General features: G+C 60.3%; 45 protein-coding genes, 1 pseudogene and 1 other annotated feature (1 of these 47 running past the window's edge). Of the genes and pseudogenes, 33 read left to right on the forward strand and 13 right to left on the reverse strand.

The annotated features are described in order from the left end of the window. Nucleotides 1–121: 121 nt before the first annotated feature. Nucleotides 122–586 carry a hypothetical protein gene (locus WDZ95_RS18955; RefSeq protein ID WP_409634542.1) on the forward strand — a complete coding sequence of 155 codons (465 nt, stop codon included), beginning with the start codon at nucleotides 122–124 and terminating at the stop codon, nucleotides 584–586. 36 nt (nucleotides 587–622) lie between these two features. On the opposite strand, the gene WDZ95_RS18960 is transcribed toward WDZ95_RS18955, so the two are convergent. From WDZ95_RS18960 to WDZ95_RS18970, 3 genes are all read right to left on the reverse strand, one after another. After that, nucleotides 623–1,854 (reverse strand): IS3 family transposase gene (locus tag WDZ95_RS18960; protein ID WP_425780768.1). Its coding sequence is split into 2 segments (ribosomal slippage): nucleotides 623–1,563 and nucleotides 1,563–1,854, totalling 1,233 coding nucleotides; the frame shifts between segments, so codons are not numbered across the junction. Further along, nucleotides 1,460–1,576, reverse strand: a sequence feature (AL1L pseudoknot). Its footprint overlaps the gene before it by 117 nt. 553 nt (nucleotides 1,855–2,407) lie before the next feature. After that, entirely contained in the window at nucleotides 2,408–3,640 is a 1,233-nt protein-coding gene (locus tag WDZ95_RS18965; RefSeq protein WP_205710703.1) for a phenylacetate--CoA ligase family protein, read from the reverse strand. Nucleotides 3,641–3,655: 15 nt separating this feature from the next. Further along, nucleotides 3,656–4,438 carry an enoyl-CoA hydratase/isomerase family protein gene (locus WDZ95_RS18970; protein ID WP_166223253.1) on the reverse strand — a complete coding sequence of 261 codons (783 nt, stop codon included), beginning with the start codon at nucleotides 4,436–4,438 and terminating at the stop codon, nucleotides 3,656–3,658. Between the two features lie 130 nt (nucleotides 4,439–4,568). Here WDZ95_RS18970 and WDZ95_RS18975 point away from each other — a divergent pair, with 130 nt between their 5' ends. The 14 genes from WDZ95_RS18975 (at nucleotide 4,569) to WDZ95_RS19040 (ending at nucleotide 19,448) form a co-directional block, all read left to right on the forward strand. Beyond that, nucleotides 4,569–5,648 carry a CaiB/BaiF CoA transferase family protein gene (locus tag WDZ95_RS18975; RefSeq protein ID WP_166223256.1) on the forward strand — a complete coding sequence of 360 codons (1,080 nt, stop codon included), beginning with the start codon at nucleotides 4,569–4,571 and terminating at the stop codon, nucleotides 5,646–5,648. A gap of 109 nt (nucleotides 5,649–5,757) precedes the next feature. Further along, nucleotides 5,758–6,996 carry a thiolase family protein gene (locus tag WDZ95_RS18980; protein ID WP_166223259.1) on the forward strand — a complete coding sequence of 413 codons (1,239 nt, stop codon included), beginning with the start codon at nucleotides 5,758–5,760 and terminating at the stop codon, nucleotides 6,994–6,996. Between the two features lie 32 nt (nucleotides 6,997–7,028). Beyond that, nucleotides 7,029–7,787, forward strand: coding sequence for an SDR family NAD(P)-dependent oxidoreductase (locus tag WDZ95_RS18985; protein ID WP_166223262.1), 759 nt, complete (start codon nucleotides 7,029–7,031; stop codon nucleotides 7,785–7,787). 101 nt (nucleotides 7,788–7,888) lie between these two features. Next, entirely contained in the window at nucleotides 7,889–8,686 is a 798-nt protein-coding gene (locus WDZ95_RS18990) for an ABC transporter ATP-binding protein (RefSeq protein ID WP_166223265.1), read from the forward strand. Further along, nucleotides 8,683–10,644: an AMP-dependent synthetase/ligase gene (locus tag WDZ95_RS18995; protein ID WP_166223268.1), complete on the forward strand. Its 1,962-nt coding sequence runs from the start codon at nucleotides 8,683–8,685 to the stop codon at nucleotides 10,642–10,644. The genes WDZ95_RS18990 and WDZ95_RS18995 overlap by 4 nt, the downstream gene beginning before the upstream one ends. Beyond that, the gene (locus WDZ95_RS19000) at nucleotides 10,641–11,525 is read left to right on the forward strand and encodes a branched-chain amino acid ABC transporter permease (protein ID WP_166223271.1); all 885 of its coding nucleotides are present in this window, start codon (nucleotides 10,641–10,643) and stop codon (nucleotides 11,523–11,525) included. Before WDZ95_RS18995 ends, WDZ95_RS19000 begins: the two co-directional genes overlap by 4 nt. Nucleotides 11,526–11,527: 2 nt before the next feature. Then, nucleotides 11,528–12,580, forward strand: a complete 1,053-nt coding sequence (locus WDZ95_RS19005) for a branched-chain amino acid ABC transporter permease (RefSeq protein ID WP_166223274.1) — start codon at nucleotides 11,528–11,530, stop codon at nucleotides 12,578–12,580. Nucleotides 12,581–12,664: 84 nt separating this feature from the next. Next, complete coding sequence (locus WDZ95_RS19010; protein WP_166223277.1) at nucleotides 12,665–13,912, forward strand: ABC transporter substrate-binding protein; 1,248 nt, start codon at nucleotides 12,665–12,667, stop codon at nucleotides 13,910–13,912. A 77-nt stretch (nucleotides 13,913–13,989) separates the two neighbouring features. Then, nucleotides 13,990–14,760, forward strand: coding sequence for an ABC transporter ATP-binding protein (locus WDZ95_RS19015; RefSeq protein WP_205710704.1), 771 nt, complete (start codon nucleotides 13,990–13,992; stop codon nucleotides 14,758–14,760). A gap of 43 nt (nucleotides 14,761–14,803) precedes the next feature. Further along, nucleotides 14,804–15,955 (forward strand): acyl-CoA dehydrogenase family protein, encoded by a 1,152-nt coding sequence (locus WDZ95_RS19020; protein ID WP_166223283.1) that lies wholly within the window; start codon nucleotides 14,804–14,806, stop codon nucleotides 15,953–15,955. 98 nt (nucleotides 15,956–16,053) lie between these two features. Further along, nucleotides 16,054–16,749, forward strand: coding sequence for a TetR/AcrR family transcriptional regulator (locus WDZ95_RS19025; protein WP_425780775.1), 696 nt, complete (start codon nucleotides 16,054–16,056; stop codon nucleotides 16,747–16,749). Nucleotides 16,750–17,077: 328 nt separating this feature from the next. Beyond that, nucleotides 17,078–17,389 (forward strand): DUF3489 domain-containing protein, encoded by a 312-nt coding sequence (locus WDZ95_RS19030; protein ID WP_425781087.1) that lies wholly within the window; start codon nucleotides 17,078–17,080, stop codon nucleotides 17,387–17,389. After that, nucleotides 17,386–17,766, forward strand: a complete 381-nt coding sequence (locus WDZ95_RS19035) for a DUF2924 domain-containing protein (RefSeq protein ID WP_166223292.1) — start codon at nucleotides 17,386–17,388, stop codon at nucleotides 17,764–17,766. Before WDZ95_RS19030 ends, WDZ95_RS19035 begins: the two co-directional genes overlap by 4 nt. Further along, nucleotides 17,766–19,448, forward strand: a complete 1,683-nt coding sequence (locus WDZ95_RS19040) for a recombinase family protein (RefSeq protein WP_166223295.1) — start codon at nucleotides 17,766–17,768, stop codon at nucleotides 19,446–19,448. The genes WDZ95_RS19035 and WDZ95_RS19040 overlap by 1 nt, the downstream gene beginning before the upstream one ends. 415 nt (nucleotides 19,449–19,863) lie before the next feature. On the opposite strand, the gene WDZ95_RS19045 is transcribed toward WDZ95_RS19040, so the two are convergent. From WDZ95_RS19045 to WDZ95_RS19060, 4 genes are all read right to left on the reverse strand, one after another. Further along, complete coding sequence (locus WDZ95_RS19045; protein ID WP_166223298.1) at nucleotides 19,864–20,001, reverse strand: hypothetical protein; 138 nt, start codon at nucleotides 19,999–20,001, stop codon at nucleotides 19,864–19,866. Nucleotides 20,002–20,161: 160 nt separating this feature from the next. Then, the gene (locus WDZ95_RS19050) at nucleotides 20,162–20,914 is read right to left on the reverse strand and encodes a hypothetical protein (RefSeq protein ID WP_205710705.1); all 753 of its coding nucleotides are present in this window, start codon (nucleotides 20,912–20,914) and stop codon (nucleotides 20,162–20,164) included. Nucleotides 20,915–21,006: 92 nt separating this feature from the next. Further along, a complete protein-coding gene (locus WDZ95_RS19055; RefSeq protein WP_425780778.1) occupies nucleotides 21,007–22,512 on the reverse strand; it encodes an AAA family ATPase in 1,506 nt (501 codons plus the stop codon). Nucleotides 22,513–23,057: 545 nt separating this feature from the next. Beyond that, entirely contained in the window at nucleotides 23,058–24,086 is a 1,029-nt protein-coding gene (locus WDZ95_RS19060) for an AraC family transcriptional regulator ligand-binding domain-containing protein (protein WP_425780780.1), read from the reverse strand. Nucleotides 24,087–24,464: 378 nt separating this feature from the next. Between WDZ95_RS19060 and WDZ95_RS19065 the strand changes: the two are divergent. The 14 genes and pseudogenes from WDZ95_RS19065 to WDZ95_RS19130 form a co-directional block, all read left to right on the forward strand. Then, nucleotides 24,465–24,880: pseudogene (locus WDZ95_RS19065) on the forward strand (PAS domain S-box protein); the annotation flags it as partial. Between the two features lie 24 nt (nucleotides 24,881–24,904). Further along, nucleotides 24,905–26,929, forward strand: a complete 2,025-nt coding sequence (locus WDZ95_RS19070; RefSeq protein WP_425781089.1) for a PAS domain S-box protein — start codon at nucleotides 24,905–24,907, stop codon at nucleotides 26,927–26,929. A 325-nt stretch (nucleotides 26,930–27,254) separates the two neighbouring features. Then, nucleotides 27,255–28,811, forward strand: coding sequence for a methyl-accepting chemotaxis protein (locus WDZ95_RS19075; RefSeq protein ID WP_166223310.1), 1,557 nt, complete (start codon nucleotides 27,255–27,257; stop codon nucleotides 28,809–28,811). A 12-nt stretch (nucleotides 28,812–28,823) separates the two neighbouring features. After that, complete coding sequence (locus tag WDZ95_RS19080; RefSeq protein ID WP_166223313.1) at nucleotides 28,824–29,198, forward strand: response regulator; 375 nt, start codon at nucleotides 28,824–28,826, stop codon at nucleotides 29,196–29,198. Next, nucleotides 29,185–29,994 carry a HipA domain-containing protein gene (locus tag WDZ95_RS19085; RefSeq protein WP_425780783.1) on the forward strand — a complete coding sequence of 270 codons (810 nt, stop codon included), beginning with the start codon at nucleotides 29,185–29,187 and terminating at the stop codon, nucleotides 29,992–29,994. Before WDZ95_RS19080 ends, WDZ95_RS19085 begins: the two co-directional genes overlap by 14 nt. Nucleotides 29,995–31,006: 1,012 nt before the next feature. Then, complete coding sequence (locus WDZ95_RS19090; RefSeq protein WP_425780785.1) at nucleotides 31,007–33,271, forward strand: type I secretion system permease/ATPase; 2,265 nt, start codon at nucleotides 31,007–31,009, stop codon at nucleotides 33,269–33,271. 7 nt (nucleotides 33,272–33,278) lie between these two features. Next, nucleotides 33,279–34,745, forward strand: a complete 1,467-nt coding sequence (locus WDZ95_RS19095) for an HlyD family type I secretion periplasmic adaptor subunit (protein ID WP_425780787.1) — start codon at nucleotides 33,279–33,281, stop codon at nucleotides 34,743–34,745. Beyond that, nucleotides 34,735–34,926, forward strand: coding sequence for a hypothetical protein (locus WDZ95_RS19100; protein ID WP_425780789.1), 192 nt, complete (start codon nucleotides 34,735–34,737; stop codon nucleotides 34,924–34,926). The genes WDZ95_RS19095 and WDZ95_RS19100 overlap by 11 nt, the downstream gene beginning before the upstream one ends. A gap of 86 nt (nucleotides 34,927–35,012) precedes the next feature. Continuing rightward, the gene (locus WDZ95_RS19105) at nucleotides 35,013–35,345 is read left to right on the forward strand and encodes a hypothetical protein (protein WP_425780791.1); all 333 of its coding nucleotides are present in this window, start codon (nucleotides 35,013–35,015) and stop codon (nucleotides 35,343–35,345) included. 5 nt (nucleotides 35,346–35,350) lie between these two features. Then, on the forward strand, nucleotides 35,351–45,625 hold the full coding sequence (locus WDZ95_RS19110; protein WP_425780793.1) for a calcium-binding protein: 10,275 nt from the start codon (nucleotides 35,351–35,353) through the stop codon (nucleotides 45,623–45,625). 61 nt (nucleotides 45,626–45,686) lie between these two features. Next, nucleotides 45,687–47,021, forward strand: a complete 1,335-nt coding sequence (locus tag WDZ95_RS19115; protein WP_425780795.1) for a glycosyltransferase — start codon at nucleotides 45,687–45,689, stop codon at nucleotides 47,019–47,021. 317 nt (nucleotides 47,022–47,338) lie between these two features. Beyond that, on the forward strand, nucleotides 47,339–47,626 hold the full coding sequence (locus WDZ95_RS19120; protein WP_287468438.1) for a YegP family protein: 288 nt from the start codon (nucleotides 47,339–47,341) through the stop codon (nucleotides 47,624–47,626). Between the two features lie 188 nt (nucleotides 47,627–47,814). Next, complete coding sequence (locus WDZ95_RS19125; protein ID WP_425780797.1) at nucleotides 47,815–49,521, forward strand: HipA domain-containing protein; 1,707 nt, start codon at nucleotides 47,815–47,817, stop codon at nucleotides 49,519–49,521. 428 nt (nucleotides 49,522–49,949) lie between these two features. Beyond that, complete coding sequence (locus WDZ95_RS19130; protein WP_425781091.1) at nucleotides 49,950–50,702, forward strand: cobalamin B12-binding domain-containing protein; 753 nt, start codon at nucleotides 49,950–49,952, stop codon at nucleotides 50,700–50,702. A 74-nt stretch (nucleotides 50,703–50,776) separates the two neighbouring features. On the opposite strand, the gene WDZ95_RS19135 is transcribed toward WDZ95_RS19130, so the two are convergent. The 3 genes from WDZ95_RS19135 to WDZ95_RS19145 form a co-directional block, all read right to left on the reverse strand. Then, nucleotides 50,777–51,430 carry an NUDIX hydrolase gene (locus WDZ95_RS19135; RefSeq protein WP_425780799.1) on the reverse strand — a complete coding sequence of 218 codons (654 nt, stop codon included), beginning with the start codon at nucleotides 51,428–51,430 and terminating at the stop codon, nucleotides 50,777–50,779. Continuing rightward, nucleotides 51,427–51,831 (reverse strand): hypothetical protein, encoded by a 405-nt coding sequence (locus tag WDZ95_RS19140; protein ID WP_425780801.1) that lies wholly within the window; start codon nucleotides 51,829–51,831, stop codon nucleotides 51,427–51,429. Before WDZ95_RS19140 ends, WDZ95_RS19135 begins: the two co-directional genes overlap by 4 nt. A 153-nt stretch (nucleotides 51,832–51,984) precedes the next feature. Continuing rightward, nucleotides 51,985–52,926, reverse strand: coding sequence for an HrgA protein (locus WDZ95_RS19145; protein ID WP_425780803.1), 942 nt, complete (start codon nucleotides 52,924–52,926; stop codon nucleotides 51,985–51,987). Between the two features lie 55 nt (nucleotides 52,927–52,981). Here WDZ95_RS19145 and WDZ95_RS19150 point away from each other — a divergent pair, with 55 nt between their 5' ends. After that, nucleotides 52,982–53,311, forward strand: a complete 330-nt coding sequence (locus tag WDZ95_RS19150) for a helix-turn-helix domain-containing protein (protein WP_425780805.1) — start codon at nucleotides 52,982–52,984, stop codon at nucleotides 53,309–53,311. A gap of 19 nt (nucleotides 53,312–53,330) precedes the next feature. Here the strand turns inward: WDZ95_RS19150 and WDZ95_RS19155 are convergent, their stop codons facing one another. The 3 genes from WDZ95_RS19155 to WDZ95_RS19165 form a co-directional block, all read right to left on the reverse strand. Beyond that, nucleotides 53,331–53,786: a helix-turn-helix domain-containing protein gene (locus WDZ95_RS19155; protein WP_425780807.1), complete on the reverse strand. Its 456-nt coding sequence runs from the start codon at nucleotides 53,784–53,786 to the stop codon at nucleotides 53,331–53,333. Between the two features lie 164 nt (nucleotides 53,787–53,950). Continuing rightward, complete coding sequence (locus WDZ95_RS19160; protein WP_425780809.1) at nucleotides 53,951–54,370, reverse strand: hypothetical protein; 420 nt, start codon at nucleotides 54,368–54,370, stop codon at nucleotides 53,951–53,953. Nucleotides 54,371–54,762: 392 nt separating this feature from the next. After that, nucleotides 54,763–56,487 carry a recombinase family protein gene (locus WDZ95_RS19165; protein ID WP_425780811.1) on the reverse strand — a complete coding sequence of 575 codons (1,725 nt, stop codon included), beginning with the start codon at nucleotides 56,485–56,487 and terminating at the stop codon, nucleotides 54,763–54,765. A gap of 94 nt (nucleotides 56,488–56,581) precedes the next feature. On the opposite strand from WDZ95_RS19165, the gene WDZ95_RS19170 reads away from it, so the two are divergent. The 3 genes in view from WDZ95_RS19170 to WDZ95_RS19180 are tightly spaced (each overlapping or abutting the next) and all read left to right on the forward strand, a layout consistent with a single transcriptional unit that may run on beyond the window. Further along, nucleotides 56,582–56,983, forward strand: coding sequence for a DUF3489 domain-containing protein (locus tag WDZ95_RS19170; protein ID WP_425780813.1), 402 nt, complete (start codon nucleotides 56,582–56,584; stop codon nucleotides 56,981–56,983). Then, nucleotides 56,980–57,360, forward strand: coding sequence for a DUF2924 domain-containing protein (locus WDZ95_RS19175; RefSeq protein ID WP_425780815.1), 381 nt, complete (start codon nucleotides 56,980–56,982; stop codon nucleotides 57,358–57,360). The genes WDZ95_RS19170 and WDZ95_RS19175 overlap by 4 nt, the downstream gene beginning before the upstream one ends. After that, nucleotides 57,360–57,671: the 5' end (the start) of a recombinase family protein gene (locus tag WDZ95_RS19180; RefSeq protein WP_425780817.1), read on the forward strand. The gene runs 1,452 nt beyond the window's last position; 312 of the gene's 1,764 nt are visible here — the first part of the coding sequence; it begins with the start codon at nucleotides 57,360–57,362; its stop codon lies off the right edge, out of view. Before WDZ95_RS19175 ends, WDZ95_RS19180 begins: the two co-directional genes overlap by 1 nt.

Consider the following 57,671-nt stretch of genomic DNA (forward strand, 5'->3'; position numbering starts at 1 on the left):
ACCGCAGGGGGAACCGCAGGGGGAACCGCAGGGGGAACCGCAGGGGGAACCGCAGCCAGTCTAAGGATGCAACGCAAAAGTTAAGTTGGTGTGCAGTCCCTATCGTGATGGAGGTGTCCCCATGAACGAACGCTGGTGCAGCGCTTGCGGCAAGAAGTTTTTCCCAAGGGCTCAGAGCCCTAACCAAGCTTACTGCTCAGAAGCGCAGTGCCAGGCAGCACGAAAGCTTCTCTGGCAGAAGACGAAGCGTCGAAGTGACAAGGACTACGCTGCGAATCAGAGTAAAGCCCATGCGGCTTGGGTCAAGCGAAACCCGGACTACTGGAAGAACTATCGCGGCAGCAGGGGCGACGGGTCATGCTCCCTCATCGATGTTGCGGCAGCCATCTCGCAGGCCCTGATGAAGATCTGTGAGTACGCGTCCTCACCCAAAAGGAAGAAGGCTAAACGGGCAGCCCCTCGCGAACCCTCCTTGGACATTGATTGCTCGCAGAGCTCTGGTGGATTCATCACGTGCACCTTGAAGATTGAAATGTGCGCTCAGGCTCAGGCGTCTTCTTCCCCTGCTGCTCAAGAGACGACTTGAATCGCCCCGGGATTCGCGGAGGCTGTTTGGTTTAAGTCAGGCCATCACCATGGCGGCCTGATTGGCGAGTTGCCGGTAGTAGTTTGCCTCAGCCTCTGCCGGGGGTATGTAGCCGATGGGTTCGAGCAGGCGATGGTGGTTGAACCAGGACACCCATTCCAGGGTCGCGAACTCCACCGCCTCCTTGGTCTTCCATGGCGCGCGACGATGAATTAACTCGGCCTTGTAGAGCCCGTTGATGGTCTCGGCCAAAGCGTTGTCGTAGCTGTCGCCCTTGCTGCCCACGGACGGCTCGATGCCGGCCTCGGCCAGCCGCTCCGTGTAGCGAATGCTGACGTACTGGGACCCCCTGTCGGAGTGACAAATCAGGCTGCCGTCGCGTTCGGGCTGTCTGGCGTACAGGGCCTGCTCCAGAGCATCGAGCACGAAGTCAGTGCGCATTGAACTGCTCACGCGCCAACCGACGATGCGACGGGCAAACACGTCAACGACGAAGGCCACGTACAGCCAGCCCTGCCAGGTCGAGACATAGGTGAAGTCGCTGACCCATAGCTGGTTCGGCCGCTCGGCGCGGAACTGCCGGTTGACCCGGTCAAGCGGGCATGGCGCCTTGGCGTCACCGACAGTCGTGCGCACGACCTTGCCACGCATCACGCCGCGCAGCCCCAGCTTGCGCATCAAGCGCTCGACCGTACAGCGAGCCACGCTCACGCCTTCGCGCCCCAGTTGGCGCCACACCTTGTCAGCGCCGTAGACCTGCATGTTGGCCTGCCAAACGCGTTGAATCTGCGGCATCAACTTCTCGTCACGCAGAGCCCGCTCACAACGCCTGTGGGGCTCGCGCAGCAGCGCAGCATGTCTTCGATAAGCCGACGGGGCAATCTGCAACACCTTGCAGAGCGGCTCGACCCCGAAGGTATCGCGATGCTTGTCGATGAAGTCCTTCAGGACTTGAGCCGGCGGTCGAGCTCCGCCTGGGCGAAAAACGCGCTGGCGAGCTTCAATATCTCATTGGCCCGACGCAGTTCCTTGACCTCGCGCTCCAGGTCCTTGACCCGCTGGGCCTCGCTGGTAGTGACGCCTTCACGCACGCCGGCATCCACCTCCGCGCGCTTGACCCATTCGTTCAAGGTCTGCGGCACACAGCCAATCTTGGGGGCGATGGACTCAATGGCGGCCCACAACGACGGGTACTCCCCGCGGTGCTCTTGCACCATCCTCACCGCCCGCTCACGCACCTCGGGTGAGAACTTGTTCGACTTGCTCATGGCTCAATCCTCTCAGAGTGTTGAGCCTCCTCAAAACCCGGGGCGATTCAAGTCGAATCGGCTACCTCGACGGCTGAGGATGCTTGCCTGGTAGCCCATCCTGGCCCTCGCAAGTCCCGCAAAGCTCCACCAGCCAAAGAGACTCAAATGCACCGCGCGTCAAAGCGACGAGGCGGTCGGGTCAGTGCTAACGACGAAAAGGTCTTAAAGGCTCTACGCCGCTTGTTGAAGGTGCATAAGGGGGAGCCACTTTCTCAGTCACAGATCGCGAGTGAGGCGGACATTCCGGTAGGCTCAATCGCAGCCTCCATCAAGAGGCTCTTAGAAGTTAGGCGCGTGATACAGGTCGAGCGTGGCATGTACCAAATGACCTGAGTGTCAGTTTTGCCGATGCACTGAATTTTCGGGTGAGCGACGTCGCTGGAGGATTCGTCGCTACCAAGGTCGATTGAGAGCCCTTAAAAGTTACTGGCGACGTCGAAAAAACGGAATGAGTATGCGCAAGAGTCGCTCAAACGACTGGTACTTGCGCATGATCTAGACCTCAGTCGCTTCAAGCTTTTGCGTGTTTCCGATCGACAAGCGTTGGATCGCCCTCAGCGAGTTGGCCTATCTCCAGCCATTCGATGTTATCCAGCTTGAGCCGGGTTACCTGCTTGAAGGAGTCCATTAAGTGGTCTTCCACATCGGCCGGTATGCCTGTCGGCTTGAGCTCTGCGCGCAATGTCATGGTCTCTCTGTGGCCTTGCGCCTCCACGACAAGCTGCACACGGCTGAGTGCTGGTACGCGACTGAGCACTTCCTCAATGTTGCGAGGATAGACAAACACCTCGCGTACTTTGACACCCTGGCCAACGCGACCCTGCAGAAGGCCAATTCGGTCAACGAGGCCGTCATCTGTCTGGCTCAACGCCTGGGCGACGTCGCCTGTGCCGAATCGAATCAATGGCCACCCGCTCTCCAGGGTCGTAACCACTATCTCGCCGGTGCTGCCGATCGGCAGGGGTTCGCCCGACACTGGGTCGCACACCTGCACCATGCGCTCAGGGTGGATGCGGTACCCCTCTAGTCCATCTTCTTCGTAACCGATGAGACCAAAGTCACCGGTGGCATAGGCGGAGAACGTGTCGATGGCATAGCGCTGCTCAAGATCGCGTCGCTTCTGCATCCAGTTGCCCATTTCCCCGCCCAGCATGGCGTTCTTGACGCGCCAGTCACGAGGCAATTCGCAGCCCATGCGTTCCAAGGTTTCGGTCAAGGTAATGAAGAAGCTGGTTGACGCACAAATGCAGGTGATGCCCAACTCCAGGATGAGTTGGGCTTGCTGTTCAGCGCCGCCCGGACCGCAAGGGATGACCGTGGCCCCGGTAGATGCGATGCCTTGGTCGAGCAAAAGGCCAGCGGGCACAAGGTGGTACGACCAGGTGTTCAGCACGCGATCGCCGGGTCCGATACCCGCTTGACGAAAGACCTGTGCGAAGCCGCGCCCACTGACGTCGCTTGAAAATTCAGGCTCATAGATTGGACCCGGTGATACAAAGATGCGTCGAATGTCGCGTTCGTCTGCGGCCAGGAACCCGCCAAAAGGGGGGTGCGCTCGTTGGAGGGCGAGGAGTTGGTCTTTGGTCGTGACGGGAAGACGGGCAAGATCACTGGCGCCGTGCAAGTTGGCCGGCTCTATGGCCGCCCGTTCAAAAATGGCCCGTATGGCTGGAGCTTGTCGGTAAGCGTCGGTTTGAATGCGCTGAAGCGCTGCGAATCGGTTGGAGCGTGGGGACGTGGTCATGGGGCGGCCTGTGGATCACTTGCCGGTGAAACGCGGCGCACGTTTTCCCTGGAAGGCCTCCAGTCCTTCCTGAAGGTCAGCGCTGAAAGCATGAACTTCTGACGCCAGAAGCTCCAAGCGAAGTGCCGTGTCCTCTGGTTGGTCGAGCCCGTCGTCAACCAGTGCCTTCATGCGCTGAAGGCCCAGGGGACTCTTGGTGGCAATGGTGTCTGCCACCTTCTGGGTCGCCGCAGCGAGTTGCGCGTCGTCCACGACTTGATTCACCAACCCGGCCTCCCGCATGTCCTCGGCTGAAACGAACTCCCCGGTGTAGAGGAGGTACTTGGCACGCGTCGGGCCAATTACACGGGGGAGGCGCACCGAGCCGCCACCGCCGGGAAGCAGGCCGTAGTTGGCGTGCGCATCGCCAATCTTTGCACTTTGGGCTGCGATAACCAGGTCGCAGCACAGCACCAACTCCAGGCCGCCAGCGAGGGTAATGCCGTTCAGTGCGGCAATCACAGGCTTGGGGAACCGGTCCAGGCGGTTCATGGTCCGCAGGACACCCGCGAGAAAGGCGCTCGTGCCGTGCTCGCCCAACTGACCTCGTACGTACTTGAGGTCCGCCCCAGCGCAGAAGGCGCGGCCGGTGCCGGTGAGAACAACGGTCATTACGTCGGCGCGCTCGAGCGCCTGGTCCAGGGCTGTGTCGATGGCTTGGAGGACTTCTGGCGTGAGCGAGTTCATTGCATCCGGGCGGTTCAGGCGGATCCAAAGAGATCGATTCCGGACTTCGGTAACCACCACTGAATCTGACATGTCTTCTCCTTTAGAGGCGTACTTAGGGTTCCCTCGATTCTTTCTTTTGACTATCGGGTAAGTAACTCGGTGATTTCCCTTACCAATCAGCAAATCAACTTACCGTAGAGTAAAAACCAAAGGAGTTGCTATGAAGTCATCTAGCGAAGGCGGTCGTCTACCGTTGGCGGGAGTCAAGGTGGTGGAGTTCGAGGGAATCGGTCCAGGCCCCTTGGCGGGCCTTCACCTGGTACAGCTAGGCGCGAGCGTCACCCTGGTCGCCCGCCCCGGTCGAGGGGCTCTGCCACCAGAAATGACCCCGCCAACCGATAGCTTGATCAACCGCGGCAAGCACCGCGTCACGCTGAACCTGAAGACGCCACGAGACCAAGCGATTGCCATGGACTTGATCGCCCAAAGTGATGCCTTGATTGAAGGCAATCGACCGGGGGTGATGGAACGGTTAGGTCTTGGGCCTAAAGACTGCGCCAAGGTAAACCCCCGCCTCGTCTACGGCCGCATGACGGGCTGGGGACAGGATGGCCCGCTGGCCCAAGCTGCCGGCCACGACATGAACTACGTGGCACTGACCGGACTGATGTCTCTGACGGAGACACCCGGCCATCCACCGATCTTGCCCCCCACGGTCTTGGGGGATGCGGCAGGGGCCTTGGGTCTGACGATGGGAATCGTCGCCGGGCTGTTCGCCGCGAGAAATGGCGAAGGGCAGGGCTGCGTCGTCGACGGAGCGATTGTGGATGTGCTCGCGCTTCTCGCGCCTCTGGTTCAGCTTTTACGCAAGGGAGGCGCCCTGGAAGGGGTGGAGCCCAGCGTGTTTCATGACTCACCGTTCTATGACCGCTATCGGTGTGCGGACGGTCGATACATCACGGTGGGCGCTATCGAGCCTCCGTTCTATGCGCTTCTTCTGGAAAAGATGGGGCTGTCGGATGTGGATCCCGCTCACCAGATGAACAGGGCGTCGTGGCCGGCACTGAAGGTCCGACTGGCTGAGGCATTTGCGTCGAAGTCAAGCCGCCATTGGACTAGGGAACTGGAGGGCACGGATGCTTGCTTCGCGCCCGTCCTCACCTTGGGAGAGGCGGCGAGGCATCCCCACAACGCCAGTCGTGGCTTGTATCGCCTGACCTCCGATGGCGACGTCGAGACGGCGCGGGGATTGCGCTTCCTGCCCCTGGTTGAACGGGGCCATTTGGAGTCATCCCAATGAGGGTTTACCCCTCTCAAATTTTTTTAGTTTTACTCTAGAGTAAAACAAATGCACGGCAGGTAAACATGATTCTGGCTGCCGGCTTTCAACAGACATCAGGAGACCGAACATGAATGACATCTACGTGATTGGGGTTGGCATGACGCCGTTTGGCCGACACCTCGACCTGGACATGAAGGCGCTCACCAGGCAGGCGGTGGAGGCAGCCATCGCGGATGCCGGTGTGCAGAAGGAGCAGTTGGAAGCGGCCTTCTTTGGCAACACTTCGCAAGGACACATGGAAGGGCAGCACATGATTCGCGGGCAGATTGCCTTGCGCGCCATGGGCATTGGTCGAATTCCAGTGGTGAACATTGAGAACGCCTGCGCCAGTGGCTCCTCTGCGTTTGCGCTGGCGTGTAGCCACTTGAAGTCCGGTGCGGGCGATGTCGCTCTCGCAGTGGGAACCGAGAAGATGTTCTCCACCGACAAGGCGCGAATGTTTTCCGTGTTTGACAGTGCCTGGGATATCTCTCGTGCACACGAGATTCGAGATTCCCTCATGAGACTGGGCCGAGACGTGACAGTGCCCGAAGGAACGACCTCGCCCAAGCCTTACAGCGTCTTCATGGATGTGTATGCCGCTTTCGCGCGCTCGCACATGCGCACGTTCGGCACGACGCAGCGGCAGCTCGCGGCCGTGGCTGCCAAGAACCACGCCCACTCGGTGCACAACCCACTTTCTCAATATCGAGTGGCCTACACCATCGACGAGATCCTGGCGGCGCCACCCATCACCTATCCGCTGACTTTGCCTATGTGTTCGCCCATCTCTGATGGCGCGGCGGCTGCGATCTTGTGCACAGGCGAGGCCCTCAAGCGCCTCAACTTGGACGCCCGGCGAGCGATCCGCGTGTTGGCCACGGTGGTGCAAAGCGGCTCAGATCGCGAAGAGTCGGATTACCGCTCGCACTGCACGGCGCTGGCCGCCAAGAAGGCCTACGACCTGGCGGGCGTCGGAGCTGCAGATATCTCAGTGGCTGAGGTCCATGACGCTACCGCCATGGGCGAAATCATCCAGTCCGAGAACCTTGGCTTCTGCGAGTTCGGCATGGGAGGCGTCATCGCGGAGCGAGGTGACACAAGCCTCGGAGGGCGGATTCCGATCAACCCGTCTGGAGGTCTGGAGTCCAAAGGGCACCCTGTCGGGGCTACTGGGCTTGCACAGATTCACGAGCTGGTTACTCAGCTGCGAGGGGAGGCGGGGAAGCGCCAGGTTGAAGGCGCTCGACTTGCGCTCGCCGAGAACGGCGGTGGCCTGGAAGGCATTGAAGAAGCGGTGGCCTGCATCACGATCCTTGGCCGCTGACCCGAAGAACAAAGAACGAAGTAGGAGACAACATGGACATTCAAAACGTGGTGGCACTCGTCACCGGAGCGGGCTCGGGTTTGGGCTTGGCCACCTGCCAGGCGCTGGTGAAGGCGGGCGCCAAGGTGATGGCGGTGGACGTCGATGAGGAGCGCTTGGTCAACAGCGTGCTGCCGCTGGGACCCAATGTTCGCATTCAGCGGGTCGACGTGTCCAACGACGCTGAGGTGAAGGCCGCCGTCGACTTTGCGGTTCAGGCATTTGGGTCGCTGCAGGTGGCGGTGAACTGTGCCGGCATTCTTGGGCCGTGCAAGACCTTGAGCAAAGGTGAGTTGTTCCCCCTTTCGCTCTGGAACCAGGTCATTGCCGTCAACCTCACTGGCACGTTTAACGTGATCCGACACGCGAGCCTGGCGATGTCGCGCAACACAGCCAACGACGACGGCGAGCGAGGTGTGATCGTGAACACCTCTTCCGGTGCAGCTTGGCAGGGTCAGATGGGGCAAGCAGCCTACAGCGCCACGAAGGCAGGGGTGATGGGGTTGACGCTGCCCGTCTCACGTGACCTGGCGCAGCACGGCGTGCGGGTTGTTTCCATTGCACCGGGCCTGTTCGAGACGGGCATGTCAGCAGGTATGCCGCCCAAGGTCTCACAAGGGCTGATCGACCACTCGATTCTCTTCCCGCATCGCATGGGGCGACCGCAGGAGTTCGCTTCACTGGTTCAACACATCGTCGAGAACGCGTACTTTAACGCCACGACCATCAGCCTGGATGCGGGTACTCGCTGATGGTCCAGTCCCTCCAAAGAACGAACTGAACCTGTCACTGGGACTGACCGCAAAGGAGTTTCCATGCAAGTAAGACGACTGATGGATCACGGGGGAAAAACATGAGTGATCTTCCAGGGGGTAAGCCGCCTCAGATCGTGCTTTCCGCAAACCATCTGCTTCTGCAGTTTGGGGGCATCGTGGCCCTGAACGACGTTTCCATCGATGTACACGCCGACGAGCTGTTGGCGGTGATCGGGCCTAACGGCGCAGGCAAGTCGTCGCTGATGAACTGCTTGAGCGGCTTCTATCGTCCCAAGGCAGGCGAGATCCGCCTTGGCGAACACTCCATCCGAGGCATGGGCACGCATGAGGTCGCGGCCCGTGGACTGGCCCGGACGTTTCAAGGTACCCACATCTTCTCGGGCATGACGGTGATCGAGAACCTGATGGTGGGGCGTCACTTGCACATGCGCACCAACCTGATCCAGTCGTTCTGCCACTTCGGACCCGCTGTGCGAGAAGAGGTGGCTCACCGGGAAGCCGTGGAGGAAATCATCGAGTTCCTGGAGATCGAGTCGATCCGTCACGTGCCCGTTGGCAGCCTGGGTTATGGGCTTCGCAAGCGCGTCGACCTGGGGCGTGCACTGGCACAAGATCCCAAGATCCTTCTGATGGACGAGCCCATGGCAGGCATGAACACCGAGGAGAAGGAAGACCTGGCCCGGTTCATTCTGGACGTGAGAGAGGCAAAACGCATCCCCATCGTGCTGGTTGAGCACGACATGGGCGTCGTCATGGACCTGGCGGATCGGATTGCTGTACTGGACTTCGGGAAAAAGATTGCTGAGGGAACGCCCAAGGAGATCCAGTCCGATCCCGCCGTTTTGAAAGCCTATCTGGGCGAGGGGGTGGCATGAACATTCGCATGGCAACACTGCCGCAATTGCTGCGTGATCACGCCCGCCAATCACCGAAGCGGCTGTCTCAGCGACACAAGACGCGCGGTATCTGGCGCGAGTACGACTTCTCGCAGGTCCAGCGCAATGTCATGGACTTGGCCTTAGGTCTTCACCAATTGGGCATTCAACGGGGAGAGACGGTCGCCATCATCGGGGAGAACGAGCCTCAGCACTACTGGGCCGAATTCGCGGCGCAGGCCATTGGGTGCAAGGTGATCTCGCTGTATCCAGACCTCACCGCAGACGAAGTGCAGTACCTGCTGGAAGACAGTGAGGCCGTCTGCCTCTTTGCGCAGGATCAGGAGCAGGTGGACAAAGGGTTGGCGGTGAAGGCGGCAACTCCTAACTTACGGCACATCGTGTATTGGGACGACACGGGCATGTGGTCGTACCACGACTCCATCTTGCGCAAGTTTCATCAGTTGCAGAGCGAGGGCCGGGCTCTTGGCGAGAAGGATGCTCTGCTGTACGACCGTCTCGTTGATCAGGGCTGTCCCGACGACATTGCAGTGCTTTCGTACACCTCGGGCACCACGGGCAAGCCCAAGGGGGTGATCCTTTCCCATCGCAGCCTGGTCGACAACGCTCAACGCCTGATCAATGCCACCAAGGCCAGGCCTGGCACCCAGTACCTGAGCTACATCGCGCCAGCCTGGGCCACAGAGCAGTTCATGGGCGTGGCCCTGGGCATTGGTCTGCCCATGGTGGTCAACTTTCCTGAGGGTCCTGAGCAGGTGCTGCCCAACATCCGCGAGCTGGCGGTCGAGGCCATGACGTTTGCCCCTCGGCAATGGGAAAGCATGGCGTCATCCGTGCAGGCCCACATGCTCGACGCTGGCCCCGTGCGGCGGGGCATTTACGAGTGGGGTTTGCAGGTGGGGCATGCGGTGCACGTCGCGCGCTTGGACGGCAAACCGGTCTCATGGTGGAAGCGGGCTTTGCTGCCCCTCGCCAATGCGCTGGTCCTGAGGCCCTTGAGAGACCAACTCGGCCTGACGCGCCTAAAGGTGGCCATTTGCGGCGGTGCCACCATGGCCCCAGATGTGTTCCGTATGTTCCATGCCATCGGCGTTCCCTTGCGAAACATCTATGGCTCAACCGAGGTGGGGCTGCTGACGAGCCACCAGGGCGACCGTTTTGATCTGGAGACCGTGGGTCACTGGATGCAGACGCACCCGGAGGCAGGTTCTTCCCTTGAATGGATGCTCACGGCCGATGGTGAGTTGTGCGTCAAGGGAGGCAGCTCGTTTCTGGGCTACTACCGACGCGAAGGATCTGTCGAGGCCAAGGTCAAGGACGGTTGGTACCAGACTGGCGATGCGGTCACCAAGACGGACCGAGGTGAGTTGGTGTTCCTGGAGCGCATGTCTGACCTGAAGCGCCTCGCCAGCGGCCAGACCTTCCCACCTCAGTTTGTGGAAACGCGTCTGCGATTCAGCCCGTTCATCAAGGACATCATGACCGTCGGAGACGAGAGGCGCGACTTCGTGGCCGCGCTCATCAACATCGACATGAGCGTGCTGTCTCGCTGGGCAGAAGACAAGCGCATTGGTTTCTCGACCTTCACGGACCTCTCCCAGCGTCTTGAAGTCGCGGAGCTCCTCAGCCGAGAAATCGCGCGGGTTAATCAGTTCCTGCCGGCCCATGCGCGGGTGCAGCGCTTCGCCAATTTCCCGAAGGAACTTGATCCCGATGAGGGCGAGTTGACCCGATCGAGAAAGTTGCGCCGAGAGTTTCTGGAAGAACGTTATTCGGCGCTGATTCAAGGTCTCTACAACGGGGCGCCTGAAGTGACCGTGGACATCCCAGTGACCTATCAGGATGGGCGTCGCAGCCAGTTCACCGCGCAGGTTTTCATTCGCGACGTGGCGTCTGCCACGCCCAAGTCCGGTCTTTCCAACGGGAGAAGGCGATGATTGATTTTCTGAATTACCTGATCAATGGCGCGCTGACGGGCCTTTTGTATGCACTGATTGCCATGGGTTTTGTGGTGATCTATCGGGCATCGAAGGTATTCAACTTCGCTCAGGGGGAGTTGGTCGTCTTCGGCGGGTACATGGTCTGGTGGACAGTGATTCAAATGGGACTGCCGCTGTGGATAGGCCTGCCAGTGGCATTCGTGAGTGCGGCAATCTTTGGACTAATGATTGAGCGAATCTTCTTCGCGCGATTGGTCGGTGAGTCCATCTTTTCAATGGTGATGGTGACCATCGGTCTTCTGATCCTTATTCGGGGCGTGGTTCTGGTCCTGTTCGGTCCACAGGTCCGCGCCTTTCCGATGGTATTTCCGATTGAGCCGCTGATATTTGGCGACATCCTGATTTCACGCTCGATGCTCTATGGCGGGTTGCTCACGATTGCCATTGGTTTCGGACTTTCGTGGTTCTTCAATAAGACCCGCGCCGGCCTGACGATGACCGCGGTGGCCGAGGATCACCAGGTGGCGATGTCCATGGGAATCTCGGTGCAGCGATCGATTGCCTTCGCTTGGATTCTTGGTTCCATTCTTTCGACTTTAGGTGCCATGGTCCACCTGAGTGGTCGATCAATCAACATGCTGAGTTCTGATATTGGTTTGGCGGCGCTTCCTGTAGCTCTGCTAGCAGGCTTGGAATCGCTTGCCGGTTTGTTGCTTGCTGGGGTGTTGGTGGGAGTGATTCAAGGGTTGGCTTCTGCCTATCTCGACCCCCTAGTCGGCGGGGCAATTGGCTCAGTCTTTCCATTCATCATCATGTTGCTGATGCTCTTGATTCGTCCAACCGGCATGTTCGGGTGGAAAACCATTGAAAGGGTTTGAACATGGATCCCGCAGGAATTTTTTCAACCTCCTATCGTCAGGATCAATCGCTCATCCGGACGCGAAATCAGGCCATCACCCTGCTGCTGTTTATTGTGGCGCTGTTTGCCCTGCCGATGTTCGCTGAGGTGCGATCGGTGGCAGTGATGACTTCGATGCTCATCACTGCAGTGGTAGTCCTTGGTCTGCAAATTAATACTGGCCTGGCCGGACAGGTCAATATTGGCCAGGCAGCATTCATGGGGGTGGGTGCGTATTCGACGGCTGTGCTGGCCAGCAAACTGCATCTTCCGTTCTGGTTGGCGTTGCCTGCGGGGGGTGTGTTCGCAGCGCTTTTCGGCGTCATATTTGGTCTCGCTGCTGTCCGGATCAAGGGCTTCTACCTCGCGCTCACCACGATTGCAGCGCAAATCCTGTTTCACTTCTTTGTGCTCAACCTTCCGCAAAAATGGTTGGGTGGCTCAAACGGCATCACCATGCAGCCTGCGGAGCTGTTTGGCTTCAAGTTTGAGTCGGATGCTGGCGTGTATTACCTGTGTCTTGTGGTGGCGATGATCATGATCGCTGGAGGATACGGAATTGCGCGCAGCCGACACGGACGAATTTTTGCAGCCGTCCGTGATGACGACGTTGCCTCGGGGATGATGGGTATCAATGTGGTCAGGACAAAAGCCCTGGCATTTCTGGTGGGTGCCTTTTATGCCGGCATTGGTGGTGGTCTTTGGGCTTACTACGTCCGCTTTGTGACGATTGACCAGTTCACATTGATTCATTCGATCTGGTTTATCGCCATGATCATCGTGGGCGGTATGGGTTCGATTACCGGCGCATTGATTGGAGTGTTCGTCATTCGAATGGCCCAGGAGTCCATCACGTCCATGGGGCCTGTGCTGATCGAAAGAATTCCATTTCTTGGAGGAGACCTGGTGTTCGCGGCCATGAATATTTTTCTCGGCGGCATCATTGCGGGCTTCCTGATTTTTGAGCCTCGTGGCCTGATGCACCGTTGGAATATTGCAAAGCGGTCGTATCGGATGTGGCCATACCCCTATTGAGATCGCTATTTATTTCAACCCCATTTTTGCGCTGGTGGGCGGTTGATTTTGGTTGAACAGCGTGACCACAAAGGAGACAAGCAAATGATTCAGCAGACGATGGCCGTTTCTGTCAGCGCCCGCCAGGCCTTGGGTTCGGTGATGTTCTTGGCCGCCTTGGGTTGCGGTAGTGCCGCTCACGCTCAAGCGACATACAACATCGCCGGTATCGCAGACTTTACCGGCCCCTTCGCCGATGTTATGAAGGACATCACAGGCTGCCGCCGCGGGGTTCTTGACTGGTGGAATGATGAGGTGGGCAAGTCGCTTGGCGTGACGCTGAAGGTCAAGGAGCACGACGCCCGCTATGACGTCGCCCAGGTTGCCTCGCTCTGGCCAGGTATCAAGGCGGAGCTGAACCCTATCGCCGCTTGGGGCCTCGGCGGCCCGGACAGCAACGCGCTGCAGCAACGACTGCCCAACGACAAGATTCCGCTGCTGCTGGGCACGGCCGGCTATGGATTTGCCTGGAAGGGCGACAGCTGGGTGTTCAATGCCCGGGCCACATATCCGCATGAAGCGGCAGGCTTCTACACCTGGTATCAGAAGAAGATGGGGAGCGCCCCGCTGAAGGTGGGGGTGATCTCCTCTGAGGTTTCTCCTGCTTATGTGGACATCCACAAAGGCGTGGAGCGTTTTGCCAAGGACAACCCGCAGGTTCTGGAGATTGTTGAGACGATTTACACCGAGGCACAGCCGACGGACCTCACGCAGCAGGTGAGCCGTCTGCTCCGCAAAGGGGCGACGGTAATCCAGGTCTTTAACAACACGGCATCGGTGGTGGCAACCCGACGTGCGCTGCAAAGCTTGGGCAAAGGCAATATTCCCTTGGTGGTCAGCGCACATAACGGATTGCTGTCATCCGGCAAGGCGTTGGGCGACCTCAACCAGATGGAGGGAAGTTACGAGGTCTATGGCATGGCCATTCCGACGGACGACCCGACCACTGCTCGAGCCTTTTTCGAGAAGCTGCGCACCCAGTACAAGACCCAGGCCAACTTCACCTCGCCTTGCATGATGGGGCTGGCCACTTCCCTGCTCACTGTTCGCGCGGTGGAGCAGGTGGTAAAGGCCAAGGGGCCTGCTGGGGTGACGGGAGCTGATGTCCGCGCCGCTTTGCAGACCAATGCCGTTCCTAGCGAACGAACCTTTGGTGTTTTGCCCAACGTCAAGTTCAGCAACGAGGCGCCGTTTCCGACTTCTGGATTGGCCGTAAACATCGGAACGATTGAAAAGGGGAAGTACAAGCTGATCGAGCAGAACGCTCCCGTTCCAAACGTGAACAAGTGGTAATTGACCGGATCTCCAAGCCCGCGGCTGCAGGCTTGGAGTGACAACTGTCGGAGTTGCCTGTGCTTGAACTAAATAACGTGGAAGTCCTTTACAGCGATGTGATTCTGGCTGTGAAGGGGATTACAGCGCGCGTACCACAGGGCCAGTGCGTCACGCTGCTTGGCGCCAACGGCGCGGGCAAGAGTACGACGCTCAAGGCGATTTCAAATCTGATCCGCACCGAAGATGGTCGGGTCACCGCGGGATCGATCACGCTCGACGGCACCAACATCACCGGAGCCAACCCGGTAGAGGTGGTGCGCCAGGGTCTCGTGCACGTCATGGAGGGGCGCAAGGTCCTTCGTCACATGACAGTCGAACAGAACCTGGTGGTCGGTGGGCACATGGGTAGCGGGCGAGAGGCTAAGGAAAGGCTCGACGAGGTCTATTCCCGCATCAAGCGCTTGGCCGCCCTGCGCGACCGAACCGCAGGGTATTTGTCTGGAGGCGAGCAGCAACTTCTGGTGATTGGTCGCGCATTGATGTCCCAGCCCAAGCTGGTGATGATCGATGAACCATCGCTCGGATTGGCCCCCTTGATGGTGGAGGAGGTGTACGGCCTTCTTTCCGACTTGAAAGCCAGCGGTCTGACTTTGCTGATCGTTGAGCAGAACACCCGCGTTGCGCTCGAACTCGCGGACTACGGCTATGTGATGGAGAGCGGCCGCATCGTGTTGGAGGGGCCTTCTGGTCAGCTCAAGAGCAATGAGGATGTTCGCGAGTTCTACCTCGGCTTGACGGTGGAGGGGGAGCGCAAGAGCTTTCGGGACATGAAGCACTATCGTCGCCGCAAGCGCTGGCTCGGTTGAACTGTATTTTTTGACACAAAGAAGTTAAATCCAAGGACATCAGATGAGCAGTGTTTCCAACGCTTTCCTCAGCGAACAAGAGGTCATGATTCGGGAATCCGCGCGCCGCGTAGCGCAGGAGGTGGTGGCTGTCACGGCGGCGCAGCGAGACCAAAGCAGTGAATGGCCCCATGCCGAAATCCAGTCCGTGGCCGAATTGGGGTTTATGGGCATGCTGGCCCCTCAGTCGTATGGGGGTGCAGGACTTTCTTTTGTTGAGTATTGCTTGGCCATCGAGGAATTCGCCGCAGCAGATGGCGGCTTTGCCACGATGATGCACGTGCACAACTCATCAGCGCATGTCTTATGCAATTTTGGCACTGAGGAGCAGAAGGCTCAACACCTGCCTGGTCTGGCCTCGGCCAAGAACATCGGTGCATTCCTGCTGTCAGAACCACATGCCGGGTCGGATACCGCTGCCATCCGAACATCTGCTAAGCGCGATGGCGATCACTATGTGATCAACGGCAGCAAGCAATGGATTTCCAATGGCAGCGAAGCGGGGTTCGCTTTTGTGGTGGCAGCCACTGGCGAGCCTGGATCGCGCAATCGATTCAGTCTGTTCATTGCTGACCCCAAGGATCCGGGTTATCAGGTGCTCCGAATCGAGAACAAGCTCGGGCAGCACACGGCTCACACTGCCCAGATTCAGCTGGACAACCTGCGCGTTCCGGCCGGCAATCTGGTGGGCGAAGAGGGGAGGGGATACGGAAAGGCCCTGTCGCTTTTGTCTGATGGGCGAATCGCGATTGCCGCCCTGGCCATTGGTGTCGCACGTGCGGCGCTTGAAGCGGCCATTCGTTACGCCAAAGATCGGGAGGCCTACGGTAAGCCGATTTCGGCACTCCAGGCCGTCAGCTTTGATCTGGCCGACATGGCGATGCAGGTCGAGGTGGCCCGGCAGTACATGATCTATGCCGCGCGCCGGCGAGATGCGGGACTTCCCTCAGACAAAGAGGCTTCGATTGCGAAACTGTATGCCAGCGAGATGGCAGAGAAAGTCTGTTCGGCGGCCATCCAAGTTCATGGCGGCTACGGCTACGTGTCGGACTTTCCGGTGGAGCGCTATTACCGAGATGTTCGTGTGACCAAGATCTACGAAGGCACCAGCCACATCCAGAAGCTGATCATCGCCCGCCAGATCTTGGCTGAATGAGTACCTGGGCACGCTGCCGAGGGCGGCTGCCCGGACTCGTTAGATATCATGGCTCACTCTCCAGTTTCTACCCCTAGCAAAGCACGACGTCTGATCTTATGAGCCAATCCATCGACGCAGAACCGAAGCCACGGGCGCGTTCAGCGACCAAGCGCACCACCAAGGGGGCGAGGTGGAACAATGCTGTCAGTGGTGCGGATGAGCAGTACGAACTCAAGCGGCAGGCCGTGATTGCCGAAGCATCCAAAGCCTTTGGGCGCCATGGGTCACAGAACGTCTCTCTGGACGAAATTGCCAAGGCCCTCAACGTTACCAAGCCTGCGCTCTACTACTACTTCAAGAGTAAGCAGGAGCTCATTTACGAGTGCCATGAACTGGCGATGAAGATTGGCGATCAGGTGTTGAAGGACGCGATTGCCTCAGAGTCCACTGGATATGGTCGGGTCACGGCTTTCATCCGGAATTACATCTCACACCTGACGGATCAGATGGGTGCTCCGGCGATCCTGCACGACTTCTCCGCCATGACGCCGGCAGATCGCAAGAAGATCACCGTGCGCAGAAGGAAGTTCGACCTCCAGCTCCGCAACATTATTGAAGAGGGCATTCGCGACGGTTCAATCGCCCCCTGTGATGCACGGCTCGCGGTATTCTGGTTTATGGGAGCGATCAGTTCCATTTCGCAGTGGTACCACGCCGATGGCAGCCTCACTGGCGACCAGGTGGCGGAGGTGTTCATCCGCTTCCTGGCCGATGGCATCCGTCAGCGGGCGACGAATCCGGTTCTCATCTGAGCCGGGAGGGCGAACGCCCGCTTCATTGGCGAGAACGTTCGCGACCAGCAGGCATTCGCGATACGGTGTCGGCGGTGCGCGCCATCAACCGTGAACTTCTCTGTTTCGGGTAAGCAAGCTTATCGCCTCAATCATTACCAATCACCACGGGTACTGCCTCTACGGCTTGAATCACAACTGATGTAGAGCGTTACTACCTCCGTGTCGCTGTATGGCATAGGAGATTTACGTGAAACGAACTGCATCGACCGCAGCTAAGCCCAACTCTGCAAAGACCAAACCGAAGACATCAGCCGCTAAGCTCGCGCCATCTCGATCTCTCTCGAGGGTGGTTGTAGCGCACTCGTCCAAGAAGGCTGGCAGGCAGCCAAACTCGAAAGCTGAACTGGTTGCGCAAGCGCAACCTCATGGAGCCGCTTCCGGAGAAGGTCCATCGAGCAAGCAATCGCAAGTGATTGCTTTGCTCAAGTCAGGCGCCGGGGCCTCAATGGCCCAGTTGATTGAGGTGACCGGCTGGGTGCCGCACACCGTTCGAGCAATGATCAGCACGGCTTTGCGCAGGCGGCTTGGCCTGAATGTTGAGCTGAAAGTTGAAAACGGTGTGCGCGTCTACCGGATCGTGGAGGTGGCCGGCCAATGACGGAGCTGGAAGTTATCCGGACGGCCAGCCGGGATCTCCTCGTGACCCGGTGGCAGGTGCGTTTCAACGTCAATCCACCACCCCGGGTTCACACCGAGCTGTTGCGCCGCGTTTTGGCCTGGCATGTCCAAGTCGAGGCCACTGGTCAGAAGGTGACCTTGCATCGTCCTAGCTCTGCATCGGTAGATCGGACAAGGTCGCTACTTACGCCAGGCACTCGGTTGTTGCGGGAGTGGCGTGGCACTACCCATGAGGTCTCGGTCTGTCCCGATGGGTTCGACTACGCAGGGAAGACCTACAAGAGCCTCTCTGCCATCGCTCGTGCCATTACCGGTACACCTTGGTCAGGTCCCGCGTTCTTTGGGATCAAGCGCTGATGGCGGCCAAAAAGTCAGGGAGTCTTTCTGCTCCCCAGGTCGATCCCTCGCTGGCTTGCGCGATTTACACACGCAAGTCGTCGGAGGAGGGCCTGGAGCAGGACTTCAACTCCCTTCACGCCCAGCGTGAGGCGTGTGAGGCTTTCGTGCTGAGCCAGAAGAGCCTGGGCTGGACCCTCATGCCGACCGCCTACGACGATGGTGGGTTTTCCGGCGGCAACGTCGAGCGACCCGCCCTCAAACGCCTCATCGCCGACATCGAAGCGGGCAAGGTCAAGGTGATCGTGGTCTACAAGGTCGATCGCTTGACCCGGTCGCTGGCTGACTTCGCCAAGCTGGTGGACCTGTTCGATGCCAAAGGCGTTTCCTTCGTCTCGGTGACCCAGCAGTTCAACACCACCACCTCCATGGGGCGCCTGACGCTCAACGTCTTGCTGTCCTTCGCTCAGTTCGAGCGCGAGGTGACCGGTGAGCGCATCCGCGACAAGATTGCCGCCTCCAAGAGAAAAGGCTTGTGGATGGGTGGTGTGCCACCGGTTGGCTACCTGGCCAAAGGACGCACGCTCGACCCCGAGGAGCCCCATGCAAGTCGTGTCCGAGAGATCTACGACTTGTATCTCAAGCTCAACTGCGTGCGCTTAGTCGCGGCAGAACTGAAGGCGCGGGGATGGTTGACGCCAGAGCGTGAAAACAAGCGTAAGGGGTTTGGTGGGAACCGGGCTTTCAGCCGCGGGCACCTCTACCGGATCTTAGGTAACCCGATCTATGCGGGCATGGTCTGCCACAAGGGCGAGAACTTTCCCGGGATGCATCCGGCCATCGTCGAGATGGATCTTTGGACGCAGGTCCAGCAGCGGCTGGAGGCCAATCGACAAGGTCACAAGACCCAGGTTAAGGCGAAGAATCCCAGCCCATTGAGCGGCAAGCTGTTTGATGAAACGGGTCGCCGGCTAATCCCATCCCACACCCGAAAGGCCAACAAGCGGTACCGTTACTACGTGACACCGATAGACGACCCAGGGGAGCCTATCCGACTACCTGCGGATGATCTGGAACAGCTCATCGTCCAGGCCATCGTGAATTGGTCTTCAAACGACAAGGAGGTACTGAATGCCGTGGGATGGAAGGACGCCAAGAGGGCGGCCGATGCCTTGAAGGAGGCGAAGCATCTGGCCACAGTCTTGCAGCACAAGCCGAAGACAGAACTGGCTTCCCGAATTGCTCGGGTCGAGGTAACTCCCAGCCTGGTGAGGATTTGGCTCAATCTGGCGAGTTCCGGGCTGCGCAAGGATGGCTTGGGACCTAAAGAAGCCATCATTGAGGTGGCTGCTGAGCGCAAGCGCAGCGGCATGGCTGTGCGGCTGGTCATCGGTGACCAGCGCCCCGGCAAACTGCAGATGCGTTCTCCTGATCCGACCCTGGTGTCCTTGATGACCAAAGGAAAGACCTGGTTGCAGCAGTTCACACAAGGCGGGCAGGCGATCGAGACCATTGCCGAGCGCGAAAAGCTCAGCTCCCGATATGTAAACCGGGTTATCAACGTCGCGCTGCTGGCGCCTGACATCGTGCAGGCGATCGAGCGAGGAGACCACCCGGAGGATCTGAACGTGACCAAGCTAATCACGACAGTGCCATTTCCTGTGGACTGGGATCAGCAGCGACAGCTATTGGGGATCGGATGACCAAGTCAGCCTTCGCGTGTTTGCTTGGGGTACATCGTTCCTGCCTGACGCGATACGAGAGCGAGGAGCTTGGGGCGCCACCGAAGGTCATCAACGATTGCCTGCGTGCAATAGCAGCACACCTGAATCCCATCTCAAGCGCAAGACCGCCGCTGGCGCAAGCACTTCACCACGCACGACAGGGGGTGGAGCTACTAGAGCGCGCTACCCCGTCGTAAGCGTTCGATGGAACACCTGAAAGATGGCGATCGAGCACAACCGGTCCAGGATATGAGTGTTGGATAGACCCCGCTGACTGCGGATATGACTGACGAACGACAGACGCCATCACACGGCCCGCCACACATCGATCAGGTCGGCTTGGGCGTCATAGATGCCGATCGCAGGCAAGAGACCAGTGCCAGCTCGTACCAACCTAGACGTCGAAATCCGCATGCGAAGCCACGGCCGTCATCAATACGGCGATCCAGTGGATCGCGACCATAAGCCGCATCACGATCTGCGGCCCGAAGGGAAAGAAATGCTCTCGCATCTTGGCCACCAGCAGCCACATAAGAACGGCAGTCCGACGGGATCTCGCTCACCTCATCGTTGCCTCGCTCGTTGTACCCCTCGATGAGATTGAGCTTGCGAAAATTCGCGTCGATCAGTTGCCACAGTGCATCCGCCGTGCCAGCGGGCTTGTACAACGCGAATGTGGCCCCTACACTGCGTCAGTTCGCTGCAATCCAGTCATCGAAATCCGCATGCGCAGCCACGGCCTCCATCAACACAGCGATCCAGTGGTTGCGACCATAAACCGCTGCACGATCTGCGGCCTGCAGGGAAAGAAATGCTCTCGCATCTTGGCCACCAGCAGCCACATAGGAACGGCAGTCCGACAGGATCTCGCTCACCTCATCGTTGCCTCGCTCGTTGTACCTTTCGATGAGATTGAGCTTGCGAAAATGCGAGTCGATCAACTGCCACAGTGCATCCGCCATGCCGGCGGGCCTGCGCAACGCGAACGTTGCCCCTACACCTTTTAAAGCTGGGTTCTTATGCAGCATCACTTGGATGAACGGCTCATCGGGCAAGTGATCTGAATAGGCATGCAAGTACTGCCGGCGGCCAGCCGCGCAAAGCCAATCGTCGTTCTTGATCGAATTGCAGATTGAGCAGCAGGGAACCAGGTTCAGCGGGTGCACAGAGAACTCTGGAAACTTTTCCGCAGGCAAGTAGTGGTCGAACGTTTTGGGCAGTGTGGTCCCGCACATCGGGCAGTACTTCAGGCGCCGTTCGGGCTGCTCGGCTTTGATGTCCCGCTTGAGTTCTTTAAGCGGCTGGGTGGCTCCGCCATAACACGCGCGCAGCGCTTCGCTGATCTGCCGGGCCTGGACGTTGGGTTGCAGGCTCTCCAACGCACCAAGCGCAACAGCTTGCGCATGGTCCTGGTACCTTTGGGTCAGTAGGGCGTGGTTGGCCACCAGTAGGCCTCGTGTTCCATGGTGCTTGCTGTCGCGGATAGACACATATCGACCAAGGTAATTCGCGGGCTCGGGCAGCGGACTCAGAGGCTTCACCGATTGCCCCCTGCCTTTTTGCCGTACTGCGCCAGGAGATAGGCCTGTGCAGACAGACTCAAGCCCTGCTCAAAACGTGCTATGACCTGCTGAACCGATTCGGTCTGTGCAAGCTCCTTGAGCGTGCGGCGATACACACTGTCCACCTCATCGGTCTCGAACACATGCCGCGTCAACTCCGTGACGCTTTCCCCGAAGCTCTCAAGACCCAGGGGTTCGGCTTCGGTCACGTTGCCCATGCGCTGGAACATGAGCACCCGTTTAGCCGGAATCTCCTGGATGACGATCGGCGAGTGGGTGGCGACAACGGCATAGGAATCTGATTCCTCGAGAATGTCCGAGAGAACGAGGAACAGGCTGGCCACAGCGTTGGGGTGCAGATGGGTCTCCGGTTCGTCAAACAACACGATGGAGTTGGGCTGAATCCAAGCCAGTAGAGCCGTGACGAAGTGCGCAAGTATCGATTGCCCTGAGCTGAGCAACGACAGCGCTTTGTCCTCCAGGTTGTCCGAGCCGATTTCATCCTCCAGGTCCATCGTCAGCTGAGCGCTCAGGTCGCCCAGAATCGCCTGCATGTAGCTTGTCCATTTGCGCTGGTCACCGCGCTCGCGGATACGCGCCTGATTGGCGCGGTAGCTATCGATCAAGGCGCTGCGCGAGAGGATGCCCTTGTCGTTGCGGATACCGCAGTACACGTAACTGCTGGAACTGTCCTGGTGCGGTCTCTTGAAGCGGTCAAACGCGCTGTAGGAAATTGCGATGACCCGCGTGAAAAGTGGCCGACCCAGCGGGAACCGTGTCTCGCGCTCATTCAGTTTTTCGGCCGAAGTCCGGGCGATCTGCGCCAGATCGGCAGCCAGGCTCGCCATGAACCGCGTCTTACCCACCGCGTTGCGGCCGATGATGCCCACGATGCGCCCGGGCACAGGATCCTCCGCGTAGAAAGCGAAACGCGCAGTGACCTCTGCTTCGGCCCCCTCGATGGCCCCGACGTAAGTGAAATCCAGTTTCTCAGTGACTTTCACGCCGGAAGCCCAGGGCCTGCCAAAGCGGCGCGCTCGGTGAGCTCCGTTTTCGCGCATCAGGGCGTTTCGGAATCCGGAAGTTGGCTCGAAATCGGCCGCCAGCGCCGGAAGCCAGGCGATGTCCCGCAAGGCCGTCAAAACGTCGCCGGCTTGCGCTCCCATGAGCTCATGAAGGCCCTTGTAATAGTCATCGTCCTGCCCGAGAGAGACGAACGAATCGTCCAACGCTTGGAACGACTCAGGCAGCACAGTGCTCTTGGCCAACCCAATCGCTTCACCAGGAGCACTGACCCGCTGAAGGACCTTCAGCGTTCCAAGGTGTGTTTGATAATTTTTTTCATCGACATAGGTCAGGTGAAACTGCACCTGGTAGCCAAAATCGTTCCAGGCATCTGTCCTCACGACCATGAGCGGGCGAGGTGCGGCAGGCAATACCTCTCGACGACTCAAGACAACGAATCTCAGCTTCTCAGACAAAACAGTCCTCCCATTTGTTAACCAGAATCAGTCCATTGGAGACAGCCCCGTCTTGCAGCCAAGCAGCATCCTACGTTGATTGTTCAAATGCTATGCCGCACAGAATCCCGCAAGGACAGCAAGCGGTACAGAAGCTCGAAGCTACTACAACGCCGTCTGCCAGACTGAATCGTCCCGGGGCGATTCACCTAGAGCAGACGGGTCCTACTGTCCAGCTGAACATCGACTGGCACACACGGGACCCAATTACGACCAACTCTGCTGTCACGGCAGAAGAATGGAAAAACGTGCGGGCGGGGCGATACGAGTTAGGGATGAGTGAGGCGGCAGTGCGTCTTATTTTGGGGAGCCCCGCAAAAGTTAACAGAACAAGCCTGGAAGGGCTGGACCTTGAGCAGCATGTCTATCCTGGCATCTTGAGCGGAAAGACAAAATATTTTTACTACGAGAACGGAGTGCTCAGAGTCATTCAAGACTAAGCGAAGCTCAAGAGCAAGTTCCAAGCGACGCGGCTTGCTCCGGAGTTTGAATCGCCCTGGGGCGACTCATTCCTTCAATAGTCCGTTCTTGGTCCCCAGTCTGTACGCCGAAGGAGACATGTCATACCAGCGGCGAAAGGCTCGACTGAAGTTGGATTCACTCAGATACCCCAGTTGCTGGGCGATCGAACTGACCGGCTCTGACGTGTGCCCGAGCAGCCAGGTCGCCCGCTCTCTGCGCTGTTCTTCTTGCAACTGCCGGTGAGACTTTCCACTCTTCTTCAAGTGACGCCCGAGCGTCGAGGTTGACACGCCCAATTCCTTAGCCAACTCGTGCGCACTCTGCCAGCGGAACTCTGGATCTTGCTGCAGCGCCGTCAGGCGGTTGTGCAAAGTCGTACTTGCCGATAGTCGCTTTACCTCTTGCACAGCCAGCGCACGAGTGGCCTCGTGCGTTACCTTGTTACCCGTGGGGTTGGCGCGATTCAGAAGTCCATCTGGAATCCAGAACGCCATGCGCCCGCAGTTGAACTCAACCTGCCCAGCAATTTTTTCGTAGAACGTCCGCCAAGGAGGAGCAGACCAAGGGACTTGAAGCCGAGCCCCCTCGCGCGAGCCCGGGACAGTTTCAGAAATGATTCGACCGAAGACGCCCACGGTGTAGTCGAGCACGAAGGCATGCAAGTCGCCCAGAGGACGTGTCGAGTCGATCACCACCCAAATGCCGCCGTCTGCCTCCACCAGCATGTCTCGCAAAAACGCCGAAACCAAGATCACAAAGCATTGCGTTGCCTGAAGCGCTTGCCGGAGGTCTTCGGCAGAGGCTATCAGTAGCCCTACCAGTCCCAGGTCTGTCAGGGGAGCCTCCCATCCGCATTCAAGCGCCAAGGTTGGGCGCCCCACGACGCCCTGGCAGGCAGACACAAATTGGCGGATGACATCCAGAGAGATCAAGTCCTCTCGATCTGAAAGTAGCTCTGGAGAAAGGCCGGCCGCAGCCAACAAAGCTTTCGAGTCGTGCCCCTCTCTGAGAAGCTTTGCACACACGCGGCGAACATTGATGGGGTAGATGCCGACCTGTCCAGCTTTTGGCATGTTCATTTTTCCGCAAACATCAGGCCATTTTTTGCTCTCTTGCTAATGACTTTGCTATTCATTTTTTGTCTAAATTTGGCGGATAAAGAATACAAAACATTCGGCAAACGTCAAGAGATTTTTTGTCGGCCATGATTTTGGCAAAAAAGAGCGCTAAAGTATTATTCAACTATAGGGCTCACACCATAAGCTCCAGTGACGAGTCAATTTTATAGGCCGGCGCCGATTTTTGTCATCATTCATTTTTGATCATATTTCGAGACTCAACTTGCGCAGTTTGTATATAAGTCGAAAAATCGACCGATACCTATTCACGCAACATAGCCTCGAATTTGCCGAAGATTGGCCCGGGGTCTAGCTTCGAAAACTTGAGTAGGCATGCACGACCATCCCACTAAATACTCCTGCCCGCTCCACGAAAAGCAATTGGATCGAGGCGTCGTCTCACGCCTGTTGGCATCTGTGCGACGACTTCTGACAAGCTCTGGTGAGGGGGCTATCGCCGCGCTGGAGCAGTCAATCGACGCCGTCATCACTATCGATGCGAACAATAGAGTCACCTTCTACAACTCTGCGGCCGAGCGCCTGTGGGGCTATCAGCGCCAGGAGGTCATCGGGCGAAACGTGAGCATGCTGGTGCCCCCCAATGGCGACGCGAACACGACAGCTACATCGCCCGCAACCGCGAGGGGCAGCCCGACCGCATCGTGGGCACATTCCGAGAAGTGCCGGTTGAGCGCGCCGACGGGCAACGACGCTGGGTGTCGCTGGCCATCTCGCGCATTACATTGGGGCGCGGCATTGGCTACACCGCCTTCGTGCGCGATGTCACCGCCGATCGGGATTCTCGCGAGATGATACGTCAGACCCTGGAGCAGGCGGTGGACTCGGTCATCACCGTGGATGACCAGATGCGCATCACTTTTTGCAACGCCTCGGCGCAGCAGCTGTGGCAACGCCCCTGCGCTGAATTGGTGGGCCAGAACTTGCGCGTGTTGCTCCACGACAGCTTGGTGGACGAGTACGACCGGGCGCTGGCGCAATCGCCCAAGGAAGTGCTGGAGCAATTCATCGGCCCTGGCCGTGACATGCCCATCAAGTGCCTGGGCAGGCAAGACACCTGGGGCCGGATGTCGCTGTCGCGCGTGCAGGTGGACGAACGCGTCAGCTACACCGCCTTCGTGCGCGACATCACCGAGAGCCGGCGCGACAAGCAGTCTCTGCTGGAGAGCGAATATCGAATGCGGACTCTGTTGGAGAGCCTACCCAACGTGGCCATCCAGGGCTACAGCACCGACTTGCGGGTGAGCTACTGGAACCGCGCCTCTGAGCACCTGTTCGGCCACACGGCAGCACAAGCCATGGGCCGGTACCTGTCTGAATTGATCCTGCCGCCAGCCGAGCACGCAGCCTTGCTGCACGACATGCGCGACATGGTGGCGCGAGGCCGCCCCTTACCTCCGCGGGAAATGAACCTGCGCCGCCAGAACGGCGAAGAGGTTCCCGTGCTGCTCAGCCTTCTATGCCTGCCCTTGGCCGAGGGCGTCAATGAGCTATACGCGGTGCAGGTCGATCTGTCCGATCGCTATGCAGCCGAGGCGTTGCAGCTCAAGCTGCAGACCAAGCTGCGCGAGTCACAGAAGATGGAAGCACTGGGCACGCTTGCTTCGGGCGTAGCCCATGACTTCAACAATATCGTCGCCGCCATCCTGGGCAATGTAGAGATGGCCCTGCTAGACGTGCAGGCTGAGCATCCCGCTCGTGTCTCCCTGTACGAGGTGCGCAAAGCAGGGCGCCGCGCGCGCAACCTGGTGCAACAGATCCTGGCTTTCGGCCGGCAGCAGGTGGCCAGTCGCGAGCGCATGGCCTGGCGCCCTTTCCTGAATGGCGCCGAGCAGATGCTACGCAGCAGCCTGCCCCAGGGAGTGGCCTTGCACATCGAGGTCGCGCCTGACGCACCCGATGTGCTCGCCGATTTCACACAACTGGAGCAAGTGCTGCTCAACTTGTGCATCAATGCCGGGCACGCGGTGGAAAGCCTAGAGCATGGGCGCATTGAGGTGATGGTGCAACGCGGTGAGCAAGCGCCAGAACCCGGGCGTCTGCGAGTGCTGGAAGGTGGTGCCCATGAGAGTGGTTCCTGGGCGCTTCTTACCGTTCGAGACAACGGCGTGGGCATGGACATTGAGACCCAGCGCCGCATCTTCGAGCCTTTCTTCACCACCAAACCAACGGGTAAGGGCACGGGCCTCGGCTTGCCAGTGGTACACGGCGTCTTGCGCGAGCACGACGCCACCTTGGACATCGACAGCGTCCCTGGCCTGGGCACCGCGTTCACTATTGGTTTGCCTGGTCTGTCTGGCCTGTCCAGCAAGCTGGAGCCCAGTCGCTCTACAGGCTCCAGCGCGTCGGCCATCGCAGCCGACACGAAGCCGTTGCTTTCGGAGCGAAAAGCCCGCGTGGTGTATGTCGACGACGACGAAGTTCTCACCTTTTTGATGGAGCGCCTGTTCGTGCGTGCGGGCTATCAGATCAATACCTTTAACGACCCTATGGTCGCACTGGACTGGATCGCCCGCCCGGATACGCAGGTAGACCTCATCCTCACTGACTACAACATGCCTCGCACCAACGGTATCGAATTCGCCCGAGCGCTGCGGGCCGCCGGTACAAATATCCCGGTGGCCATCATCACAGGACACATCACGGAGGTTCTGCGACAGCAGGCCGATCAACTGGGTGTGTACGGCATCGTCTACAAACCCGACAGTGCTGACGGCATGTTCCAGGAAATCGACCGCATGGTGGGTGAGTTGATGTTGCATGCAGATAGTCAAGCCTAAACGTTAACACCTGTGACGATTGAGCAGCCAAAACACGGATGACGATCTCATGCCTCGTGCGTCAAGGTGGACAACCTAACCCATCTACTCATAGGCGGTGGCCCAAATGCACGCCTCTGCCGCATTAAGAAAGTGCTCAGGCGCCCAACTCCATCGGAGGCTGAAATTTTTTGTACCCAGTTAGGTTCCCTCCTTCTCTAAATCTGCCAAATCGGCCTCGAAGCACCATTGGGGTGATTGCCGAGGAGAGCAGGTCGTCGATTGATTTGAAGAACTTGCAATGTTTCTCGTTAAACAAAAATCACATGCACTTTGGAGTTGAATCATGCCCTTAAATCGCAAACTTCTATTGATTAACGGCATTTTGATAGCCCTCCTGGTCGCCCTGAGCGCGAGTGTCTGGTTTGCCATGGGCAAGGTGGCTGGCGATGCCGCGCGCATCAACAACGACAACGTGCCCGCACTGCTGACCATAGCGGACATGGAGCTCAACGTCACCCGCACCTCGCTGCAGTTGCGCCACGGCATCCTGGCGCGCGACTCGCAGGAGCGCGATGAAGCTCTGGCCGATATCTCCACCAAAAAGGTCTTGCTGGCCAAGCTGCTAAGCCAGTTGGTAAAGGATAACGCCGCCCCAGAAGACGGCGAGTCCGTGCAATCGCTCGCCAGGCTGCTCGATTCCTTCTGGCAGGAAGGCGAGGCCAACGTCGCGCTCATTCAGCAAGGCCGTAAGGAAGAGGCTTTCGCCTACTTGGTGGACCGCACCATTCCCGCCCGCAATGCCCTCCTCAAGCCATTGGGCGAGCAGAAGCTTCGTCTAAGCCAGGAACTTAGCGCTAACGTGGAGGGCGTGCGCTCCATGGCTACGCTCGATCGCAACTTGGTGGTGGGCGCAGCCCTGCTCATCACCCTGGCCCTGACCGGCCTGGCCATGTTCTTGATGCGCATTACACGCGAACTCGGCGCTGACCCGCATGTCCTTAAGGCTGCTGCCGATGCCGTGGCCCACGGCGATCTCACCATCGACATCCCTTTGCGCCCAGGCGACACCACCAGCGTGATGGCCGCCCTGCGCGCAATGGTGGCTCGGCTTGAAGAGTCAGTGCGCGGCGTGCGTCAAAGCGCCGAGAGCGTGTCTCTGGCCAGTGGCGAGATCGCCTCCGGCAACTCCGATCTCTCCGCACGTACCGAAAGCCAGGCCAGCGCCTTGGAAGAGACTTCAGCCTCTACCGAGCAACTGCGCTCCGCCGTGCGCAGCACCGCTGACAACGCCGCCCTGGTCAATGAAGCGGCTCGCACCGCCAATGCCTTGGCCGGAGAGAGCGGTCAAACCGTGGCTAAAGTGGTGACCACCATGTACGGTATCGAAGAGAGCAGCCGTCGCATTCAAGACATCATCGGAGTGATTGAGAGCATCGCCTTCCAGACCAACATCCTAGCGCTCAACGCGGCAGTGGAGGCCGCTCGCGCCGGCGAACAAGGCCGCGGCTTCGCCGTCGTAGCCAGCGAGGTGCGCTCGCTCGCCCAGCGTTCTGCCACCGCTGCCAATGAAATCAAGCAGCTCATCGAAGCCAGCGGCGAGCGCGTCCAACAAGGTACAGACATGGTGGCCCAAGCCCAAGAGGTAATGCAGCGCATGGTGGCCTCCATCAGCGAGGTCTCGCAGTTGGTGGAATCCATCAGCCTGGCCAGCCGCGAGCAGAGCGCCGGGCTTGACCAAGTGGGTCAGGCAGTCAGCCAGATGGACCAGTCTACCCAGCAGAACGCCGCCATGGTCGAGCAGATGGCCGCCGCTGCCGCCAATCTCTCTACCCAGGCTACCGGCCTGCTCGAGACCGTCTCCACCTTTCAACTACGCCCAAACGGCATAGGTCAAGACTAGCAAGGGACAGAGATGCGTATTGCCGCGCTGGATGATGACGTGTTACAGCTGAACCTGATTCAGAGCAGCGTCAAATCCATTGGCCATGACTGTGCTGTTTTCCAAAGCGGTCTGGCCTTGCTACGGGAACTGCGCCGCAACACCTTCGACCTCCTTATCGTCGATTGGCAGTTGTCCGATATCAGCGGCCCCGACGTGGTGCGCTGGATTCGCGCCAACTGCGAGCACGCCATGCCCATTCTTTTTCTGACAAACCGCAGCGACGAGCGCGACCTGGTCGAAGGCCTGGACAGTGGAGTTGACGACTACACGGTCAAGTCTGCGCGGGTGAGCCTTGACGCTCGCTGCCACATCTGCGCGGCGGACATTCCCGATGGCAATCTCTAACTTTTCGTATCGTCAAGCAAGGCCTCAAGTAACCGATTGCCCACACAGTTCAGTAGCCGAACTGCGGATGTACAAGCGCGGGAGGGGAATGACTCCACTCGTTGCGTTATTGGACACCGGCTTGGAGACTTTATCGTTGAATCGAGCAGAGGTGCTGGCGATGCATTTGGCAGCGGCAGCGGGGATTGACGCAGTCCGGGTTAGGCTGCTCAATCCGGTGCAGCGGCCTATTCTCGTTGGCGAGCGCTTTGACCGTACTGAGGTGGGCGAGCGCCGTCCGTTCCTGTCTGCACGTAGCCTGCTCCTAGCCCACGGGCGTGATGACGTCGGGCCCCTTGACCTGCTGCAAGCGATGCGCGTGCATTGCAGGGATCATTCCGGTGACGCTAGTCAGCTATGGCAGCGTCTCGTTTTCATGCGGCTGATCTGTCAGCCGGGTAACGATTTGCGAAAAATCGGATTCCTTTATGCCGGTCATGGGCGTTGGCGTCTTGCGCCCGCGTACGGCTTGCGCCTTTATCCGGCTTTCGAGCCAAACGATGAGGCGGTGGCGAGCGGGAGTCCCCGGCTTACTTTGAAGGAGCTCATGGTGAGGGCGGAGGAGTTCGGGCTTGGCCCTGATCAGGCTCGGTGGCACCTCAGTCGCCAGCTGAACAGCCTCGGACGCTGGAAGACTATGGCCTCGCAGTTTTTCGTTCACATGAGCGCACTGGATATCGTGCTGCTCGAGCCAGCGATACACAACTCGTTGGTCGATGGTGCGCGCTTGCTGAGGGTGTTCCCGAGTTCGACCTGACCGTAGCGACGTCCTCGTGGCCTGAACATGCTTTAGCCACTATCTGTATCGACAAAAGCGCCGGGTAGAGAGAAACCAGCGCCAAAGCAGGGCAAGGGGGCTGCTAGCTGTATTTCGGAGAAGTGAGAGACGGGGTGCCATCGGCCGCAACCCCGCACCGCGCCTAGCGTTCGAACAATAAAAAAGCCCCTGCACTGCAGGGGCCTCAGACTCGCTGGCGGTGGTCGTAGGCCACGCCGAACCCGTCTCAGGGGTACGCGCGCACTCAAGTCGCCTATCGTGATACCTCGAGAATTTCGCTGTAGTTGCAATCGACCACTCGTTTTTCGCCAGCCTTTAAAAAAAAAGCGCGCGCGTGCGCGCGCACGCGCGTTTTAGAGAGGATGTATCGCGGCGGGAGTTGGCAAGCGGGTCCACTGACCTTGCGTAGCGGTAGTCGGGTAGTCGGGTGCCCAGGCGTACCCCATCAGAGTGCGGCCACCGATGAACTGATGGATGGCTCATCGGAAGTGGGCTCGGATGCAACATTGATGAGGTATGCGGCAGCCAGCTGGTTTGGCCGTGCTCGTTGTACCGGCAGCGAGGATCCGCGCGCTCGCCGCGAATCGTGTCGCCTTTGGCCTCCTGCTTTTTGCTTTTCCTTTTCTTGGACCGAGGCGACTGCCTGTCGTCGTCGGGCTTCTGCGGTTCCCGGCATGGGACCCAATGGGGAGCGCTGATCAAACCAACTGGATGTTTGTACGAGGCCCTGAAAGTGCAAAAGTTGATGATGATCAGCAGGTACGTCGGCGTGTCGCGATTGACAGCAATCGTTGGTTCGACGACAACCTTAACCACAAACAGAAGTGCTCAACAGGGACACGAGCCCGGCAGCCAGCAGGACATGCCTCCACTTTTGTCTAGGTAGATTTCGGGGGAGGCGCATAGGCATGCCTGCATCTCCCTCCGTCCAGGGCAAGGGGGCCTTGTGGGTGCTGTTGAAGCAGGAGTTTGGGTGCAAAAGCAGCGCCCAATGGGAGTTGACGATCGGGACCTGCCGCCAGGTGCTGACCAAGCGGCTACAGACGGTGCCCTCAGTGAAGGCGTCCCGAGCGTAGCCTCCGAAACCGACAAGCTGGGCGGAGATCCGCTGTCTGCGCTGTGCTTGATCGCGCGGTTTCACCAGGTACCCGCTGATCCACAGGCCTTGAGGCACAGCTTGGGTATGGGCCAAGCAGAACCTCCGGACCGAGCGCAGCTGCTCCTGGCCGCTCAATCCCTCGGTCTCAAGGCAAAACTTGTCACCACGCGGATAGACCGCCTGGCGCACATCGCCCTGCCAGCCTTGGTGCTGCTCCGTTCGATGGCCGAACACATAGGCGAGACCCGCGTGATGCTACTGGCCAAGGTGGACGCCGAGCGCGTACTCATCCACGACGTGAGCGCAGGCCGCCCTGTTGTTTTGTCATCGGCCGAGTTTGCCGCCAGCTGGACGGGTGAGATTGTCCTCATCTCCAGCCGTGCCACGCTGGCTGCGGAGTTGTCGCGTTTCGACTTTTCTTGGTTCATCCCCAGTCTCGTCAAACACCGACGCCTGCTAGGCGAGGTGCTGTTCATCAGCTTCATGCTCCAGCTTGTAGCGCTGGTGAGCCCGCTGTTCTTCCAGGTGGTGATGGACAAGGTGCTGGTGCACCGCGGTATGACCACGCTCGATGTGCTCGTGATCGGCTTGGTCGTGGTGGTGATCTTCGAGTCGGTGCTGAGCTTCCTGCGCACCTATGTGTTCAGCCACACCACCAGTCGTATCGACGTGGAACTGGGTTCCAAGCTGTTCCGCCACCTGCTGCAACTGCCCTTGGCCTACTTCCAGGCCCGGCGGGTGGGGGATTCGGTGGCCCGGGTGCGCGAGCTGGAGAACATCCGCAGCTTTCTCACCGGCAACGCGCTCACGGTACTGCTGGATGTGCTGTTCTGCGGCGTGTTCATCGCGGTGATGTTCTTCTACAGCACCACGCTCACCCTCATCGTGCTGGCCAGCGTGCCGCTGTACCTGGCGGTTAGTTTGTTCATCGTGCCCGTTCTGCGCCGCCGGCTGGACGAGAAGTTTGCGCGCGGTGCCGAGAACCAGGCCATGCTGGTCGAGGCTGTCACCGGCATCCAGACCGTGAAGGCCGGCGCGTTGGAGCCGCGCTTTGGCAAGCGCTGGGACGATCAATTGGCGGCCTACGTGTCGGCCAGCTTTAAGACTCAGAACGTAGCCGCCCTCGGGCACGAATCCATCGGGCTCATCGGCAAACTCGTCAACGCGGCTACCCTGTGGTGGGGTGCGCATCTGGTCATGGACAGCCAGCTTACCGTAGGCCAGTTCGTGGCTTTCAACATGTTCGCCCAACGCGTGGCACAGCCCATCATGCGAATGGCGCAGTTGTGGACGGACTTTCAGCAGACCGGCATCTCCATGGCCCGGCTCGCGGACATCCTGGACACCCGCACCGAGGTGCCGCCTGCGCAGGCCGCGAAGCTGCCGCCGATCAAAGGCCACATCGCCTTTGACCAGGTCACGCACCGCTACCGCCCCGAGGCGGCGCCCGTGCTCCATGGCCTGTCGCTGGACATTCCGGCCGGACAGGTGCTGGGCATCGTCGGGCGCTCCGGCTCGGGCAAGAGCACGCTCACCAAACTGGCGCAGCGCCTGTACTCGCCCGAGCAGGGCCGCGTGCTGGTCGACGGCATCGACATCGGCCTGATCGACGCCGCGCAGCTGCGCCGCCAGATCGGCGTGGTGCTGCAGGAGAACCTACTGTTCAACCGCAGCGTGCGCGAAAACATCGCCATCAGCGACCCGGCCGCGCCCATCGAGGCGGTGGTGGAGGCGGCCAGGCTGGCCGGCGCGCACGATTTCATCAGCGAGCTGCCCCAGGGTTACGACACGCTCGTGGGCGAGCAGGGCTCATCGCTCTCGGGCGGGCAGCGCCAGCGCATCGCCATTGCCCGCGCGCTCTTCGGCAATCCGCGCATCCTCATATTCGACGAAGCCACCAGCGCGCTCGACTACGAAAGCGAAGCGGCCATCCAGGCCAACATGGCCCGCATCTGCCAGGGCCGCACCGTCATCGTGATCGCGCACCGGTTGTCTGCGGTGCGCCATGCCCACCGCATCGTGGTGATGGAGCGCGGCCGCATTGTGGAAGAGGGCAGCCACGAGACCCTGGTGCAGCGCGGGGGCGGGCTCTACGCCCACCTGTGGGCCCTGCAAGGCAGCCTGCGCGAACCGAACGCCACCAACCCCCAAGCCTGAGCCCGCCATGCAGCCTTTATCGAAGACCAAATCTGCCCCGCACCCGGTGTGGGCGCTGCCGCAACGCTATGGCCAGGTGTTTCGCCTGGCCTGGCGCCACCGTGCCGACCTGGCCGGTCCCGCTCGCCTGCGCGAGGAAGCGGCCTTTTTGCCTGCGGCAATGAGCTTGCAGGAAACGCCCGTTCACCCCGCGCCGCGGCGGCTGGCCTGGTTGCTCATGGCGCTGTTTCTCATCGCGCTGATGTGGGCGCTGCTCAGCAAGATCGACATCGTGGCCGTGGCCCCCGGGCGCATCGTGGTGAGCGAGCGCACCAAGCTCGTCCAGCCGCTGGAGCCCAGCGTGGTGCGCCACATCCTTGTGAAAGACGGCGACACGGTGGCCGCCGGCCAACTGCTGGTGGAGCTGGACCCCACCGCCGCCAGCGCCGACCACGGCAACGTGAGCGAGCAGGCCGCCGAGGCGCGCCGGGAACTACTGCGCGCCAGCGCGTTGTTGCATGCGCTGCGCAACCAGGAGGCGGGTGCACTCCCCCTGCGTGCGCCCCAGACGCCCGCCGCCGAGTTGGCCAGCCTCCCTACCAGCGAGCGCCAGGCCCTGGCCCAACAGATCGACGCCGAATGGAGCGACCTGCGCGCGCGCCTGGCGCGGCTCGACGCCGAAACCCAGCGCAGCAAGGCCGAGGTGCGCGTGGCCCAGCAGGCGGTGGCCCGCCTGGAAGCCACCCTGCCGCTGGTGCGCTCGCGCGAGGCGGACTACCAATCGCTGGTGAAACAGGGCTTCATGTCCACCCACGCCACGCAAGACCGGCAGCGCGAGCGCATCGACATGGAGCGCGAACTGGCCACATTGAACGCACGTGAAGCCGAAGTGCAGTGGCAGGTAACGGAAGCGCAAGCCGCCCGCCAGGCCGCCTGGGCCGAAGCGCAACGCGACCTGCGCGACCGCGAATCCAAAGCCCGCACCCTGCTGGCGCGCCTGGAGCAGGAAACCACCAAGGCCAAGCAGCGGCAAGACCTGACCCAACTGCGCTCATCCGTGGCCGGCACGGTGCAACAACTGGCTGTGCACACCCCCGGCGGCGTGGTCACCGAAGCGCAACCGCTCATGGTCATCGTGCCCGACGGCGCCAGTGTGGTGGCCGAAGTGACCCTGGAGAACAAGGACATCGGCTTCGTCAGCCCCGGACAGGAAGCCGAGATCAAGCTCGAGACCTTTCTGTACACCCGCTACGGCACCGTGCCCGCGCAGGTGCAGTTCGTCTCCATGGACGCGGTGCAGGACGAAAAGAAGGGCGCCATCTACCTGGCCACGCTGCGGATGGCGCAGGCCAGCATGGACATCGACGGGCGCAAGACGCCGCTGGCGGCGGGTATGAATCTGACCGCGGAGATAAAAACCGGCCAGCGGCGGGTGATCGAGTATTTGCTGAGCCCGATTCAGCGGGCTTCGAGGGAGAGTATTCGTGAGAGATGAATATGGGCACTACTACCGGCTGTTCGGCGACCGTGGGCAAGACCCGCATGGCGGCGGCTATGGTGTGATGGTTGACATGCTGTCGATCAATGCTTCTGGATTCGTGTCGTTTGATTCAATCGATTTGGTTGCTCTAATTCGCAGTCAATATTTCAAGAGGAAGTCGTCATGGCATTTGTGAATGAGTACATCTCGGAGTCGGATCGCGAAAAGTACGACTTGGTGAGAATCTGTGGCGAACGCAACTTACCTTCGCGGAGAGGTCGCATGCACAGCCGCGATTGGACGGTTGATCGTGAACGAGATGCCTTTTTGCTCAAGGTGTGGGCGCATCAGGAATCTGAGTTTTCTGGGTATGCCTTCTACTGGAGAAAGGTATGGGTGTTTTTTGAAATGCGTCCAGTTGATTCAAAGATATCGCCTGATCAGACTTCGTGTTGGTTCAGATTTCTCGCGAAAGGTATTGAGATTTCAGATTTGGGCACTGTGGTAAGGGATGATCTCATGGAAGTTCTGCGAGAGGCAATTGCTGCGTCTCCGGGGGGCGTGACGCATCAGTACGTTCATCGCAGTGCAACCGTCGAATTCATTGGGGAGTGAGTGTCATGCCTTTTGCAAGTTTCAATGACGCGATCCAGGCGCTCTCCAACGTCAGTGCAACTCAAGCTGACATCATCAACTTCGTTCGACAGCTCTCTGTCGATGCCTCCGGGTCAACAACGGTTCTGTACGCAGGAACTATTGACAACACGCCTGCTTGGCAAATTGTTGAGCAGATGGGCGACGATGTTCGTCATATCGGTGAAACGATGGCTGCTGATGTTCTCAATTCCAATGAGTTCAAAGCGAAGGTAGCTCAGGCATTTGGATTGCCCGCGGACGCCACTGGATTCGATGCACTCGCATCCACTCACCCCGCCAAACTTTGGCTCAACAAGGGCGGCACAGGCGGCCCATGGGCCACGGCTTCAGAAATGTTCGTTGAGGCCACCAACGGCCCTGTGCGGATACTGACCTTGAATCCCGCTGCCGACAGTGTGCTGTTCAACAACGAAATCCCCAAGCTGCTCTCCAAACTCCAATCAGGCAGCAGCATCACCGAGGTGGACGGAATCGCTCGCGACGATCTGCTCAAGATCGGCGCGTCCTACACCACCAACTGGGCTGAGGCGATGCGCAGTGCTGTGGTCAACACGGCCATCACGCAAACCCACTTCGGCAAACCCGCATTGAACGGATACGCGGGCTGGCTGAGCATGACGCCCGATGCGCTGGTTGATTTGCACAAGAACGCCAGCGCCGCAGAAATCAAGGCCTGGACCGATCTGCTCAGCGGCTTTCACGTGCCGCGTGCGGCCACGCGCGCACTCACCAAGCTGGGCGCCATCGGCGGCATCGTCAGCGCCGGCATGATCGCCACGCAAGCCGCAGCAGCAGAGCTCAGCGGCGACCATGCGGGCGCCAAGCAGATCGTCACCGAATGGGCGCTGGATGTTGCAGGCTCCACCGCGGGCCAAGTGATTGGGGCATCGGTAGGTGCCGTGGCTGTGGCGGTGCTCGCCGCTGCCGGCACCGTACTCTCCGCGCCCGTGGCCGGCGCCATCGTGGTGGGTGCCGCGCTGCTGGGCGGCATCTTTGGCGCCGATGGCGCGGCCAAGCTCTACCAGATGACCAAAGACCTGGACGACAACGGCCGCATGGACCTATTGGACAAGCTGGGCAACTTGCTCTTCGGCGTGAATTACACCGTGCTGAGCCCCTTGCCCCCCGACCTCAACGGCCAGCAACTCACGCTGGACGCCACCTACGGGCGCGACGACATGGTCACGCTTGCCACAGTCAACATCGCTTGGCGCTATGCGCTGCGTGAACTCAACGCCTTCGTCATTACCGACATCAACTACGCGCAGCACAACAGCGACGGCTCGCTCGACCTGTACGACCCCGATACCGACGAAGGTGCCATGAGCGAGGCTTGGCTGGCTGATCGCGCGGCCATGCTGTCCTGGAAGATCCGCTTCGACCGCGGCATGCTCGACGAAAACGACAGCCCGCGTGAAGGCCCTAAGTCTTACACCGAGGATTGGGACGCCAGCGAAGTGCAGGGCAATTGGGACTTCGTAGACCTCACCAAACGTTTGCCTGGTGGAGCGCCCTTGACGCTAGCGATCGATGGTCAGGGCATCACGCTGAACGACCACCAGGTCGTGTTTGGTAGCGCCGCAGCCGATGTCATCGATGGTGCAGGCGTGCACGATCGCCTCTACGGCGGCGCCGGTAATGACACCGTCAATGGCCAGGGGGGTGCCGACTACATGGAAGGCAACGCCGGCAACGACAGCTTGGACGGCGGCGACGGCAAAGACTCGCTGCTGGGCGGTGCCGGCAACGACACCCTGCGCGGCGGCGGCGGCGACGATAGCCTGCTTGGCGGTGGCGGTAGCGATGAGCTCCATGGCGACGCGGGCAATGACACGCTAAAGGGAGGCGGCGGCCACGACACCTATGTTTTCGATGGATCGGCGGGCAACGACGTCGTGATCGACGAAGGTGGTGGCACCATCCGCTACAAGGAGCATGTGCTTTCCGTGGCCAAGCGCGCCAGCCCGGGCGCGCTTGAGTGGCAGGACGAACACGCCAGCTACCGCGTCGTCACCGAGGGCAACAAGCAGAACTTGGTGATCAGCGCTGGTGCCGGCACGCTCACGCTCATGGACTGGGTGGAAGGCAGGTTTGGTATTCAGCTCGACGAAGCCGAGGAGCCCCCTGAGCCGCCCAACCCGGACGTATCCGTGCATGGTGACAAAGCGCCGGTGGACATCAACCCCGAGGCTGAGGGCGTACAGGTCAGCTATGACGCCTTGGGCAACGTGATTGTCAAAGCGAACCAGGCAGCGCCCGACCGTACCGACTTGCTCTACGACGGATTGGGCAACGACGAGCTATTTGGCCATGGTGGCAATGACACGCTCAATGCCTACCGCGGTGGCGATGATTTGTTGGATGGTGGCGCCGGTGATGACTATCTGCTCGCAGGACTAGGCAGCGACACGCTTGCGGGAGGAAATGGCCTTGATCGGCTGTGGGGCCAAGGCGGAGACGATCGATTGTTCGCCGACCAAGTCCAAGAGGACGCACACGTTCAAACCGATCACGATCCCGAGAGTGAAGACCAAAACGGAGTTTCCGGCAAAGGTGATCTATTGGCTGGTGGTGAAGGTGCTGACTGGACTGTGGGATGGCGCCGTGCAGACTTGCTTCTTGGGGGCGATGACAAAGACACGTTGTGGGGCGGCGCTGGAAATGACGTTCTGTATGGGGACAGCAATGTGGGCTCCGCACAGAGCGATTGGACTTTGCAGCGCTCGGTGACTCACAGTGCAGAGACCGACATCGATACGTATCAGGTCGACTTCACTGGAGTGACTTACGTCGAAGCTTCCGCAGCAGGAGATTCAGACGTGATGTACGGCGGTGCCGGAGACGACTGGATGTTCGGTGAACTTGGACAAGATCAGTTGTTCGGGGGCAGTGGGGAGGACGTCCTCTTTGGCGGGGGCGATAGCGATTGGCTTGATGGTGGGGAGGGCAACGATGTCATCACTGGCGACGAAGGCGTACAAACCGATGCCAGCTATGGCCACGACTTCATCAGTGGCGGAGCAGGGAACGATTCCATTCACGGCGATGGTGGCCACGATGTGATCTTTGGTGGCGATGACAACGATGAGCTTGTTGGTGACGGTCGATATATCGATGTGACGTATCAGGGAGACGATTATCTGGATGGCGGCCGTGGCGATGACACCCTACTTGGATATGCCGGCGAAGACACTTTGCTTGGCGGAGGGGATAACGACCTCCTGATCGGTGACGTCGCGGAACAGTATCTGGTTGGGCAATACCATGGTGCAGATCTGCTAGACGGAGGCTCCGGAAACGACACCCTTTTCGGGTCTGGCGGTGCCGACTCATTGTTCGGCGATGAGGGCAGCGACTATCTGGTGGGCGATGCCGCTCAGGCAGAGCTTGCTGGGGTCCACCATGGCGACGATACGCTAGACGGTGGGGCGGGAGAGGACACACTTCTCGGCTCTGGTGGATCCGATACCTTGCTTGGCGGTGCGGGTAACGACTACCTGGAAGGCGATGACGATCTGGATCAGTTGCCAACCGAGTTTCAAGGCAACGATTCGCTCGATGGTGGGTCGGGCGATGACACGCTGTTGGGGGGCCATGGCAATGACACGTTGATTGGCGGGGTCGGCGTGGATCTGCTCAAGGGCGGCGCGGGCGACGACCTCTTCGTTTTCCGGACCGGTGACAGCATTCACGAGCCTTCCCACCTGCAGCTGAACGATGTGGTGCAGGACAGTGAGGGAGCGAACGTTATCCGGTTCGAGGGCGTTAACGCTGACGATGTGAGCGTGCAGCCGGTCAGTGACACCCACCTGCGCATCTCTTGGGGAGAGACCAACCGCGTATTGGTCTTCGGTGGCCTCAGCAACTCGCTCCACCGCTACGAATTTGCTGACGGGGTGACTCTGAGCAACAGCGAGCTTATTGGCCGCTTGGGCGACCAGGCAGTCATGGGTGTGACCTCAGAGGGCACGCGAATCGTGATGGGCGGGCGCCTATCGGACCAGCTGGTGGCCAATCAAGCTGGCGATACTGTTTCCGGAGGGCTGGGCAATGATTTGCTCGAGGGTTCAGGTGAGGGATCACACGTCTACCTGTACCGGCGTGGAGACGGCGCAGACTCCTTGATCGACACCAGCCAGAAGGTGGATGCGCTCGGAAACCCCACGCCCAACCGCTTGGTGTTCGGCGAAGGCATCGCTTTGGCCGACGTTCGCCTCACGGGGCATCAAGGGAGCCTTCGCCTGCGCGTTGGCGAAGGTTCCGCGGACAGCATCACATTCGCCGGCTTTGACGCCTCAGGCTCTGCACCCTCCCCCATCGACGAGTTCGAGTTTGCCGATGGCACGGTACTGAGCATTGCGCAGATGCTGGCCCGGGGCTTCGACGGCGACGCGTCGGCCGAAGACATTATTGCCTCAGCGGGCAACGACCGGATAGAAGGCAACGGTGGCAACGACACGCTGCGTGGATCCATCGGTGATGACACCTTGCGTGGCGGCGCCGGTGACGATGTGCTCATGGGTGGTGAAGGCGCCGACAGCTACCGCTACGGCGTGGGTGACGGTCTCGATCGGATCGATGGAGACATCGGGGCACCTGCGGTCGACACGCTGGTCTTCGGCCCTGGCATCACGGCCGACGATATCCACCTGAGCCACTCTGGCGGCAACTTGGTGGTGCAGGTGGGAGTGTCGGCAAGCAACCAGATCCGCATTGCTGGCTTCAATGCGTCGCAAGCGGCGACAGCCAGCCTGGTGGGGAGCTATGTGTTTGCCAGCGGAAGCTCGTTCAGCCATGCAGCACTCGTTCAGCGCGGCTTTGGCTTCAGTGGCACGGGCGGTGACGATGTGCTCACCGGCACGGACCTCAACGACCGCTTCCTCGCCAGCGCGGGCAGCGACACACTGCGCGGCGGCAGCGGATCGGACGATTACCACTGGAACCTGGAGGCTGGCAACGACCGTATCGAGGATGCGGGAGGAGCAGCCCTGGGACTGGACCGTTTGGTCCTGGGTGCCGACATCGCGGTAGCCGATACCCGTGTTTCCCGGGTTGGGGACGACCTGGTGGTGTGGGTGGTTGGCAAGACGCATCAGGTCCGCGTGGCCAACCACTTCTTGAGCCAGGGCCTGGAGCAGGTTGTGTTCGCCGATGCCACCGTGTGGGACACCACACAAATCGAAGCGGTGCTGGTCGCGCTGCAGATCACGGGCACGTCGGGTGACGACCTGCTGGTGGGCAGCGACAACGACGACACACTCGTCGGAGGTCTGGGCAACGACACCTTGCGCGGTGGCCTGGGGGCGGACGACTACCACTGGGCTCCCGCAGCAGGGGCAGACCGCATCGAGGACACCGCAAGCTCCACCCAGGGAAATGACCGGCTGGTGATCGACCCCACGGTCGCCGCCGCCGACCTGCGCCTCGTTCGCGTGGGCGCTGACTTGGAGATCCACGTCCAGGGCCAGCCCGGGGTGGTCATGGTCGCGCAGCAATTTGCTGGCCAAGGCCTCGAGCACATCGTGTTCGGCGATGGCTCAACCTGGGATCGCAACGGTATCCAGGCCCGCGCAGTGATCATGCTGACCAGCGGCAACGATTTCCACTGGGGCGACGCCAACAACGAGCATGTGTTGGGCGGTGCTGGCGATGACGCCTTGTACGGCCTGGGCGGAAACGACACGCTCAATGGCGGCGATGGGCTAGACGTGCTCAAAGGCACTGATGGCGACGACTGGCTGGTGGACGGCGAAACCATGGAGGGTGGCACCGGTCACGATACCTATGTCCTCAATGGCTGGCCTGAGACCGACGTGTACATCGAGGACGACGCCACCAACGGCATTGACCGCTTGAAGCTGTCCGTGACCAGTGAAGAAGTGCGTTTCGGCCGCGTCTGGGGCGACGGAGGGGTGGCCAACGATGAAGACCTGATCCTGGTGCACAAGGTGCTCGGCGAAAGCGCGGGATTGATCGTTTTGCGCAAGCAGTTCCTGTTTGGCGATCACCGGCACCGCATCGAGTCCCTGGAATTCTCGGATGGGGTGATTTGGGATTGGCAAACGCTCTACGAGAAGAGCCTGCGGGCCAGTTCCGTGGAGATCGTCGGCTACGACTTCAACGATCACATCGTGATGGACGGGACGCGCAGCATGGGCACGGCCCTTGCAGGCAACGATACCCTGCTGGGCGCCTCCATCGCGGAAACGCTCAATGGCGGCCACGGCAACGACTTCATCGCGGGCGGGAATGGCAACGATCAGCTGGTGGGTTGGTACGGCAATGACACTTTGACCGGTGGCAGTGGACGCGACACGCTCAGTGGCCAGTTTGACGACGACGTCTACCGCATCGGACTGGGCGATGGCAAGGACGAGATCATCGAGGCAAGTGGTTACGACGTGCTCGAGTTCGGAGCCGGCATCCTGGCGCAGGATGTCCAGTTGCATCGTGACCTGAATGACCTGGTGATCTCGGTCCAGGAGGGAAGTATCCAGACCCGCATCAAGGACCGTTTCACCTACGAAGCCACGAAGATTGAGCTCATCCGGTTCGCCGATGGCACGCAATGGGATGAAGCCGCTATCGCGCAGCACACCGTTTCTACGGCAGCCGACACCCTGAACGGCAGTGCTGCCGACGACCAGTTCTTCGTCGACAACAATGGCGATGTCGTCAGCGAGGCGCCCAACCAGGGCATCGACACGGTCCACAGTGCCATCTCCTACACCCTGGCCGACAACGTCGAGAACCTCACGCTGACCGGTGTGATCGACCTGAACGGGACTGGGAACGCACTGGACAACGTCATCACCGGCAACGCCGGCGACAACATCTTGTCTGGCGGCGATGGGATGAACACTCTGCTGGGAGGCCAGGGCGACGATCGCTACCACATTCATGCCAGCTACGACGTGGTGGTGGAGCAGGCGGGCGAAGGCGTGGATACGGTGTACGCTGACCAAAGCTATAGCTTGCCCGATCACATCGAGAACTTCGTGACCACGGCAGTGAACCCCGGCTACCGGACGATTCAAGTCACGGGGAATGCCCTGGACAATGTCATCGAGTTCACGCAGTCGATCTTTTGGGGGAGCACCGTCGATGGGGGAGCGGGAGCCGACACCGTCATCACCCGTGTGGGATCCCTGACGATCCACGTCGATGACGAGGACGATCGGATCGTGGCGCTATCGGGTGGCTCGGGCATCACCGTCATCAGCTCGGTGAGTTGGGCGATCGATGCTCAAGGCGCCATCTCAAGGGTGCGCCTGATCGGGAATGGCACCGTGGCCACTGGCTCGATATGGTGGGACTCCCTTGAATCCGTCGGAGTGGGGAACACCCTTGTCGGATACGGCGGCAACGACACCTACACGGTGAACTGGGACGCCATCGGCGGCCAGTACTCGGCACAAGTGATTGAGTCGGCCGATGGTGGCACGGCCGATCGGGTGCTGATCGGCGGCGGTGTCGGGCATCACCAATTGAGCAGCTTCGCGAACATCGAGCAAATCGAGCTGCTGAACTCGGCTGGCGCATCCAGCTTGAGCGGCTCGGATCGCGCGGACGTGCTCGTGGGCAACCAGAGCAGCAACTTCATCGATGGCGGCGCTGGTGACGACCAGATTTTCGCGGGCCCTGACGGCTACGATACCTTGATCGGCGGCCTGGGGAACGACTTGATCTCGGGCACGAGCAGTGTGCTCATCGATGGCGGCCAGGGCGACGACACATTCGAGCTGTCGCGAGCCGGCGATTCGGGTGCCATCTTGCTGGGGCAGGGCTCAGGAAACGACCGCTTGCGTATTGGTTACTGGACCACTACCGGTGTTGTGCGTTTCTCGGGACCTGTGGCCGCCAACGATCTAGTGGTGACGCGCGAGGGCAGTGATCTGCTGATCCAGTACTCCGCCTCTGACAGCCTGCGTCTTGAATCTGCATACGCATCGAGCGAAGACAACAACCCCGTCAGCCAGTTGGTGCGCATTGAATTCGAGGATGGCTCCACGATCCCGTTCCAGACACTGCTGCGCCGCATGCAGGCGGGCAATACGAATGCCGCGAGCGAATCGGCGGATGTCTACTTTGGCAGTGCGGCGGCGGACCAGCACCAAGGCTTGGGCGGCGCTGACGAGTTGTGGGGGTGGGCCGGTGACGACACGCTGGACGGCGGATCGGGTGACGATACGATCGACGGGGGCTCCGGAGCCGATCAACTGGTGGGTGATACGGGTATCGATCTCCTGCTAGGGGGGCTGGGCAATGACGTGCTGCTGGGAGGTTCAGACGACGACAGCTTGAGCGGTGGTGAGGGCGACGATGTGCTGCGCGGCGGTGCTGGGAACGACTGGATCCAGCATGACGCTGGTCACGACCTCATCCATTTCCGACGGGGCGACGGTCACGACATCCTTGAGCGACAGTACGCCGCGACGGGCGTGCCCGACCGGAAATCCCTGGTGCTCGGACCCGGTATCCAAGAGCAAGATGTCCGCGTCCTGCGGTCAGGGGGGGACCTGATTATCCAGATCGATGACGGTGTGGACTCCTTCCTGGTGCGCAGCTACATGTATGTGGACTACGACCTGGAGGTCGTCTTTGACAACGGTGTGGTGTGGAACTCGCAGGACCTGGATGCGTTCGCACTCACGCTCGAGGGCGATGCGGGGAACAACCAACTCTATGGCGACGTGTTCTCGGAGCTGCTTTTGGGCCATGGCGGCAACGACACCCTCTACGGATCGGATGGCCATGACACCCTCGATGGTGGCAGCGGCGCGGACACCATGGAGGGAGGGTGGGACGATGACGTCTACTACGTCGACAATGCCCTGGACCTGGTGACCGAATACACCGATGCGGGCCATGATCGCGTGTATGCCTCGATCACTCATACCCTGAGATCGAACGTGGAGGAACTCTGGCTCCAAGGGTCGGGGAACATCAACGGCACCGGAAACTCGATGGCCAACCGGCTGGTAGGAAACGGTGGCAACAACGTCCTCAGCGGTGGCACGGGCGCTGACACCCTGGAAGGCGGGGCGGGCGACGACAGCTACGTGGTCGATCACGCCTTGGACGTGGTGGTGGAGGCAGCGGAGGCGGGCGTGGACCTGGTGCAGTCCTCGGTAAGCCATGTGTTGAGTGCCCACGTCGAGAACCTCACGCTCACGGGGTCCGCCTCCAACAGCGCAGCGGGCAATGACCTGGCCAACCGCCTTGTGGGCAACACCGGGGCCAACACTTTGAGCGGTGGCCTTGGCGACGACACGCTCGACGGTGGCTCCGGCAACGATCAGATGCACGGCGGTGCCGGTAATGACACTTACACCGTTGCGCAGACGGGTGATACCACCGTCGAGTCGGCCAATGAAGGCTCGGACTTGGTCAACGCCTCCATCACCTGGACACTGAGCGACCATGTGGAGCATCTGACCCTCACTGGCAGCTCTGCCATCAACGGCACCGGTAACGCCCTGGACAACCTCCTCACGGGCAACAGCGGCAACAACAGCCTCGTCGGCAATGCGGGCAACGACACCCTTGATGGCGGTGCTGGTGTCGATTCGATGCGTGGAGGCCTGGGTAACGATACCTACGTGGTTGAAAGGACCACCGATGTGGTGACCGAGAACGCCAGTGAAGGCAACGACACCGTCAGAACCTCGGTCACGCTGACCCTGGGCGCCAACGTTGAGAACATCGTGCTGATCGGCACCTCGGGCATTCACGGCACAGGCAACACGCTGGACAACCAACTCACGGGCAACAGCGGTGCGAACTCACTCAGCGGCGCCGCTGGCCACGACACCTTGCGCGGCATGGCGGGCAACGACACGCTCATCGGTGGTGCCGGCAACGACACTTACCTGCTGGGGCGTGGCGATGGTGCCGAGACGGTGCAGGAGAACGACAGCACGGCGGGCAACACCGACATCCTGCGCCTCCTGGAGGAGGTCACCATCGAGCAGGTCTGGTTCCAGCGGGTGTCCAACAACCTCGAGGTGAGCATCATCGGTACGGGCGACAAGGCCAGCATCACCAACTGGTACAGCGGCAATCAGTACAAGCTCGAGCAGTTCATGACCAACGATGGCCAGATCTTGCTGAGCTCCCAGGTGGACAACTTGGTCAACGCCATGGCGTCCTTTGCGCCGCCGGCCGCCGGCCAAACCACGCTGCCGCCGGACTACGCGCAGTCGTTGACGCCAGTCATTGCCTCGAACTGGAACTGAGGGGGGAGCCCGCGGACAGGGACGGTCCGCGGGCGCGATGTTTTCAGAGGGGGGAAGCGGCTTGAAGGTCATTTTTGTTCACCAGAATTTCCCGGCGCAGTTCCTTCACCTGGCGCCAGCCATGGCGGCGCGCGGGCACGAAGTGCACGCGCTGCGCCTGGAGCGTTCCGGTCAAACGGTGGCCTGGAATGGCGTCACCGTCCACGCATACGTCCCCTCTCGAGGCAGTTCGAAGAACATCCACCCTTGGCTGTCCGATCTGGAAACCAAGGTCATCCGCGGTGAAGCGGTCTGGAAGAAGGCACGCGAGCTCAAGGCCGGGGGATGGTCGCCCGATCTCATCTATGCCCATCCCGGATGGGGTGAGGCGCTCTACCTGAAGGAGGTCTGGCCTGAGGCCAAGCTCGTGCTCTTCGGTGAGTTCTTCTACAGCTTGCAAGGTGCCGACACGGGATTTGACCCTGAGTTTTCGAGCGCCAGCGCTGAAGACGAGGGCTGCCGATTGCAGATGAAGAACCTCAACCAGTTGGCGCAGCTCCAGCTGGCCGACATGATCATCAGCCCCACACAGTGGCAGGCGAGCCGGTACCCCGAGCCGTGGCGCGATCACATCCAGGTGGTGCACGACGGTATCGACACCGAGGCGCTGCGGCGCGATCCTGGCGTGAGTGCCAAGTTACCTTCGGGCCAGACGCTCACCCGCGCCGACGAGGTCATCACCTTCGTCGCGCGCCACCTCGAGCCCTATCGGGGCTTTCATGTGTTCATGCGCGCGCTTCCGCGCCTGCTGAGGCAGCGACCCAGAGCGCACGTGATCATCGTGGGCGAGGACGGGGTGAGCTACGGCGCAGCGCCCAAGCAGCACAAGAACTGGCGGGAGCACATGCTCGCGGAAGTGGGCCCTCAGTTGAGCGAGGAGCAAGCGCACCGCGTGCACTTTGTGGGCCGCCTCGACCGGACAGCCTTCACCCGCGTGCTGCAGCTCTCCCGGGTGCACGTCTACCTGACATACCCTTTCGTGCTGAGCTGGAGCCTGATCGAGGCGATGAGCGTCGGATGTGCCATCGTGGCCAGCGACACCCCACCAGTGGCCGAGGTGATCTCTCCGCGGGACTCAGGGCTGTTGACGGACTTCTTTGATCCCCAAAGGCTCAGCGACGCCATCGCAGAGCTTTTGAGCGATGAGGGCTTGAGAGCCCACGTGGGCGCAGGGGCCCGGGAACGGGTCCTCGAGCGCTTCGATCTGCGGCGGGTCTGCCTGCCCCGGCAGACTGAGCTACTCGAGGGGTTGACTTCCTGCAACAGGCTCATGGCCTGCGAGCCTGGAGATGGTGGCATCGTCCACACCAATGGGAGGATGGCGCATGCGCTGCACGAGCGGAGGTCCATGGCCTAGCTGGCAGTTACGTGGAAGAACTTCCATGGGAGCCCAATGGCTCGCGGCGTCTTCGCTCACGCACGGCGCGAGGCACACGGCGGGTTATCTTGGGTTTGGCCCATGTCGTGGCCAAGCACTTGCTGACCTTCGGATCATTTCATCCCCTATTTGTGCATGCGTGACCGGTGCATAGGCTTCTGAAGAAACGAGTCGTCTGGTAGCTTGAGCTGTGGGCTGTAAGCGGCGGCACGGGACCGCGGCGCTTGGTCCGCTCAACCTCAGACGAAGGAGATGCAGTGGCCTATTTCGACTTGAAGCGCTCAGGCGAGCAGTACATGTTCAACCTGCGCGGGGACAACCACGAAGTGATGTTGACCAGCGAGCGGTACACGACCAAGCAGAAGGCGTTGGAGGGCATCGATTCGGTGAAGATCAACGCGCCGCACGATCCTCGTTACCGGCGGCTGACATCGACGGCGCAGAAGCCGTACTTCACACTTACAGCAGCCAACAACCAGGTGATCGGTACCAGCGAGACTTATTCGTCGGCCGCTGCCCGAGACAATGGCATCGAGGCGGTCAAGAAGGGGGCACCTTCAGCTCCCGTCAAGGACAACACGTAGTGTTCTTGGTTTATCGCGTCAGGTGGGGAGTCGCCTCGCACCAACACCCTATCGCCCAGAGCAAGCCCAGGTTTCGGAGCTAGGGGTGTTGCACGTGCTCCGCCTCAGCCTGGGGAGGCGGAGCTCCCTCGGCGTTGGATCTGAAATTGCCCCACCTGCTTGCGCGGCACTAGGGTCGTGACGTAAGAATGGCAAGGGTCTTCATCGACCTGTCTGCCGCTATGTCCTTTTATGCTCTTGTCTGTGCCGAGAAACGTCTGGCCAACTGCATCCGCCAAGCCCGAAGCCGCCGCGGCTGGACTCAGTATGAGTTCGCGTCACAGATTGACACGTCCATCGGCTTGGTTCGCCGCATCGAGCGTGGTGGATCGAGTGTCTCTCTGTTGATCGTGATGCGTGGCGCGCTGCACCTCGGATTGCTTAGGGAGTTCAACCGGCTGCTGGCCATCCGGCATCGGCAGTACCGCAACTGGCGCGGCCACAGTGGACATTCGACGCCGCGCCCGGCCGTGGTGGCTGCGCCCGCGCAAGCGACAGTCGATGTCGTCGCGATGCCTGAAAACCCCCAGCAGTTGTCTCATGAGCCGCAAGCTCGCCTGTTGGACCACCTCGCGGTCTACTTGGGTCAGACTTCTCTGGCGCTGGGGAGTTTGAACGTCTACACCCAGAACGACGAGGTGCATTCCGAGTTCACCTACGACAAGGGTTGGGTGAACAGCCCCCGGTACTTTCCCGTCTCACCCGACCTGGCCCATACGGCAGCGCCTCAGCGGTTCACGCCGCGGCAGGGGGAAGACCTCAACGTTTTTGCAGCACTGGCAGAGACCGCGCCGTCTGGCTTTGGCCTGCAGGTTATGAGCAAGGCCACCGAGTGCGGGCTGCTCGCGGCGTCTCATGGGGAGAGTAGGGCGGTTCGTGCTGTGGAGCGGTTGAAGGCCGTGCCCAACGTCGCGCGCCTGGGAGCCCTGCGGCTCGTTTCGTCAGGAGAGTCGCCCGAGGAACTCCCTCATGCGCGTCGCACGCTACCCCGCGAATCCGATTTGCCCTCCCTTGCTGCGGCTGTTCACGCCCTGGAGGGTGGGGCCGTGAGCTCTGCGCAGCTGCAGCTGCTGATGACGAGCGCCACCGCTCTTGGCGGCTCACGCCCCAAGGTCACTTGGTTGGGCAAGGACAACGACCTTTGCGTCGCAAAGCTCCCCAAGCGCTTCGGAGACGCTCTGTCCAACCGCTCCGAGGCCTTGGCCATGTCGCTGGCCGAGATGGCCGGGATCGACTGCGTCGCGGTCACCCTGCGGCACTCGCCGTCAGGCCCCTTCCTGATCGCACCGCGGTTCGACCGGGAAGGAGAGGGCAAGCGCAAGCACGTTCTGTCGGCCCGGGGCATGCTGCTCGCCAACGAGTGCGATGTCATCAGCCCACTGGAGCTCCTGGGTGTGATGCGCGAGCGGTGCCTCGATTTCTCATCAGACGCCCGCGAGCTGTGGCAGCGTCTGCTGTTCATGTGCCTCATCCGTCAACCGGGCGATGAGCTGCGCAAGATCAGCTTTGTCTACGCGGGGAACGGGCTGTGGCGTCTTGCACCGGCGTATGGCCTGCGCCTGCATTCCTTCTCGATGCAGTCGTTGAAGGCGCAGCAGGCAGCTGGGTCAGGGCTCGAGATGAGGCTCTTGCCCTTGATGAAGGGGTCAAGTGCATTTGGCATGGAGCCTAAGCAGGCACTCGATCAGTTGCGCCGGCAGCTCAACGTGCTCGCGCGTTGGAGGGATCAGGCGGCCCAGCTGTCGGTGGGCATGAGCCAGTTCGACATGGCGCAGTTTCAGCACGCGATGAGCCAGACTGCCGTGGAGGGTGCGAGCCTCGCGGCGAAATGTTGGCGCGAGCTCGATCTCTCCTAGCCTGACGGCTATAAGTCTAAGCCTGAGGGCCTCAAGCGTTCCTATCCCGCGTGACGCGACGGAAATGCGGTGACGTGTCCAGATTTGTGGTCTGGGACACCTATGAGCTGCTAACCAGCATCACGCGCCAGTGACCTACTTAATGATTTCGACCTCGCTGACTATTCAGACCAATATGCTCCAACTATTCCATCATTCGAAAATCCCTGGGAGTCCTGGAGGCGACCGAATTAATGGGTTTTTCCCAAGTGATGATCGACCGTTGTGAAAATCGACGGCTATGGTGGAGAAGCACGCCTAGAAGCTTGGCCGCATTTTCGGTCCGCGAACCCGCTCGTGGGGGTTGTATGTCGCAGAGTCATGCATTTCGTGAGGGGATTAGTCTCGGAGTAGGGCCGCTGGCTGATTGCAAACGATCATTATTGTCGGTGATCGATTCAAGCATCGTTCCGCAGCTCATGCGTAACAGCGCCGATGCTGATGCCAAGAAGATTGCCGCGGGTCTTTCGTTTTTTCCCAGTCCTCAAGAGATCGCAGAGTTCGCAGGCTTGTGCGTTCTCAAGGAGGAGCTTGCTGGTCACAAGTATCTCGAGCGACTGATCGAGCACGGGCACTCCGTTGCTGAGGTGATGGTGAACTTGGTTGCACCAGCGGCCCGTTGGCTGGGAGAGCAATGGGATCAGGATCAAATTGGCTTCTCAGAGGTGACTTTGGGGCTCTTGCGTATGCAGAACCTCACTCATGAGTTGGCTGCAGGTGATCGATTTCCTAAGCGGTATGCTACCGATCGCTTTCGAGTGCTGGTGGCACTTGCGCCTGGTTCTCAGCACATTCTGGGGCTGACCATGATCTCAGAGCTGTTCACCTCCGATGGCTGGGATGTTCGTGTCGAAACGACCGGAACCGAGAAGGCCCTGTTGTCTACGCTTAGATCCAGCTGGTTCGATGTGGTTGGTCTGTCTGTGAGTTTGGCAGAGCAGTTGCCTGATCTGAACGCACTGATCTCCAAGCTACGCGGCAACTGCCGTAATCCTGGCGTCGGAGTGCTGCTGGGCGGTGCGGCTCTGGCCTCGGCAGAGGCTGGTTCGTCAACTTACGGTTCAGACGCGGTTTGCATGGACCCTCTGGCTGCTACACGCATCGCTAGGATGCTGGCTATGCGCGGCCGAGGAGCGTCATGAGAGCTCTACTCACGCAGCCCCGGAGTCCTACGACCCGCCGCACAACGGCTTGTTAACGGACTCAACTTCATCCGTCACCGCCGGATAGCGGTTTCGCCTAGCGTCATGAGGGCGTTTACGATCGCTGTGTCATTTGGGTTGTTGAGCAAAACGGCAAGCTGAAATTTCGGCGCGAGCATGACCGCCTGCGTCTCCCAGCCCATGTCCGCCGGGTTGCCCCCGACCCGCTCGGCGAGGTAGTAGCGGGTGTAGCTCTGGGTGCGAGGAACGTCGATGAGGTGCCTGATCAGCCTCACCTGCAGCCCGCTCTCTTCGAAAACCTCCACCAGGGCCGTCGCCTGGGCCGACTTGCCGTCCATCGTGCCCTTCGGAAACGTTGCCTGGTAGCCCGCAAAAGCGTTGCTGGGCGCCACGACCCAGATTCGGCCGTCTGTCTCGCGGATGACCGCACCGGCTGCCTTTTTGTAACCCTTGGGAACCTCGAAGGGCGGCTCACCAATTGCCTGGCTGGCCGCAAGCGCTTCCCAGGCCTCGTCGGATGTGGGGGCGTTTGACCATCGCCTGATTGCGATGCCATTCACTGCGGCTGGCATCTCGCCCTCGGGCACCACGCAGGCGGTCGTGCTCGGATCTGACCAGGCGAGGAGGGGAGTGGGGCTGCTGGGATTCTTCAGCCGTACAGGCGCACCATGGTCGTCGGGCCTGGGGTGAAAGACCGGCGCGCTCATGTGGAACCCGCCCCAGCCGACCGCGCACGGCCGCGCTTGACGGGGGTGCTCGTGAACACGCTGGGCTCTTGCTGAAGCCGATAAAGGACATCCCACACCCCGTGATACAGATTCGCCCGGGCGGCACCCTGGCGCTGTTTCACGGCATCCTTGAAGTTCGAATAGTCAATGTGCTCAATAAGTCGCGCCATGGCGGCAGCAACCGCCGATTGGGGCGCAACCGCCCTGAAGCGGTAGTCATTGACCGAGCTCTCCTGAATCGGGCCCAGCTCCGGGAGGTACTGCGCTTGCAGCGCCTCCAGGTCCGAGCGCACACGGGCACGGACGGTCAACGTCTTGCCTTTGGTGTCCGTGGGCTTGCGCACCACGCTGAAGAACCCGATGGGGGTAATGAGCCACATTTTCTTCCTCCCTCCTCGAACCCGCTGATTCCGAACTTCCTGGTTGCCTTCCCTCGGTCGCGCTGGGTTTAGCTAGCCTACGCATATCGCGTGGCGCGAATACTCTACGAACCAGTCGACACGAGCTAGCAGCGCAAACCCCAACAGTGTCACTTATCCCACGACGTTCACGTTTGCTGGCACGTCCCACTCCTTTACGCTCGTGCTCTTGGTGTCATAGAAGTGAGCAGTGAGCTGAATAAAGCGCAAGAAGTCCTTGTTTTCGCTGGCGATCCGATTGCAGGTTCCCCAATCTACCTCCAGTCGCTCGCGAGCAGGAATCTCTATTGCGCTGTCGTCGGCAGGGTTGTCGATGTCGAGCCTGATGACGCCAATGCCGTGGAGCTCGTTTAGTAGCCGCAACTCCGTCATGGCGTCATCTTTGATGTTGACGGCGACAAGGTAGCCGAAGTTCGCCCAGCTCGAGTTGGACACCGCTTGGAAGTAGTACTCGCGTACCTTACTTCGCGGGATATCGACTTTCACCTCGAAGGACCATAGCTTGGCTTGGCGAGCGCCCGACTTGGCGCTCAAGCTCTTCATCTCATAGCTCCAACCTGCGGCAAGCTCTTCAAGGCCCACCATGTCCGGATGGAGCCATTTGTTGCCCTCTTTGCCTTGGCTGTTTGATGACTTCTTCTCGTCAATGCGCTTCGGAAAGATTTTTCGGTGGCGCGAGATCAGGAACGTTGCCAGCAGCGGATACAGCGAATGCTCGGTAGGCGCGTCAGGCTCAGGTGCGTTCGCTAGGGGAGCAGACGGCAGAACCTGTGTCTCGCCAGACCACCAATATCGCCGAGGTGTCTCTTCGGAGCGTTGAAGCGAGGGGTTCTTGGCGAGCCACAACGGCCCACCAGCGCCGATCTCCGCGGCGATTTGAGCGGGCTCCTTGCCCGCGAAGCGTTCTGGCAACGCCAGCTTTAGCCCGTCAGCGATATCGCGGGACTTGAATTCTTGGCCGGGATGCGCCTTTAGAAACTGCAGAACAGCATCGCGAAGGGGCAGTTGCTTGTTGGATGTGATCACGCGCGTAGAAAGGTCTGCGATGTAGATCACCAGATTCTACGAAGATCGTAGAGAAAAGAGAAAGGCGTTTTACGACTATCGATGAATGCCTCGGCTGTCCGAACCCTCCACCGTCTTTGGCAAGCGCCTGCGCGCTGCTCGAAGTCGGGCAGGTCTTCCGCAGGACAAGCTTGGTGTCAGCATCGGGCTTGATGAAAGCTCCAGCAGTGCGCGCATTAGCCGATATGAGGCCGGCGTGCACGAACCTCCGTTTAGCATCGCGCAGAGCCTCGCCGAGGTGCTCAAAGTACCGGTCGCCTACTTCTACTGTGACGATGACAGGCTGGCCGACCTTCTGGTCGCTTATCAGGCTCTGGACTCGGGGCAACGGCGTAAGGTTCGAGCCTTTGTGACGGAGCTGCGATCCGACTCCTAGAACCGAGGAGGTCGGCTGCTCAGCCAACCTGAGACGCGATTTGCCTCAATGCTTCCCGCTTGCCAATGTTTCTTGAACTCAGGATCTTTGTCTGCTGAGCCGCCCTCGGAGTTGTCTGTCCACTCTCCCACTTGTAGACAGACAAGGCTGAAACACCCAAAAGAGCCGCCATCTGGGCTTGAGTGAAGTCAAGCCGTTTACGAATGGCGAGGAGCCCATCGGCAGTAAACCCAGCTGGCCGCCTGCCGCGGCGCGGGCTTTGCGCTGCGGGACTTTCCTCGATAGGCTTGCCCTTGTTCACCTGCTTGGCCAGTTGCTTCGTCGCGTCTTGCGTCGCTTTGAGCTCACGCTTGAGCGCTGCGATTTCACCGCGGTGTGACGCCACTGTCTTTCGCAAAAGCTGAATCTCGGATTTCAGCTCTTTGCGCGCCAGGCGTGCAATTTCGGACTTCAGGGTGCTTGCGAGGTTAGGCATATGGGCATGCTACTCGCCGAAGATTAAGAAGGCCATATTTGCATCGTGTTCTTTGGCGTTGAGACGAAGCGCCGGCATTGGTGCACAAACATCAGATCGAATCCAGGCAACCATGGCGCTCGACCCAACCGGTGATGTCGCCTCGCCCAAATCCCGCAAGAAGCTCAAACCCGCATCGTCGCCCAGGTCGTGGTCTTCGCATGTTCCGCGAAGTCCCTGCGCGTGACGCCTGTCTTGTTCTTGCGGGTCCAAACCACCCCAGTGGGGAGCATGTAGGTCACGCCCACCTCGGGCGGCATTCCCGATGCATCAAGATCGCTGCGGGTCGACCTTCTCTGCGCTGGCCGACCAGCCATCGCATTCAGCTGGGTAAGCGTCTGCTCGGCCTCGATGCGGGTCATCATCTTCACCAGGTGCACCACAGCATCGCGCTTGGTCTTGCCCATAGTCTTGAGCTTGTCCGACAGGAAGTTGAGCGTCGACTCGAACTCCCGGGTTGACTGCTGTTGCGCCTGACGGATCAATTCTTCGGCGTGCGCCTGAAGTTCTGCCGCACTCATCTGGGACAAATCGCTTTCAATCACGTGATTCTCTGTTTCGCCGCGTCTGGCGCTATAGCGTTCTCGGGAAAGTTCGCATTTTGACTTGGTGCCGGGGTACGGCTTGGCGAGAGTAGTCTTCCATCCGGAGTAACCTCCTCGTCCCCCGCACTAGTCGGCAAGCCCATCCTGGATGATTGCTGCAGCAATCTCCCCCGCGATTGCTTGTGCCGCGGCCCTCCACGACCATTCACCAGTGAGCTCTGACCCTTCAGTGGCTTCAAGTGCGATCGACAGTCGATCCTCAATTTCGGCACGAATGGCGGTGATCGATTGGACATCTACGTGTTGGCAGTTCTTGACTCGGTGAACGACAACTGCGTCAAGCGCCTGTTGGACGACCTCGCTAAACGCTCTGGGGTCCAAGCCGTCTGTTTTCATGGATGAGCTGCGCAGTTTTGCGTTTCAAGTGGCTGCTCCCGGGGCAGACCAGCGTCCGTGGCTGAGGGGTTCAGCTGTGCAAGTTGCTTCTTGAGCTCACGCACTATGGCCTCAGGCGTGTAGAGCGCTTTGACAGCACTTGGCGGATCCCGATGAGCCCATGGTGGCAAACGTCGAAACTCCTCCATGCTCGAAACGCCAAACCAGTGGGCTTGGGGTCCTTGATCCATGGCAGCGAAGATCACCAAATCGCCTGCAGGCAGGGATTTCTTGAGCAGCAGCCACCGGTTTCCCGATTCCGAGGGGTGGGGCCAGCAAAGCTGAATCCTCGCGCGGATGCCATTCTCAAGGATCAGAACCCGGCTCCTGGTGTGGGGAGTGCACTCGATGCCCTCACGCACGAGAAGCTTGACGAGGTCATACTGAACCAGATCACCGATTGCTCGTGCCACCAGTATCTGTTTCAGGTGGTGTTCTCGCACCTTGCCAACGTCTCTGCCAGCCAGCCGCATGGCGGCTTGGAGCGAGCCGAACGCACGGTTGTACGTTTCCTTTGACGGCATCCCCGTTCTCTCAAGATCCACCTGGCTGAGCAGGGGGTTCTTCTCGAGTTGGCGTCGCAGCGCTTCAAGAAGTTGATCGTTGGTGCGCCTCTTGAACCGACGTCGCTGCAGCTTGCACTGCACCGTGTCCCACAGAGCTCGCGCGATGATGGGTTCGATCACACCGTCAGCACGCGTTTCGCGCTGATGGTTCTTCTTCTGTCGATAAGCTCTTCCCCAGACGAAGTTCCCTATGAACGCCTCGTTGCGCAGGAGCAATGAAACCGTGTCGTTCGTAAAGCGCTGACCGTTGCCCGTGAGGATCCCTTCGTACTGGAGTTGTCGGGCGACAGACTTGAGCGACCCGCCTTCTGCGGCGTACATCTGGAAAATCCGCCTCACCAGATCGACTTCCCATTGAGGTCCGTGTACCCAGGCGACCCGCTCGGCCTGCGAGCCTTTGGGTTGCTTTCGTCCGAGCAGGCGCCGCTTCCCCAGGCGATCTACTGCCACGCGCGTGAGTCCCAGCGGGGGCAGGGGCCCGACTTGGAAGCCGAGTCGAATGGCTCTGTCCTGGCCGTCGCGGCATTTCATGCCCAGCTCGCGTGAGTATTCGGCCGCCATCGCGCGCTTGATGGTCTTCAGAAGCGCAGTCATCGCGTCTTGCTTGGCGCCGAAGCTCTCTTTGACGTACACAACTGACACACCGTGCAGCCGGCAGGTGTATTCGTAGTAGGCGGCGGCGTCGATATCCTGAAACCGGCCCCAGCGGCTGACGTCGTACACCAAGACAGTGTCAAAGGGCCTGGGGACCTCCATCACGTCGCGGATCAGGCGCTTCATGCCTTCCCGGTTGGTGATCCGCAGGCCACTCTTGGCTGCGTCCTCGTAGACGTCAACCAACTCGATCCCGTTGATGAGCGAGTAGTCCCGAATGGCATCGAGCTGCATCCCGATGGAGAGATCCTGGTGATCGGTGGACATGCGGACGTAGGCCGCTGCTCGCATGACCTTGGCGCTGTTGTCGGCTGCATCCATCGTCAGGCTCCGGTTGCTCAGTCGCTCGCCATGATGCGCCGGAGTGCCTGAAATGGCGAGCTTGCTGCGATCTGCCAATCCGCGGGCGTATCCAGCACATTCATCAACGCGCCGCACATAGCAAGCGGTGCGTGGAATCATGACCAAACACCACGGCTACTGCCGATACGACTTGGGTCTTCGCTGATGCAGAGCGTTACTACCTGCGCGCCGCTGTTGGCGCAGGAGAACCTCGATGAAACGCGCCCAGTCGAAGACCAGTAAGCCAGCTTCCAAATCCCCGGCCAAGGCCACCGCCAAAACCCCGTCCAAGCCGAAGGCTCCTCAGGCCTCTGCTACCCGCCGCAGCCCCGCCAAGTCCACTCGCCCTGCGGCCAAGCGCGCGCCCCAGAAACTCACTCCCACCCCCGCCGCCGCGCCCCCTACCGGCACCAAGAAATCCCAGCTCATCGCCTTGCTGAGCTCCGGCGCCTCCATGGCCCAGATGACCGAGCTCACCGGCTGGCTCCCCCACACCGTGCGCGGCATGCTCAGCGGCTCACTCCGAAAACGCCTGGGCCTGAACGTGCAGCACAGCCTGCAAGACGGCGTTCGGGTCTACCGCATTGTCCCGGCCGGTGAGGAGGTGGCCCAATGAGCTTTCCGGAGGAGATCCTGACCGCCGAGCGCGACGATCTGGTCTCGCGCTGGAAGGCCGCCTTTCACCGCGAGCCCCCGCCACGCGTGCACACCAGCCTCATGCGCCGGGTGCTCGCCTGGCAGGCGCAGATCGAGGCCAGCGGCACGAAGACGCCTTTTCAGTCACCGGCCCAGCCCCCGTCCCCCAAGGCGGCCCCGCTGCTGCCCCCAGGCACCCGCCTGCTGCGCGAGTGGCAGGGCGCCACCTACGAGGTGCTGGTCCTTGTGAATGGCTTCCAGTACGGCGGCAAGACCTACACGAGCCTCACCGCCATCGCCCGCACCATCACCGGCACGCCCTGGTCGGGCCCGGCGTTCTTCGGGGTCAAGCGCTGATGGGGTCGAAGTCTTCCGCCAAGGCCTTGGCCGCCGGTGCGACCGGTACGAGCGGTGCTGTTTGCCAGATGGGTTTTCCGACGCTGGCCTGTGCGATCTACACCCGCAAATCCTCGGAAGAGGGCCTGGAGCAGGATTTCAACTCCCTCCACGCCCAGCGCGAGGCCTGCGAGGCCTTCGTGCTCAGCCAGAAAGGCCTGGGCTGGATGCTCAACCCAACCACTTACGACGACGGCGGATTCTCAGGCGGCAACGTGGAGCGACCTGCGCTGCAGCGGCTGATCGCCGATGTGGAAGCCGGCAAGGTCAAG

This window comes from Hydrogenophaga sp. T2, assembly GCF_049843535.1.
GTDB lineage: Bacteria > Pseudomonadota > Gammaproteobacteria > Burkholderiales > Burkholderiaceae_C > Hydrogenophaga > Hydrogenophaga crocea.

Coding starts and splice junctions, on each gene's coding strand:
- WDZ95_RS18955 (WP_409634542.1), top strand. CDS start 122: ATGAACGAACGCTGGTGCAGCGCTTGCGGCAAGAAGTTTTTCCCAAGG.
- WDZ95_RS18965 (WP_205710703.1), bottom strand. CDS start 3,640: ATGACCACGTCCCCACGCTCCAACCGATTCGCAGCGCTTCAGCGCATT.
- WDZ95_RS18970 (WP_166223253.1), bottom strand. CDS start 4,438: ATGTCAGATTCAGTGGTGGTTACCGAAGTCCGGAATCGATCTCTTTGG.
- WDZ95_RS18975 (WP_166223256.1), top strand. CDS start 4,569: ATGAAGTCATCTAGCGAAGGCGGTCGTCTACCGTTGGCGGGAGTCAAG.
- WDZ95_RS18980 (WP_166223259.1), top strand. CDS start 5,758: ATGAATGACATCTACGTGATTGGGGTTGGCATGACGCCGTTTGGCCGA.
- WDZ95_RS18985 (WP_166223262.1), top strand. CDS start 7,029: ATGGACATTCAAAACGTGGTGGCACTCGTCACCGGAGCGGGCTCGGGT.
- WDZ95_RS18990 (WP_166223265.1), top strand. CDS start 7,889: ATGAGTGATCTTCCAGGGGGTAAGCCGCCTCAGATCGTGCTTTCCGCA.
- WDZ95_RS18995 (WP_166223268.1), top strand. CDS start 8,683: ATGAACATTCGCATGGCAACACTGCCGCAATTGCTGCGTGATCACGCC.
- WDZ95_RS19000 (WP_166223271.1), top strand. CDS start 10,641: ATGATTGATTTTCTGAATTACCTGATCAATGGCGCGCTGACGGGCCTT.
- WDZ95_RS19005 (WP_166223274.1), top strand. CDS start 11,528: ATGGATCCCGCAGGAATTTTTTCAACCTCCTATCGTCAGGATCAATCG.
- WDZ95_RS19010 (WP_166223277.1), top strand. CDS start 12,665: ATGATTCAGCAGACGATGGCCGTTTCTGTCAGCGCCCGCCAGGCCTTG.
- WDZ95_RS19020 (WP_166223283.1), top strand. CDS start 14,804: ATGAGCAGTGTTTCCAACGCTTTCCTCAGCGAACAAGAGGTCATGATT.
- WDZ95_RS19025 (WP_425780775.1), top strand. CDS start 16,054: ATGAGCCAATCCATCGACGCAGAACCGAAGCCACGGGCGCGTTCAGCG.
- WDZ95_RS19035 (WP_166223292.1), top strand. CDS start 17,386: ATGACGGAGCTGGAAGTTATCCGGACGGCCAGCCGGGATCTCCTCGTG.
- WDZ95_RS19040 (WP_166223295.1), top strand. CDS start 17,766: ATGGCGGCCAAAAAGTCAGGGAGTCTTTCTGCTCCCCAGGTCGATCCC.
- WDZ95_RS19045 (WP_166223298.1), bottom strand. CDS start 20,001: ATGTGGCTGCTGGTGGCCAAGATGCGAGAGCATTTCTTTCCCTTCGGG.
- WDZ95_RS19060 (WP_425780780.1), bottom strand. CDS start 24,086: ATGCCAAAAGCTGGACAGGTCGGCATCTACCCCATCAATGTTCGCCGC.
- WDZ95_RS19075 (WP_166223310.1), top strand. CDS start 27,255: ATGCCCTTAAATCGCAAACTTCTATTGATTAACGGCATTTTGATAGCC.
- WDZ95_RS19080 (WP_166223313.1), top strand. CDS start 28,824: ATGCGTATTGCCGCGCTGGATGATGACGTGTTACAGCTGAACCTGATT.
- WDZ95_RS19085 (WP_425780783.1), top strand. CDS start 29,185: ATGGCAATCTCTAACTTTTCGTATCGTCAAGCAAGGCCTCAAGTAACC.
- WDZ95_RS19090 (WP_425780785.1), top strand. CDS start 31,007: ATGGGAGTTGACGATCGGGACCTGCCGCCAGGTGCTGACCAAGCGGCT.
- WDZ95_RS19095 (WP_425780787.1), top strand. CDS start 33,279: ATGCAGCCTTTATCGAAGACCAAATCTGCCCCGCACCCGGTGTGGGCG.
- WDZ95_RS19105 (WP_425780791.1), top strand. CDS start 35,013: ATGCACAGCCGCGATTGGACGGTTGATCGTGAACGAGATGCCTTTTTG.
- WDZ95_RS19110 (WP_425780793.1), top strand. CDS start 35,351: ATGCCTTTTGCAAGTTTCAATGACGCGATCCAGGCGCTCTCCAACGTC.
- WDZ95_RS19120 (WP_287468438.1), top strand. CDS start 47,339: ATGTTCAACCTGCGCGGGGACAACCACGAAGTGATGTTGACCAGCGAG.
- WDZ95_RS19125 (WP_425780797.1), top strand. CDS start 47,815: ATGGCAAGGGTCTTCATCGACCTGTCTGCCGCTATGTCCTTTTATGCT.
- WDZ95_RS19135 (WP_425780799.1), bottom strand. CDS start 51,430: ATGAGCGCGCCGGTCTTTCACCCCAGGCCCGACGACCATGGTGCGCCT.
- WDZ95_RS19140 (WP_425780801.1), bottom strand. CDS start 51,831: ATGTGGCTCATTACCCCCATCGGGTTCTTCAGCGTGGTGCGCAAGCCC.
- WDZ95_RS19150 (WP_425780805.1), top strand. CDS start 52,982: ATGCCTCGGCTGTCCGAACCCTCCACCGTCTTTGGCAAGCGCCTGCGC.
- WDZ95_RS19155 (WP_425780807.1), bottom strand. CDS start 53,786: ATGCCTAACCTCGCAAGCACCCTGAAGTCCGAAATTGCACGCCTGGCG.
- WDZ95_RS19165 (WP_425780811.1), bottom strand. CDS start 56,487: ATGATTCCACGCACCGCTTGCTATGTGCGGCGCGTTGATGAATGTGCT.
- WDZ95_RS19170 (WP_425780813.1), top strand. CDS start 56,582: ATGAAACGCGCCCAGTCGAAGACCAGTAAGCCAGCTTCCAAATCCCCG.
- WDZ95_RS19175 (WP_425780815.1), top strand. CDS start 56,980: ATGAGCTTTCCGGAGGAGATCCTGACCGCCGAGCGCGACGATCTGGTC.